Source organism: uncultured Salinicola sp. (genome assembly GCF_937921195.1).
Taxonomy (GTDB): domain Bacteria; phylum Pseudomonadota; class Gammaproteobacteria; order Pseudomonadales; family Halomonadaceae; genus Salinicola.
In genome coordinates, this window is the sequence record NZ_CALFQK010000167.1 from 1 (window position 1) to 57,671 (window position 57,671).

The window sequence follows — 57,671 nt, forward strand, 5'->3', positions numbered from 1 at the left end:
CCTGATCGACTGTCAGATGCACACTCCCCACCTGGCCAGCATGGGTGCCAGAGACATCGCCCGCGAGCGCTTCATCGGCTATCTTGAACAAAATGTCCATGCACCCACCCCGGCCGGCCTCTGGCCAACGGAGCCACCGTGAGCAGCGACAATGCGAACAACCCGCAGCGTCAGGCACGCGATCTTCGTTTCTTCCTGACGGTGCCCCACCCCTGTAGTTATCTGAAGGGAAGGGAGGCGACCACACTGTTTCTCGACCCCGAGGAAACCGTGGCGCCCGAAGTCTATGACGCCCTCACCCTGCTGGGCTTCCGACGAAGTGGCAGCAATCTCTATCGCCCCCACTGCGAGGCCTGCAGCGCCTGCACCTCCGTCAGAATTCCGGTCGAGGACTTCGCGCCCAGCCGGACCCAGCGCAAACTGATCAATCGCAACCGGGACCTGACCACGCGGCTTCGACCGACGACATTCGACGAGCAGCACTACTCGCTGTATGCCCGCTACATTCGCGCCCGGCACGCGGATGGCGACATGTTTCCTCCGAGCCGCGAGCAGTACCGGATGTTCCTGACCCAGGCACACCCCTTTGCCAATTTGCTGGAGTTTCGGCTGGGCGACCATCTGATGGCGGTGGCCGCTACCGACTGCCTGGGCCACGGGCTCTCCGCGATCTATACGTTTTTCGATCCCGACCCGATCTTCGAACGACGCTCGCTCGGCAGCTTCGCCATACTCAGCCAGATCGAGCTGGCGCGTGAACGCCGATTACCCCATCTCTATCTCGGCTACTGGATACGCGCCTGCCAGAAGATGCAGTACAAGCAGGACTATCAACCGCTGGAGTACCTCAACGGGGGGCGCTGGCAACGCATGGTCCCCGCCAAGGCGCTGTGATGGCGACACGCAGACGTATCGCGCCGGAACCGTGAATTCACGGCACTCACGCGGCCATGCGGTGGGTGCCTGGAGTATTCGGTGGTGCTGGATCCGCTCACCAAGGCTCGGGCGTTCACTGGCCGGCCAGAGGCCGGGGCCCATTCGATTTGCAGCGGATTTTTGCCTTCCCTGGCGAGATAGCCCATAATATCGCGCACTTCAGAGGCCCAAGGGCGGGCTGGCTCGATGATGACGTGAACGGCACCCGTGCCTTTCGCGGTATTCCACGTCGATCGCCAACCGCGAGGCGCCGTGTCAGGCCCTCACACCAAGCCCCGTTCTCAACACGTTCAAGAGGGATCGCCTATATGGCACGAGAAGATCATATCGAAATGGAAGGCGTCGTGGTCGACACGCTTCCCAACACCATGTTCCGCGTTGAACTGGAGAACGGTCACGTCGTGACCGCACACATCTCCGGCAAAATGCGCAAGAACTACATCCGCATCCTGACCGGCGACAAGGTCAAGGTCGAGTTGACCCCCTACGACCTCTCCAAAGGGCGTATCGTCTACCGCTCTCGCTAACTCGCGAGCCTGTCCCGGCTCCGCCCTGCCCGAACGGCCTCCCGCCCTTACCAACGCCTGACACCCCCATCTTCGTCAGGCGGGCAACCAGAGATGGTACGAATCCAAGAACGCCTCGCCATGTTGCCATGGCGAGGCGTTGTCGTCTTGCTGCGACCGGATATCAGGCGATCTCGGCTTCGGTCTCGAGCTGCAACTCGTCGTTGTCGACCCGAACGTGCACGATGCCGCCATTCTCGGCCAGGTCGCCGAACAGGATCATCTCGGCCAACGGCTTCTTGAGCTTCTCCTGGATGACCCTGGCCATCGGACGAGCCCCCATTTCCGGATCGTACCCCTTCTCGGCCAGCCAGACGCGGGCGTCATCATCGACATCGAGCTGCACCCGTTTCTCGTCGAGCTGTGCCTGCAGCTCGACCAGGAACTTGTCGACGACGTTGCGCACGATGGAGGGTTCGAGACCGTGGAACTGGATGATCCCGTCCAGACGATTGCGGAACTCCGGCGTGAAGGTCCGACGAATCACCTCCATGCCATCGGTCGAGTGATCCTGGGTCTGGAAGCCGATCGAGCGACGCGAGATCTGCTCGGCACCGGCGTTGGACGTCATGATCACGATCACATGCCGGAAGTCCGCCTCGCGGCCGTTGTTGTCGGTCAGACGGCCGTGGTCCATGACCTGCAACAGCAGATTGAAGACCTCCGGATGCGCCTTCTCGATCTCGTCGAGCAGCAGCACGCAGTGAGGCTGCTTGGTGATCGCCTCGGTCAGCAGGCCGCCCTGGTCGTAACCGACATAGCCCGGGGGCGCCCCGATGAGACGCGACACCGTGTGACGCTCCATGTACTCGGACATGTCGAAGCGCACCAGCTCGATGCCCATCAGGTGCGACAGCTGCCGAGCGACCTCGGTCTTGCCGACACCGGTCGGGCCGGCGAACAGGAAGCTGCCCACCGGCTTGTCCGGCGACTTGAGTCCGGCCCGGGACAGCTTGATCGCCGCCGACAGGCTGGTGATCGCTTCGTCCTGGCCGAACACCAGCATCTTCAGGTCGCGGTCCAGGTTGGAGAGCAGCTTGCGGTCCGAGCTGGAGACGCTCTTCGGCGGAATCCGCGCGATGGACGCCACCACCGCCTCGACCTGATCGACATCGATGGTGGCGATACGGGCTTCCGGCGGCAGCAGCCGCTGATGCGCCCCCGCTTCGTCGATCACGTCGATCGCCTTGTCCGGGAGGTGACGATCGTTGATGTAGCGGTCCGCCAGCCGGGCGGCACTCTCCAGCGCCGCATCGGTGTACTTCAGCTGATGATGCTCCTCGAAGCGGCCACGCAACCCCTTGAGGATACGGATGGTGTCCTCGACGGTCGGCTCCGGCACATCGACCTTCTGGAAGCGGCGCGCCAGCGCCCGATCCTTCTCGAAGATGCCGCGGAACTCCTGGAACGTGGTCGAACCGATGCAGCGCAACTCGCCGGAGGAGAGCAGCGGCTTGAGCAGGTTGGAGGCATCCATGACACCGCCGGATGCGGCCCCGGCACCGATGACCGTGTGAATCTCGTCGATGAACAGAATCGAGTTGTCCTGCTTGCGCAGCTCGGCCAGCAGTCCCTTCAGCCGCTTCTCGAAATCGCCGCGGTACTTCGTGCCCGCCAACAGCGCCCCCATGTCCAGCGAGTAGACGACGGCATCGGCAATCACGTCGGGCACGTCCTCCTCGACGATGCGCTTGGCCAGCCCTTCGGCGATGGCGGTCTTGCCGACACCTGCCTCGCCCACCAGCAAGGGGTTGTTCTTGCGGCGCCGGGCCAGGATCTGCACCACGCGCTCCAGCTCGTGATCGCGCCCGATCAGCGGATCGATCTTGCCCAGGCGGGCCTGGTCGTTGAGGTTCGTGGCGTAGCTGGTCAACGGGTTCTGGCCGTTTTCGGTCGCCGCCTCTTCACCCTCCTCGGACTCCTGGGAGGGCTGCTGGGACTGGCCATGGCCGGCAACCTTGGAAATGCCGTGGGCGATGTAGTTGACCGCATCCACCCGCGCCACGCTCTGTTGCTTGAGGAAGTAGACCGCCTGGCTCTCCTGCTCGGAGAAGATCGCCACCAGCACGTTGGCGCCAGTCACCTCGCTCTTGCCGGAGGATTGAACATGGAAGACGGCGCGCTGAAGCACGCGCTGGAAGCCAAGCGTCGGCTGGGTCTCCCGGTCCTCCTGGTCCTCGGGAATCAGCGGGGTCGTAGAGTTGATGAAGTCCTGCAGATCGGCACGAAGCTTTTCCAGATTCGCCCCACAGGCGTTCAGCACATCGGCTGCCGAGGCATTATCGAGAAGCGCCAGCAGCAAGTGCTCCACGGTCATGAACTCGTGTCGCTTGGAGCGCGCCACGGTGAAGGCCGTGTTCAGGGTGAGTTCAAGTTCTTTACTCAACATGGCAGTCCCCTTTTAGCCACTGAGGGCGTCGGTCGGCACTTTCACAATCGGGCACAAACAGCGGTTTCGCAAGTCTTCGAAGACAAAAGCGTCGACGATGTGTGTCCGCCATCTACTCTGCGGCATCCACGTCGCACATGAGAGGATGCTCGCACTCTTTCGCATATTCGTTGACGAGGTGACACTTGGTTTCCGCCACGTCACGGGTGAAGATGCCGCAGGTCGCCTTCCCCTGAGTGTGGACGGCCAGCATGATCTGGACCGCCTTCTCGCTATCCATGGCGAAGAATCGCTGCAGCACCTCGACGACGAACTCCATCGGCGTGTAGTCGTCGTTGTAGAGCACGACCTTGTACATGGGCGGCGGCGCCAGTTGCGGATCCGACACCTGCTCGGCAACATCGCCCTGCTCCTCGCGTTCAGGATCGGGAGGCCGCGACATGCCCATGCAGGCCGGCTCCCTGGCGAGGCAAGGCGACAAGCTATTCAAGATTTCTGACATAGTAAGGATGAATCCCTGGATGCATCGGCTCGGATACGACAAGCCGGGACTCGGTAAGGTATTGGATACCGTTGAAGACCCGAAGTTCCTTGAAGATGCGGCCGATGGGGCCCGTATGCAAGCCTTCCCTGAAAATAGTCTCGATCGGCGGCATCTGCCACGGGGAGACGCCCCGATCGCGCCCCGGAACCGGCCCACGGCCAACGCGGAAGGCCCGACATGAGCCGAATCTACCTGCTGCACAAGCCCTACAACGTTCTCTGCCAGTTCACCGACGCTCAGGGCCGGCCAACGCTGGCCGACTATCTCGACGTGGCCGGCGTCTATCCCGCCGGTCGCCTGGATTACGACTCGGAGGGACTGCTGCTGCTGACCGATGACGGCGCCCTGATCCATCGCATCAGCGATCCGCGTCACAAGCTGCCCAAGCAGTACTGGATCCAGGTGGAAGGCGAACCGGACCAGCAGGCGCTGAAGGCGCTTCGCGAAGGCGTTACCTTGAACGACGGGCCGACTCGCCCGGTCAGGATCAGAAGGCTCGCGCAACCGGAACCGCCGCCCCGCGATCCGCCCGTGCGTTACCGGGCGTCGGTGCCGACGACCTGGCTGGAGATCGAACTGCGCGAGGGGCGCAACCGCCAGGTACGCAGAATGACCGCACACGTGGGCCATCCGACCCTGCGCCTGATCCGCGTCGGAATCGGCCCGTGGCGGCTCGACGGCCTGCCGTCGGGTCACTGGCGCAGCGAGACGGTGAACGTCCCCCGGCGCATGCCCGCGCGCGACACGAACCGGCGCCCGGCCTCCTCCCGCAAGCGCTGAAGCGCGCTGCCGTGCTCAGACATCCGGCATGTGGTTGCCGATAGCGGGCTTTCGAATTGGCGTAGACCGGGTATGATCGGCTGGGGTCCCGCGGCCGGGTGTCGAGGGCAGAGCATCGAGTCGGGAGAATGATGACATGAACCGTTGGACGCCTCGCGTGACCGTTGCGGTGGTAGTGGAGCGAGCAGGCCGTTACCTGATGGTGGAGGAGGACCGCGGCGGCCCGTTCAGCCTGTTCAATCAACCCGCAGGCCATCTGGAACGGGGTGAGCGCCTGATCGCGGCCGCCGAGCGGGAAGTGCGCGAAGAGTCGGCCTGGCAGGTCGCCATCACCGACTATCTGGGGCTCTACGTCCACCAGACGCCGGACGGCCTCACCTTCCACAGCCATGCGTTTCTCAGCCTGCCGCTGGCCCATCTGGGCAATGCGCTGGACAAAGGCATCATCGGCACCCACTGGCTCACCTTCGACGAGATCGACGATCTCGACCGCAGCCACCGTCTGCGCAGCCCGGTCGTTATGCAGCGGCTGCGCGACACCCGTGACGGCCGCCGCTATCCGCTCGAGGTCATTCGCGAGCGCTGAGCGGGAAGCGGATCGGCAGCAACCGTGTCGCGACACCCCCACCCTCCGGGAAATTGCGCAGGACTCGATGCGATCCCCCGCTTTCGGCTATAATCGCGGGCCGCTCATTTTCGAGTCGGGCCAATGATTCGGATCCTGCAAGCTCGCCGGGCATCGCCACTGGCGAGCCGGGTCTCACGGCCCGCCCTCACCTGCCCCGGAAATCGCCATGACCACAGCCAGCGCAACCAGCGATACCGTGCACGCACTCAGCGAAGCCCCCCCGACAGTCATCGTCGGCATGTCGGGCGGCGTCGACTCTTCCGTGACTGCCCTGCTGTTGCTCGAGCAGGGATATCACGTCGAGGGCCTGTTCATGAAGAACTGGGACGAGGACGACGGCACCGAGTACTGCACGGCCATGGCAGACCTGGCGGACGCCGAGGCGGTCTGCGGGACCCTCGGGATCAAGCTGCATACGGCCAACTTCGCCGCCGAATACTGGGACAACGTCTTCGAGCACTTCCTCGCCGAGTATCAGGCCGGGCGCACCCCCAACCCGGATATCCTGTGCAACCGCGAGATCAAGTTCAAAGTCTTCCTCGACTACGCCGAGATGCTCGGTGCCGACCTGATCGCGACCGGCCACTACGTGAGAAAAGGCCGTGACGGGAACGGTCGCGCCCAACTGCTCAAGGGGCTGGACGGCAACAAGGATCAGAGCTATTTCCTGCATGCGGTTCCCGGTGCCGCCATCGACAGGACACTGTTTCCCGTCGGCGAGCTGGAGAAACCGCAGGTGCGGGCCTTGGCGGAGCGTCACGGCCTGGCGACGGCGAGCAAGAAGGACTCCACCGGGATCTGTTTCATCGGCGAGCGCCGGTTCAGTGACTTTCTCAAGCAGTACCTCCCCGCCCAGCCCGGGCGGATCGAAACGCCCGAAGGCGACGTGATCGGCGAGCATACGGGCCTGATGTACTACACCCTGGGCCAACGGCGCGGCCTGGGCATCGGCGGGCTCAGGAACCACAGCGAGGATCCGTGGTTCGTCGCCGCCAAGGATCTCGAGCGCAACGTTCTCATCGTCGCTCAGGGCGAACACCCCTTGCTCTACAGCGATATCGTCTACTGCGAACCGGCAGCCTGGATCGCGGGAACGCCTCCGGAAGCGTCACGCCTGAGCGCCAAGACCCGCTATCGCCAGCGCGACGTTCCCTGCGAGGTGACGCTGCTGGCCGATGGCGAACTCGAGGTTCGGTTCGATGAACCGCAGCGGGCCGTCACGCCGGGCCAGTCGCTGGTGCTCTACGATGGCGAAATCTGCCTGGGCGGCGCTGTCATTCGCGCCACCGGAACCGCCGATGGCGCGGCCGTCGCGGAACTCACCAACAACCCCACCGCCATGACAGGGAGCCAGCGCTCGGCATGAACCCGACGCCCATTCAATCGGCACCGCTCGATAGCAACGGCCGACAGGCACTGGCCCTGGCCGGCGTATTCCAGGCGGCGTCCGTGGTCGATCAACTGGCCCGCACGGGGCAGTGCGACGAGCGCGCCTGGAATACCCTGATCCACGCCACGCTGGACACCGATCCGCCCAGTTTCGAGTCGATCTACGGCGGCCACCACAACAACCTGCGCCTGGGCATTGACACGCTGCTGGCGGTCATGTCACGCCAGAGCGCGCAACCGGCCGTCATGCGCTACGGCTTTTCAATGGTGTTGCTGATGCAGAAACTGCGCAAGGACAGCGCCATGATGAACACACTCGGCCAACGGCTGGGACGTGTCCAGGGCCAGGCCGAGCACTTCAGCGAAACGCACGAGAACGTGATCGCGAGCCTCGGCGAGCTCTACCAGGAAACGCTCTCCACCTTCCGTTATCGGATCGTGGTACAGGGAGAGCCCAGTTTGCTGCAGAGTCGAATGATGCCGGAACGCATACGCACGGCCCTGCTCGCCGGCGTTCGCTTCGCCCTGCTCTGGCACCAGCAAGGGGGACGCCGCTGGCGCCTGATCTTCCAGCGCGGCGCCATCAAGCGCACGCTGCGCGAACTCGACGGCCACTGACGTCGAGCCGATGAATTGAGCCGCACGAATCTCTCAATCGCGAGCTGCCTGCTCGCGCGATGTCCCGGGAATCCACGATGATCGAACTCTCCGCACTGACCGCTCTTTCCCCCGTCGACGGCCGCTACGCCGCCAAGGCCGCCCCGCTGCGCGAACATTTCAGCGAGTTCGGACTGATCCGGGCGCGCGTTACCGTCGAGGTGCGCTGGCTGGAACGTCTGGCGGCCCACCCCGGCATCGCCGAGGTGCCGCCGCTTTCCGCCGAAGCGCAGGCCTTTCTGGACAAGCTGGTGAGGGAGTTCTCGGTGACCGATGCCGAGCGCATCAAGATCATCGAGCGCACCACCAACCACGACGTGAAAGCGGTCGAGTACTTCATCAAGGAGGCCATTGCCGATCAGCCTGAGCTCCACGCGATCACGGAGTTCGTGCACTTCGCCTGTACCAGCGAGGACATCAACAACCTGTCCTACGCACTGATGATGCGTGACGGCCTCGATGCCCTGACGCCGACGATGCAGGCGGTCCATGATGCGATCGCCCGACTGGCCCACGAGCATGCCGAACAGCCGATGTTGTCGCGAACGCACGGCCAGACCGCCAGCCCCACCACGCTGGGCAAGGAGATGGCCAACGTCGCCTATCGCCTGCAGCGCCAGCTCAAGCAGATAGCCTCCGTCGAGCTGCTGGGCAAGATCAATGGTGCCGTCGGCAACTACAACGCGCACCTGGCGACGTATCCGGAAGTGGATTGGGCCGAGAATGCCCGCGCCTTCGTCGAGTCGCTCGGACTCACGTTCAATCCCTATACCACCCAGATCGAACCGCATGACTACGTCGCCGAGCTGTTCGATGCCATCAGCCGCTTCAACACCATCCTGATCGATTTCGATCGCGACGTGTGGGGCTACATCTCGCTCGGCTACTTCAAGCAGCGCACCGTCGCCGGCGAGATCGGCTCCTCCACCATGCCCCACAAGGTCAACCCGATCGACTTCGAGAACTCCGAGGGCAACCTGGGGCTGGCCAACGCACTGCTCGACCACCTGGCGCGAAAACTGCCCATCTCCCGCTGGCAGCGCGACCTGACCGACTCTACCGTGCTGCGCAACCTCGGAGTCGGCCTGGCCTATGGCCTGATCGCCTACGAAGCGGCACTCAAGGGCATCGGCAAGCTGGAAGCCAACCCACAGCGTCTCGACGACGATCTCGACCAGAGCTGGGAGGTGCTGGCCGAGCCGATCCAGACGGTCATGCGCCGCTACGGGATCGAGAAGCCCTACGAGAAGCTCAAGGAGCTGACCCGCGGCAAGCGCATCGACCAGGCCGGCTTTGCCGCCTTCATCGATACGCTGGCGCTGCCGGACGAGGTGAAGACCGAACTCAAGGCCCTGTCACCGGCAACTTACATCGGTAACGCCATCGATCAGGCCAAGGCGCTCTGAAGGCGCTACGCACGTTTTCGTCCAGGAGATAGACATGACGTCAGCCAACAAGCCACGCACGCTGCTGGGCGGTCTCACCCCCGCCCAGTTTCTCAGCCAGCACTGGCAGAAATCGCCGCTGCTGATACGCGGTGCGTTTCCCGACTTCGTCTCGCCCCTGGAGCCGGACGATCTGGCGGGTCTCGCCTGTGAAGAGGGAGTCGAGGCCAGGCTGGTGGAGGAGCAGGGACCAGACAAGGCGTGGCAGGTCAGCCACGGACCGTTCGACGAGGACACCTTCGCTCGCCTGCCCGCCAGCGGCTGGTCGCTGCTGGTGCAGGCGGTGGACCACTATGTGCCAGAGGTCGCCGAGCTGCTGGAGTCCTTCGATTTTCTGCCCAGTTGGCGGCTCGACGACATCATGGTCAGCTACGCACCGCCTGGCGGCAGCGTGGGCGCGCACGTCGACCAGTACGACGTCTTTCTACTCCAGGCCAGCGGACGCCGGCGCTGGCAACTGGGCGGCAGCCCCGGCGCGAGTGCCCGCTTGATCCCAGGGATCGACCTGCGCATCCTCGAAGACTTCACCGTGCAAGCCGACCAGGAGTGGGTGCTCGAGCCGGGCGACATGCTCTACCTCCCGCCGGGCGTCGCGCATCACGGTGTCAGCGAAGCCGAGGATTGCCTGACCTACTCGATCGGTTTCCGGGCCCCTTCCGCCGACGAGATCGTCACCTCCTTCGCCGACTATATCGGTGAACAGCTCGGCGACAGCCAGCGCTACGCCGATCCCGACCTGCAACCCCCGTTCGCCCCTGGCGAGCTGGACGAGCAGGCCGTGGCCCGCGTGCGCAGGCTGCTGCTGGACGTCATCGATCGTCCCGACCAGATGGCGCAATGGTTCGGGCGTGCCATGACCCAGCCAAAATACCTGGACCAGCTGGCTCCGCCGGACTCTCCCACCGCACCGGAAGCGCTGCGCGCCACGCTCGAGAGCGGCGGAGAACTGACTCGCAGCCTTGGCTCGCGTTTCGCGTGGCACCGGCTGGACGAGGCCAATGCTACCCTGTTCGCCGACGGAGACGCCGTCGAATGTCCTCTCGAACTGGCCCGGGTACTGGCGTCGAGCGGCCGTATAGATGCCAGCGCACTCGACCACCCGGACAGCGCGCGTCTGCTGGCGGCTCTCGTCGACAGCGGCAGCCTGGACTTTTCCGAGGACGACCGCGATCGCCAGGGGTGAGAGGCAGGAATCGCCAGCGGCTCCTACACTCAATCCGTGTCGGGTGCAGTGCCAACGGCGTTCATTAGCACTGGACTAGTTTTAGAACACTGTTTTAATGTACTGGGCACGAAGCCATACCTGGATGTTAAGGAGAATCGATCATGAAACGACTCATCGCCCCTGCACTGGTCATGAGCCTGCTGGCTCTGGCGGGATGTACCAATACCTCGACCTACTCGGGTGACGTCTATCGGGGGGATCAAGCGGGCACGGCGCAGTCCGTGAGCTACGGCACCATCCAGTCGGTGCGACCGGTACAGATTCAGGGTGGCAATGGCGAGAGCGTTCTGGGCAGCCTGGGCGGTGCGGTCATCGGCGGCTTGCTGGGCAATCAGGTCGGCGGCGGCTCCGGACGCACCCTGGCGACCGCGGCGGGCGCCATCGGCGGTACCGTGGCCGGCAGCAAGATTCAGCAGGCCACCGACCGCGTCGATGGCTACGAGCTGGAGATTCGCCAGGACAGCGGGCAGAACGTCGTGGTCGTCCAGAAGTCGGACCGCAACTGGCAGGTCGGCCAGCGCGTCAAGCTGGTCGCCAGCGGCTCGAGCGTCAGCGTCGCTCCTTACTGACAGCACCACGACAGCTAGACGATATGCCAGCGGCGCCCTTGGGCGCCGCTTTCTGTTAGCGTGATACTAATTTTTTATGTCCCCGCCGTTTTACGTACGCTATTGTATGTCCCGCAGATCCATAATTCGTGTTAAGGGAATAAGGCGGAACATGAAGGGACACATTTGGTCGCGAACCGGCCTGGCCATGGCACTGGCAGCCATCTCGAGTACCGCGTGGGCGGACGGCATCCTGACGCTGAAGTCGGAAAACGATATCTTCGCCAGCGGTGATGACGGTCATTACACCAACGGCATCGAAGCCGACTGGTCGTTCAAGCCTGATCGGGGTCACTGGACCCGCGACCTCGCCGACCTGATTCCGGGCTGGAGCGCCACCTCGCTGGATGGTGCCTCCTACCGCTTCGGGCAACAGATCTACACGCCGGAGGACATCGACGAGAGGCGCTTGATTGAGGACGACCGCCCCTACGCTGGCGTTCTCTATGCCGGGCTCTCCCTGTTCGATGACCAGCAGTTGACCGGATGGCGTCGCACCAGCGGTCTCTTTTTCGATGTCGGCCTTGTCGGCCCTGGCGCCGGCGGTCATACCGTCCAGAACAATTTCCACCACTTGGTCGACAGCGACGAACCAGAAGGCTGGCACAATCAGTTGCACAACGAGCCTTTCGTCAACGTCGCCTACCAGACCGCCTGGTGGAAACAGGGCCGGCTGGGGGGGCTGGAAGCCGAGTATGGGCCGTCGGTCGGGCTGGCGGTCGGCAATCTCTACACCTATGGCGCAACCGGCCTCGGGGTGCGCCTGGGACAAGGGCTGGACAAGAGCTTCGGCGTGCCGGCCGTGGCGCCTTCCCAGGGCAGCAGGATCTTCTTCGAAAAAGACAGCGGCTTCAATTGGTACGTGTTCGCCAATATCGAGGGTCGGCTGATGGCCTACAACATGCTGCTCGACGGCAACACCTTCGAGGACAGCCACTCCGTCGACCGCCGCCCTTGGGTGGGCGACGCCCAGCTCGGTCTCGCCGTATCCTGGGATCGCTGGCAGCTGACCTACAGCTCGGTCTGGCGCACCCACGAGTTCGAATCGCAGGATGATGGCGACCAGTTCGGCTCGATCACCCTCTCCACCTGGCTCTAATCACTGACCTCGAAACCAGAACGGGCGATGCTGATCTCCAGCACCGCCCGTTGGCGAGCACGAGCCAGTCGAGCCAACCGGCGCTTCCGTCATCAGTGCAGGTTGGCTTTACGCATGGCCCAGCAGGCAACGCGCAGGCCCACCCAAATGCCAATGGCCAGCAGAATCAGGGTCAGAAGCATGGACACCGGCTTGATGATGAACGTCGCGCCCAGTACCGCCAGCGCCGCCGACATGATCCAGCGATCCTGAGCGGGATCCCCCTGCAACTGGGTCGGCAGCCGACGCTTGATCATCCCCCCGAGGGCGCCATCCCACGCCCTGAGCAGCAGAAACAGAAAAACGGCGAAGGCAACGAGCCAAACGACAAAAACGGTCATGACGAACTTCTCCTCGGCCGCAGAATCACGGTGATTTATCGTGGAAGTCAGGGTAACCACACCCTTGGGGTGGCGCAACTATCGCAACGGCCGTTCGCGGCAGGCTGGACTCCACCGGGCCGACTTCCTGGTCATTGCGACCTGACAGAAAGGCTGTGGCGCGTTAGGATGTGACAGACATGCACAAACGCAAAGGTTTCGAGATGCAGATTGCCCAGAACTCCGTGGTCGCGTTCCACTACACACTGACCAACGATGCTGGTGAAGTCCTGGACAGTTCCGAAGGTCGCGATCCGCTGACCTATCTACACGGTGCGGGCAACATCATTCCGGGGCTCGAGAAAGAACTCGAAGGCCACGGTAGCGGTGACAAGCTCCAGGTCGCCGTCGCGCCGAGCGAAGGGTACGGTGAAGTCCAGCCGGCGCTGGTTCAGGAAGTCCCGCGGGACGCCTTCCAGGGCGTCGACGCCGTCGAACCGGGCATGCAGTTTCAGGCACAGACCCAGGAAGGCCCGCTGATGGTCACCGTGACCAAGGTGGAAGGTGACACCGTAACGGTCGACGGCAACCATCCCCTGGCTGGCGAGAAGCTGAACTTCGATGTCGAGATCGCCGAAGTTCGCGAAGCGACCGAGGAAGAAGTGTCCCATGGCCATGTCCATGGCGAAGGCGGTCACGAGCACTGATCATCGCGCCGGCCTCCCGCAGGGGGCCGATTGGATCGGTGGGGATGCGCCCCACGCAAAAAGGGCAGCCAAGCGGCTGCCCTTTTTATAGGCGTTCTATATTCACTTTTTCCTGCTCATGCTTCGCCGGTCGAGTACCGCGCTCCCCGCCCCAGCGGCATCGGGACGAGCCCGCGACCGGAAGCGCCGTCGCACGGCTTGCCCCTACTCAACCTTCGTTGGCCAGCATGACCCGCTGAGCCAGCTGCGTACGTTCGACCGGCCGGCGCGCCTGCCAGTAGTACCGCTTCCAGTAGACGTTATCGAGACGAGACAGCTTCACCCCTTGGGACGACGAGGCGTGAAGAAAGTAACCATCGCCCACGTAGACGCCGACATGGTTGTAGGGTCCGGGTGGCTGAAAGAAGACCAGGTCCCCTGCCTTGAGGTTCTGCTCCGCAACCCGATCGCCCTCCAGGACCTGCTCCTCGGTCGTACGCGGCAGCTCGAAAGCGAAGGCCTCTCCGAACACGTGCTGCATCAACGCGGAACAGTCGATACCGTGATGCGTCGTCCCCCCGAGTACGTAAGGCGTCCCGACCCACCGCCGATGCTCGTCCAGCAGGGCCTTTCGAATCACTGCGGGAGAGACATGCTGCGGCCGAAAATCCTGGATCGCTTGAGGCGCCGGCGGCGCGCTCTTGGGAATGTCGACCGCGACGGTGCGAGTCTTGACCAGAGGGAGTGAATACTGCGCGTTGACCTGTTGTTGTTTTACCGGGGCGGAGCAACCGGATATGACCATCACCAGTGCCAGTCCCATGGCTGTGCGTCTTAGCATTCAGCGCGACCTCGTTCGCCTGTGAGCCGTTACGGGCGCCGCCTTCTTATCGACGACTCATGGGGAGTCGCCCGGCGAAATGGAGTCGCTGTGGTGGTGACACATCTTGCCGAGGTGTCACCGCCAGAACGGCCTGTATTGGGCTCGAATCATCGATCAATCGGACAGAAAAAAGCCACGTCCTCTTTCCAGCGGACGTAGCGCAGCGGAGATCATATGCCATCGAAAACGCTTTGGCGAGTGTTGTCGGTTAATGAACAGCGTTAATGTAAACGATGGGGTTCACCGGGAAGAATATCGACATGAAGCGATGTCCAATGCGTCATGGGACTGCCCGGAAAATCGAGACTCGCCCAGGCACCGGCCAACAGCGGCTCGGCCTCCAGCCAGGCGCTGAGCGCCTCCCGGAAGCGCAGCAGGAAAGCCTCGCGCTCGGGGGTGTCATCCATGAAGAATCCGAAGCCGCTGTACAGCCCCTCGGCATAATCCCGCCAGCTGCTGTAGTGGCGCTCGGCCAGGCGCATGGCGGCGTCCAGATAGTGTGACAGGCGAGCCTCGTCGAGCCAGTCGAGCTGTCGTCCAGCCACCGCCAGATCCACCAGTTGCGCGATATCCCAGGCCGTCATGTCCTGATCGTTGCAGTGACAGGCGTTGTCCCGCACGTGCTTCAGCCGCATCAGATGAACGCGGTCTTCTTCCGCGCACTCTCCCGACTCGAGAATCGCGATTTCCGCCTCCAGACGAGTGCGATTCAGCGTGTAGGGCGCATAGTTGATCTGGTAGTCCTGACGGTCTCCCGCCTCGCTCAGAAAATCCAGGAAGTCGACCAGGCCCGAGGCCCCCTGCAGCGCATACTGGTGCTCTATCCACTCTCCCAGCGCCTCTCTGTCTTGCGGCGCCAACGGCTGCGGCGCCTGCCATAGCGCCTCGTTGAGCGGCCCTGCCAGCGAGATCGCCGTGAACCGCGCCAGGGTCGGCCGTACCCCCGGCTCGAGCCAAGTCAGCGACCGTGACGGGGTCAGCCAGTGGAAGGGGGAGCCGGGGTCGCGCCGGTGCCAGGCGATATCATCCGCCAGAGAGACCTCGTCCGGCGTTTCATCCTCGCCCAGCACGGTTTCCCAGACCTGCCATGCCGACAGCATCCTTTCGGCATCGCGGTAGAAACGACTCAGCACATCGCACAGCGACCGCGCCAGGGTCTCGATCTCGACCGGCGAATAACGTCCGCTGTCCGACGCCATCACCAGATAGAACGCGTACTTCTCTGCCATCGTGATCGTTGCCGCATGATCCGCGCACACGGCCAATCGCCGCGATGCTCCCGGCGATGACCGGCGGCCGGCGGCGTGGCGGGAGTCGGCGGCCAGCTGGTTGAGGTGATGCGCCTGGGCCGGCATCCAGAACCTCGCCAGCCCCGCGGTGCCCTCCTCCCGCCGCAGGCCCAGCACGTCCTCGAGGTAGCGCTCCGCCTCCTGGATCCGGTCCGGTCCCAACGGCTCGCTCAGGGAGCGACGGTGAACCAGATCCGGATCGCGAATCGAGGCGATGCTCAACACCCAACTGCCGGGATCCTCCCGGTGCTGTCGAACGAACTCACGCGCCGCCTCCCGCGACTCCTCCTCCAGCGTGTCGGCGAGCGGTACCGCCCATGGGCTGGTAGCGGTGGAGAGCAGGCCACGCCACTCCTCATCGAAGACGGCCCGCAGGTCTCGTCCCTCGAACAGGCTGCGTCCCCGTTGATACGCCCGGGCCGCTGCCCCCCAGTCCGGGTAGCGCTGCTGCAGGAGGTCGATGCCATGACCCGCGAACCGCTCCGCCTCCTCCGTCGTGAGCCACCCGGCACAATGGCCGAGGTACGCCTGGTCGACGAGCCGGAACCAGTCCCAGGCGGCCCAGTCCAGCGGTTCCGCATCGGCCAGGAAACCCAGCAGCACCTGACCGTAGTCGTGCTGGTCGTTCAACCCCGAGAGCCACTCGAGCTGCGCCTCGGGGCGCTGACGTGCCACCCGTACGGCATCCAGCTCCCAGCCATAGCGATGCCCCTGCCCCGCGAGCCAGAACAGCGATGACAGGAGTTCTTCACGCCCATCCACGTCGTCCTGTTCGCGCAGCAGCGTCCGATACTGTCGCTGTTCGTCGGGTGGGATATCGATCGGCCAGGCAAGTACCGGCGCAATGGCTGCCCTGGCCCGCCAGGGACCGCCCGGCCAGAGATCGGCCGACCGGACCTGGAGAGCATCGAATCCGGCCGAATCCGGTGGCGTCGATGGGCCGGCGGATTTGAGACGATGGCGAAGCGCAAGCCAGGAAACGCCCCGCTGCTGGCGCTCCCGAGCCAGCAGCTCGCGCCCGGCGGCATCCAGAGCCGGATCGTTCAGGGAGGCGAGCGACTGCAGCCAGGCCTTGAGCGTGGGGGCCTGCTCGACGATGTTCCGGGCCAACATGACAAGCCAGGCATCGGTACAGGGAGGTCGAATCCAGTTTGCCGCACTCCCCAGGGCGAGCAGCTCCAGTGCCGCCAACCGGGCGAACGATGGCGACTGTGCGTCGCCGCCGCTCTCCCACAGGCGCCAGGCAAACTCGTCGCGCCCTCCGATCCCGAGCGACTGCAGGCGAGCGTGGGCCTGATCGGCACCAAGCGCCAGTCGAGGGTCGCTGACAAGGGGCCAGCCACACAGCGTCAGTTGCTGGGCCCACCACGGGACGAGAAGTTCGCTCAAGAGAAACCTCGTGCTACGAGAAACGGCTTGCGCTGACTGCCGGAGTGGCTCCTGGCAGTGCGCTTGCGGCGGCATAGTATAACGGAAAGGTCGTCGCGCGCCGATGGCCGACGCGCGATCGGCCACCGAACCTCAGCTCATCTTCTCGGTATGAGTTCGCGGCGCCTTGCCCAGCAGATGACGTAGCAGGAATTTTCTGACTCGTACCACGAACTGCTCCTGGAAGAGCACACAGAACATCACGGTCAGAATCAGGAACAGCGGGTAGAGCCACAGGTGCAACTCTCCCGCCGCCGCCAGACACCCCCTGAAATCCGTCAGACACAGGCCGGGATCGCCGGAGAGCACGCGTTCGACACGCGAAAAGACCGCATAGAGAGGCACATGCAGCGCGAACATCGGCAGCGATGCGCCGCCCAGCCTCGACGCCAAGCGCATCAGCCGGGGGTTACGTGGCTCCCCCCAGTGTGCCGCCACGTAGATCAGTGCCAGCTGGGCCGGCAGCAGCAAGCCATTGTGCAGGGCGTAGTACCACGCGTGCCCCAGCCCCAGCAGATAGACCGCGACCACGACACTCACCGCAACGGCCAGCAGCGTCAGGCAGCACTGGCCATGGGACATCAACCGCCCTTGCGCCTTGCGCTGGGCATAGAACGTGCAGAGCAGAATTCCGGCGGCGAACTCGGGGAGGCGAATCAGCGGATTGCGATGGAGAATGCCGGTTTCCGGCACGCCGTAGTCGGTCGTCAGGATCACGTACAGCGGCGGGATCAGGTAGATCACATTGACCAGCAGCATGGCGCGACGGGGATGCAGCACCCGACGCAGACGAGGCGCCAGCCAGGGAAATGTCAGATAGAAGAAAAACAGTGCCGAAATCGACCATGACGGCGGATTGAAGGTCAGATACAGCGGGTTCCAGGCATGCAGCAGCGTCAGGTTGAGCAGCAGGTTGATGCCGGTTTCCAGCGACCCCATGGTATGGTTCAGGCTTTTCCAGTCGAGCTGACCGATATCGTTATTGACGTCGTAGACCACGAACCGCAGCGAGATATCGCTATCCCCGGGCGCTATCGCCAGGTAGCCAACCAGCGCCGACACCGACATGGCAAGGATCAGCGATCCGATATGAATGGGATAGAGATTCGAGAAGCGTTTCAGCCAGAAGCTCCTGGGCGGCTCGCGCATCTGATAGGACGAGTCGAGATAGACATGCGTCAGCAGAAAGCCGGATAGCACGAAGAAGGCACTGGTCGAGAAGAACCCGATATCGGTCACGTAATGCGACCATTCGCGTATGGAAGGATAGTTGTGGAGCGTGTGGAAAATGACGATATAGAGGCCGAGCAGGAAACGCAGCCATTCGAGCCCTATGAAACGTTCTTTGCGCGTGGCGGTCGATGAATCAAGCATCCGTTGCAGATCTCTGGCCGTCAAAAGGCGCTAGTGTACCTGATTCTGCCGGGTAGACACGTCATCGGCTCATCGCGGTGGCAGCGCCCCCCTGTACCGAAACGGCCGCGCAGGAGCGCGGCCGTTCGTCACGACAGTCGATCAGCGTGGCCAATCGAGGTATGAGTGCGTGCTAGGCCTTCTTGACCTTGGCAACGATCCACAACAGGATGATCGCCCCAATGGTCGCGACGACCAGTGATCCGATCAACCCGTTCGACGACAACCCCAGCAGGCTGAACAGGAAGCCACCGATCACGGCACCGACGATGCCGACGACGATGTTGCCGAGGATGCCGAAGCCGCCGCCGCGCATGACCTTCCCGGCGATCCAGCCGGCAATGCCTCCGATGATCAGCCACAAGATAAAGCCCATAGTCCTACTCCTTGATTCCCTTCGGGTTGAATAACCGACAAGCGGTCCGGTACCGCCTTGCACAAGCATAGTCATCAATCGACGAATCTTCGAAGAATAACAGGCAAACGGGTCGACCAAAGTCGACCCGTTTGCCTGATGGCACGATGAAAGCGCCGCTGCCGCGTCAGCCGAAGGCCGGCACCCGCAGGGAGGCTCTCGAGGGCAGGCCGTGCTCATGCCAGCTCCGGTGGGCCTCGGCATCGCCCCACACTCTCCAGTGCAGCTGGGACAGCATCACCGGATCATCCAGGAACGCCAGACGCTCGAGGTTGTTCATCGCCGCCGGCCCCTGCTTGAGCGCCTGACTCACGCGCTCGTGGCGTCGCCGCTTCAACGGCTCGGCATGGCCATGTCGCGAGGTGCCGAGCGCCGTTGCCAGCGCATTCGACACCGGGTCCACCACTATCTGGACGAAATTCGGCGTGGGGGCAGCCGCGTTCATCCTGCCCAGATGACGCACCATCCTGCGCAGCACGCGTGGCGGATGCGTCTCCTCGGGAATCCGAAACAGTCGTGCGCGGAAGCAGGCGCTGCCGAGGGAGACGCGACTGGACAGCGCGGACACCGGGATCGAGATCATCATGGCCCCCACGATGGGCGACAGCCACCACAGGAACGTCGGCTCCATGAAGTAGACGCCCACCGCCCAGACGGCGCCGATGAGGGTCTGGCTCCAGTGATTGCGAATCGCATCGCCCCAGGTGGTGTCGCTGTTCTCGCGTGACGGCGAGCGCCACTGGATCGCCCACCCCATGATCGAGGTCAGTACGAAACGCGTGTGGAACAGCATCCGCACAGGAGCCAACGCCATCGAGAACAGCGACTCCAGAACCATGCTCGCCAGTACCTTGAGGGGCCCACCGAACTGGCGGCTCCCCTGGACCCACACCAGGATCACGCTCAACACCTTGGGCAGGAACAGCAGCGTCGCGGTAGCCCCGAACAGACCGACCGCCAGCGTCGGATTCCACTGAGGCCACACCGGAAACATCATCCCCGGTTCGGGGAAATAGTTGGGCGTACTCAGCGTGTGAACCGCCAGCAAGGCCGTCGACAGCACCAGGAACAGGCACCACAGCGGCGCGGAGATGTAGGACATCAGCCCCGTCAGGAACACGGCACGATGGACGGGATGGATGCCCTTGGAGAGGAACAGCCTGAAATTCATCAGATTGCCATGACACCAGCGCCGATCCCGATTGAGCTCGTCGAGCAGGTTCGGCGGCATCTCCTCGTAGCTGCCGTCCAGCTCGTAGGCGATCCAGACGCCCCAGCCGGCGCGGCGCATCAGCGCCGCCTCGACGAAGTCGTGGGAAAGGATTTCCCCGGACATCGAGCCCTTGCCGGGCAGCGGTGCCAACATGCAGTGGCGCATGAATGGCGCCATGCGGATGATGGCGTTATGCCCCCAGTAGTGAGATTCACCGAGCTGCCAGAAGTGCAGTCCGGCGGTGAACAGCGGCCCGTAGACACGGGTCGCGAACTGCTGCATGCGGGCGTAGAGGTTCAATCGCCCGGACGCCCGGGGTGCGGTCTGCACGATGCCGGCATCCGGATGCGCTTCCATCATCTGAACCAGGCGAGTCAGACAGGCGCCACTCATCACGCTGTCGGCGTCCAGTACCAGCATGTAGCGGTAGAGCGCGCCCCAGCGGCGACAGAAGTCGTCGAGGTTGCCACTCTTGCGCTTCACGCGGCGCTGGCGTCGACGGTAAAAGACCTGGCCGAACGCCTCGAGATCGCGGCACAGCGCCAGCCACGCGTGGGTCTCCTGGATCGCGATATCGGGATCGAAGGTGTCGCTCAGGATGAACACGTCGAAGTGCTGATCGTTGCCGCTCTGGCGCAACGACTCGATGGTCGCACGGACACCGGCGAAGACCCGCGGAACGTCCTCGTTGCAGATGGGGACCAGCAGCGCGGTACGCGCGTCTTCCGGGATCGGTTCGTCGCCGACTTCGGAGTCGATGGCATAGCGGTCGCGGCCGCGAAGCAGCTGGAAGAAGCCCATCAGGGCAGTCCAGAAACCCGCGGACACCCAGGCGAACAGCAGCACGAACAGCGCCAGGATGGTGATCTCGAGCCACTGCTGGCCCTGTCCCGGCAAGACCGTCCGCATCTGGTTGGCGGCGATGAAGCTCTGGCCGAAAATCAGTACCAGCAGCACCCAGCGGCGCGCGCTCGCGATCATCTGCCAGCGCGGCGCCGGTTTGCTCTCCCGGTGCTTGCGACGAAACCCCCGGCCGGCCCAGTTCTTGAAGCGCTGCCCGAAGCGCACGAAGGGATTGGTCGACCACCCTTCGGGAGCCAGCGGCGTTCGCTTCAGCGGCGGCGCCGTCTTCAAGCGGGTGATGCCGCGCTCATCGGTATCGAGGATCTCCGGCGGCGCCAGCGGCGGCTCGGCATAGGCCAGGGCCAGGCGGCGACCCACCGAACTGGCAGCCGGATCGTCCTGATCGACCTCGCCACCGCCCAATGCGGCGTGCAGCGAAGCCATGTCATGGGTATCCAGGTCGCTGGCGAGCAGCTTGCGCCGCTCGTTCCGGTCCTGGGCTTCAAGCGCCAACCGCTCCAGGTAGTGCTCGGCTGACACCATCTTCTTGGGCGTCGCTTCAGCCATTGGCGGGCAACCGGTAGTACCAGGTTTCGGAAACCCGCTTCTCGCCTTGGTTCAGGTAGGCGCGGATGTCCAGCGGCTTGCTGTTGTCACTGCGCTTGACCTTGACGAAGACCCGCCAGCCGCCCATGGCCGAGTTGCGCTCGGCATGGCTGTCCACCAATTCACCGTTGTCGCCGACGCTCGCCTGCACGCTGACGTTCGCGTCGTCACCGAGCCCTGACAGCGAGGGGCCAGTGAAATCCAGCACGAATGCCAGCGAACCGTCGGCCTCTCTGACCAGATTGTCCTTGCGGACTTCGCCGCGAGAACGGCGCGTCTGGTCGACCCAGGCCAGAGAGGGATCGACGTAGCGGCTCTCGTCCTTGGTGACGGTGAAACGATAGTCGTAATCCAGCGGCGTGCCCGGCTGCGGCGCGGTTTCCGGCAGCCACATCGAGACGATGTTGTCGTTGGTCTCGTTGGGTGTCGGAATCTGGATCAACTCGACCTTGCCGGCGCCCCACTCGTTCTGCGGCTCGATCCAGGCGCTCGGACGCAGGTCATAGCGACTGTCCAGATCCTGATAGCTGTCGAACTGGTGATCCCGCTGCATCAGACCATAGCCCCGGAGGCGCGGCGTGGCCTGCTCGTTGATCATCAGCTTCGCCGGATTGGCCAGGGGGCGCCAGGTCCAGCCGTTCTGCGAGTCGCTGATCAGCAACCCGTTGGAGTCGTGGATGGCGGGCCGGTAGTTCAGCGTCGATGAGGGCTGCTCGGGGCCGTAGAGATACATGCTGGTCAGCGGCGCCACGCCCAGTTTCTCCACCGGACGACGCAGGAAGATGCGCGACTTGACGTCGACGACGGTGTCGGCCCCCGGGCGCAGCACGAAGCGATAGGCACCGGTCAGGCTGGGAGAATCGAGCAGCGCGAAGATCGTCAGGTACTGGCTGGTCTTGCTCGGTTTGACGATCCAGAACTCCTTGAAACGGGGAAACTCCTCGCCGGAAGGGAGTCCGGTATCGACCGCGAGTCCCCGGCCGGAGACGCCGTAGACCTGGTTCTTGCCGACGACACGGAAGTAGCTGGCGCCGAGAAACACCATCGTCTCGTCTTTGCGGTCAGCCTGGTTGAGCGCGTAATTGACCTTGAAACCCGCGATGCCGAGATCGTCGTCGTTCTTGACGCTATCCGGAATATCCAGATTGCCGTAGGTGAAGTCGTCGGGGTTGTAGGCGAAGTCGTGCACGCCCTGATCGTCGACGCTGTGGAGTTGAATGGCGCTGTTGTAATGCATGCCCTCGTGGAAAAAGCTCAGGGTGAAAGGCACCCCGTCTCCACTCCAGACATCGCGATCACGCTTGTACTGGATCTGCTCGTACTGGCCGTAATCCAGATTGCTCAGCGCCTCCGGCAGGTTCTGTTCGGGTTCGCTGTAACCCTGTTGCGAAAGGTCCTCGGCTTTCTTCGCGACATCATCGAAACCAAAAGCCAACACATTTTGGGCGATACCGCTGAGTAGCAACCCTGTCAGGGCTACCACCGGAAGAAGCGCCTTGCGTTTTTCAAGGTTATTCCGCCGGATCGATGCACTCACACTCATACTCCTGTCATAACTATCTTGGCCGATATCAACGAGCTCGAGGCGTTCAAGGCCGTGCATACCGATGCTGTAAAAAACGGTCAGCCATGCCGAGCCGATAAAGCCGTGCCACCAGGAATGCCGGCAGCCGACGCAACTCACGATGAGGACGACGAGATAGCGAAGCCTCCTTGCTCCGTACCGCCGCAGTCTAGCATACGCTACACTGCGGGTACGGGAAGACCTCGTTGTCGGCCCACGACTGCCTGACTGAATAGCGCACCCGGTTCACCGACGGATGAGATCGCTGCATGCCCATGGATTCGCACTTCGATCAAGGGGCCGCGACGACCGGGTTGCGCCGTTGGCTGGGCATGATGGCGTATCTCGTCATTTTCAGCTACCCCCTGATCCAGGCCGATCGACTCTACCGGGACGACATCTGGCGCAGTTTCCATGGCGAGATGGGCTGGGTCTCCAACGGTCGCCCACTCTCCAGTCTCGTTTCGCTGCTGCTCAACGGCGGCCCTCGCCTCGCCGATCTCGCGCCGCTGCCGTTATGGCTGGGCCTGGCCGCCGTCGCTGCGGCCATTCTGCCGTGGCGACGCCGTCTGCTGGCATTCGACACCGGTCACGCCTGGCTTGCGATGCTGATTCTCGTCGTACAGCCGTTTTTCCTACAAAACCTCTCCTACCAGTTCGACGCGCTTCCCATGGCCCTCTCGCTGGCCTGCGCCATCGCCGGTATCGCCTGGGCGCTGGATCCGCGCCAACATCGACATTGGCAGGCACGATTCCGCTGGCTGGCCGGAGGCGCCGGCGTCCTGGCGTCGCTGCTGTTCTATCAGCCGGCCGCCAATGTCTACTTCGTGCTGCTCGCCTTCCATGTCGCCTTGAGTATCTCGCTGCGGGGTCGCCCCGACTGGTCCCTGCACCTGGGGGCCCTGGCGACGGGCTTGATGGCACTGGTGATTTCAAAGCTCGTCTCCGCGTGGCTGATTGACGGCGACTACAGCGTCAAGCACAGCCAGCTGGCCCCGTTCGACCAGCTGCCCGGTCATCTGATCGGTCAGACGTGGCGATTCTGGCACTACGCGGCAACCACCCTGGGCGCCCCGACATGGTGGCTCGTCATGGCGCTGGCCGTCGTGACCACCACGACGCTGTGGATCGCGGCATGGCGCCATCGACATCTGGCGGGCCTGGCCGTCATGGCCCTGATCACGATCTGCCTGCCGCTGGGCGGGCTCGGCTTTCTGTCCGCCCTTTCCGACCCGATCTGGCGGCCGAGAGTGATGATGGGCTTCGGCGCGGTCTATGCCGGACTGCTCTTCTGCGTGCTGCAGTGGCTCGGGCGCTCCCGCTGGCCGCTGTTCAACCAGTCCACGATGGGCTGGCCGCTGCTGGTGGTCGCGCTCGGCATGCCCCTCACCCTGACCTACGCCTACGGCAATGCGCAAAGGCAGCAAGCGCTTTTCGCCGATCACGTTGCCATGACCCTGATCGACGATCTCGCCGTGCAGCCTCACGCCGCGCCACTGGTCATCGACGGGGCGCTGCCCTACGCCCGGGCGACCCGCAACGCGATCGCCTCGCACCCGATGATAGCCGAGCTGATCCAGCCCTATCTCGACAACGGCTACTGGTGGGGCTACCAGGAGCTCTATCGCAGAGGCCTGTCCTCGGGCTTCGAATTGAGCAGCGACACGGCACTGCGGAGGGATTTCGAGTCCCGGTGCGGGAGTCTCGCCCCCCTGGTGCGGCGGGCCTGGTACACGCTCTACCGATTCGAGGGACACTACGTGGTCTCTCTCGAACCGCACTGCCATCGAAGCTTGACGACCAGCGAACTTCCCATCGACGACTGAGCGCGACGTCCGGCCTTGCCATCACGCTGCGCGGTTCTCCGGCGACATGGCGTTCCGATGCAGGGACCCACAGGCCAAACGCCTACACATTGATCGGGCTATGTCAGACAAATGGAGAATGGCGCTTTGTCGCCCGGTGCCCAACACTGCCCGGGTAACGTGGCGACAGCTCCCTTCCCGAGCCGCCATTGGGATGCATTCAACCAGGACACCTCTATGCATGCATGGACTCTGATCTCGTTCCTCTTCTTTACGGGATTGGTCGCCTTGATTACGTGGCGTATCACTCACCGTGACGATCTCAGCAATACGCGGGGCTACTTTCTCGCCGGTCGCAGCCTGAGCTTTCCGCTGATCGCGGGCTCGCTACTGATGACCAACCTCTCGACGGAGCAGATGGTCGGTCTCAACGGCGCGGCCTTCTCCGACGGGTTGAGCGTCATGGCCTGGGAAGTCGTTGCCGTCGTCGCCCTGGTGCTGCTGGCGCTGTTCTTTCTGCCCCGCTTCCTGCGCAGCGGTATTGCCACCGTTCCACAACTGTTGCAGGCGCGGTTTGGCCCGACGACGCAACTGATCTGCAACGTCATCTTCCTGGTCGCCTACGCGGTCATCCTGCTGCCGATCATTCTCTACTCCGGTGCCGTCGGTCTTCAGGGGATGCTGGATCTGCCGGTACTGACGGGCATCGAGTCCAGCACCACGCTGCTGTGGCTGACGGTCTGGGGTGTCGGCATCATCGGCGCGATCTACGCCCTGTTCGGCGGCCTGCGGACGGTCGCCGTCTCCGACACCATCAATGCCATCGGCCTGCTGGTCGGCGGTTTCCTGATCGTTTATCTGGGTCTCAACGCCGCCGGCGATGGCAACGGTATCGCGGCCGGCTGGCAGGCCATCCAGCAGGCCCAGCCCGAACGCCTCAACTCCCTGGGTCGCCCGGATCAGCAGGTCCCCTGGCCGACACTGTTTACCGGCGTCTTCCTGATCAACCTGTTCTACTGGTCCACCAACCAGCAGATCATCCAGCGCACCTTTGCCGCCAGGAGCCTCTCCGAAGGCCAGAAAGGCGTCCTGCTGACCGGTTTCCTCAAGCTCCTCGGACCGCTCTACCTGGTACTGCCCGGGATCATCGCCTACCAGCTCTACGCCGATGAGGGCATCGCCGGCGACCAGGCCTATGGCTACCTGGTCTTCCACCTGCTGCCGCCCTGGCTGACCGGCTTCTTCGCCGCCGTCATGGTCGGTGCGATCCTGTCGTCGTTCAATTCGGCCCTGAACAGCACCACGACACTGTTCAGCCTGGGTATCTACAAAGGGATATTCAAGAAGGAAGCGAGCGAGCAGCAGGTGGTCAACGCCGGCAAGATCTTCGGTTGGGTCATGGCCGTCGCGGCCATGGTGATCGCCCCGCTGCTGGCCGGCCAGGACAGTCTCTTCGACTACCTGCAAACGATGAATGCGATCTACTTCATCCCGATCCTGGCGGTGGTGATCGTGGGCCTGCTGACCAAGCGGGTGCCGGAGTCCGCTGCCATCTTCGGGCTGATCGGCGGCATCGTACTGATTGCGGCCGGCTACTTCGTGCCGCCGTTCAACGGCATCCTGGAGATCACCAACCAGTATCACTTCGTGGCCGGCGTCTTCGTGGTGCTGGTGCTCGGCATGCTGCTGATCGGCAAGATCGCGCCGCGCCGCGAGGCCTGGGTGCACGAGGACGTCAAGGCGGTCGATCTGACGCCCTGGAAGGGGGCGGTACCGGTAGCGATCGTGCTGCTGATCCTGGTCTTCGCGATCTACTTCGCCTTCGCCGGTTGACGCGACCGGGGTCGAACCACAACCCGACGACGCCTCGCCTCTGGTGCGAGGCGTCGTCGTTTTCGGCTCTGCCCTACCTGCCCGGGGTTCCCTGACGACCGCCGTTATCGTTTACCATGCGGACTGGTTTCTTCGGAAATAGAGGCGATGGCCCGACACCTGACTCACGAACTTCGGAATCTGCTCGATCGCGGCCGGGATCGCCAACTGCGACTGGCGGTCACCGGGCTCTCCCGCGCCGGCAAGACGGCGTTCTTGACGTCGCTGGTCAACCAGTTGCGCCATGCCGGTATCGATGCGCGTCTCGACTTGCTCAAGTCCGCCCGCGAGGAGCGCCTGCTCGGCGCGCAGCGGATCTCGCAGCCGGATCTCGGGATCCCTCGCTTTCCCTACGACGAAGCGATCGCCGCGCTCGAATCGACGCCGCCACGCTGGCCCGAGCCGACGCGCGGCATCAGCGAACTGCGCCTGCAGTTGCGCTACAAGACCCGGCGCGCAAGAGGCCTGCTGGGCGACACGGCGACGCTGACGCTCGACCTGATCGACTACCCTGGCGAGTGGCTGCTGGATCTGCCGCTGCTCGAGCACGATTTTCTCAGCTGGAGTGAAAGCCAGCTCCGACGAACGGGGCCGGAGCGCCGGCAGCATGCCGAAGCCTGGCGCGCGGCGCTCGACCGGCATCGCCCCGACGAGGAAGTGGACGAATCCCGCCTGGCCGAACTCGCCGAGCACTACGCGGCCTCGCTGCGCAGCGCGCGGGAAGCCGGCTTCTCCCACCTGCAGCCGGGCCGCTTCCTGCTCCCCGGCGACCTGCAGGGAGCCCCGGTGCTGCAGTTCTTTCCGCTACCGGGCGTCGGGGAGTCTGATCGCCAGACACTCGAGGCGCTACCCGCCGGCAGCCTTTACCAGACGCTGAAAAAGCGCTTTCGCTTCTATCAGCAGCATGTGGTCAAACCCTTCTACCGCGAGCATTTCCGCCGCTTCGACCGCCAGATCGTGCTAGTCGACGTGCTTGGCGCGCTCAACGCCGGCCCGGAGCGCTTCGAGGATCTCTCCGACGCGCTGGCGACCCTGATGCGGAGCTTCGACTACGGCAAACGCAGCCTGATCAACCGCCTGTTCTCGCCGCGCATCGACCGCCTGGCGATCGCCGCCACCAAGGCGGATCACGTCACGCCGGACCAGCATGCCAACCTGGTGGCGCTGCTCGAATCGCTGCTGGCCGAACCGATCAAGGACCTGCGCTACGCGGACGTACCGGTGCGGGCGTTCTCCCTGGCCTCGATACGCGCCACCGAAACCCGGGAGATAGAGACCGACGGCAAGCGACAGCCGGCACTTCGCGGCCACGGTCTCGACGGAGAGCCAGTGCTGATCTACCCCGGCGACGTCCCCGACAGGCTCCCCGAGAGAGGGTTCTGGCAACGCCAGGGGTTCGACTTCACCGCCTTTCGACCGGCGCCCTGCCGGTCCCAGGCGCTACCTCACATCCGCATGGATGCCGCCCTGGAGTGGCTGATGGGAGACAAACTGCGATGAGCGATCCTCGGCCCGGACAGCGCTTCAGCCTCGACGATGCCCCCGCCCCTGGGGAGCCCACCGCACTTCAGGGCGCGCGGCACTATCTGCCCACCCAGGCGAGCGATCCCTACCACCAGGACGAGATCCCCGACTCCCCCGCCATCGATGCCGCGATCGCGCCACCGCGCAAACGGCGCTGGGGATTGATGATCATCCTCGGCGGCGCGCTGGGCCTCGGCACCCTGGAGGCCGCCCAGACGCTCTACCTCTCGACCCTCGGCGGCGACTGGCTCGCCGGCGCCTGGAGTCTGATCGGCCTGACTGCCGTTGGCCTGGGCGCCCGGGCGCTGTTCGGCGAACTCTGGCGGCTGCGCAAGCTGCGCCGGCACGCTCGCCTGCGCCGGCAACTGGACGAGGAGTGGGTCGACGACGCCCCGGCCCCCCACACGGACCCGCTGACCCTGGCCGGAGAGCTGCGCGAGCAGATGGGCCTGCCCAGGGACCACCCCCAGTGGCAATCCTTTCTCGCCGCTCACCAGTCGCATCACACCGCCCAGGAGACCCGCCAGTTGATCGCCCACTATCTCCTGCATCCGCGCGATCGGGCGGCACGACGGCTGGTGACCCGGATGTCTGGGGAGACCGCCGTGATGGTCGCGGTCAGCCCGTTGACGCTGGTCGACATGTCCCTGATGGCCTGGCGCAACATCGCCATGCTCGACCGCATTGCCGCGCTCTACGGCCTGCAGCTCGGCTATGCCAGCCGCCTGCGACTGTTCCGGGAAGTCCTGCGCAACATGGCTTTCGCCGGTGCCAGCGAGATGGTCAGCGACGCCGGCATGGACCTGCTGTCGATGAACCTGGCGGCCAAGCTGTCCACCCGCGCCGGGCAGGGCCTCGGTGCCGGACTGCTGACCGCGCGCCTGGGGCTGCGTGCCATGCGCACGATTCGACCGATCGCGTTCGAGGGGGACGAACAGCCACGGCTGGCCGACCTCCGCCGCGAGGTCTGGCAGCAGCTGCGCAGGCTGGACGATCGCGCGGAGCCGCGCTGAAGCCCGCCGTCGCGCCCTCACTCGAGCGCGAAGAACTCCCGCAGGGCATGCGCCACCGCAGACTCGTGGTGGGCGCCGATGGTCTTCGCCCGTGGCAGTTGTCCGATGACGTCGGGATGAGCATTGGAGACCACGTAGGCGTGACCCGCCAGCGTCAGCATCTCGACGTCGTTGAAGTTGTCGCCGAACGCCAGCGCTCTCTCGGTAGGAAGATCGAGCGCCCTGAGCGCCCGGCTCAGCGCCGTCGCCTTGTTCACTCCCCGCTGCATGATCTCGAGCGAGTTGGCCGCCGAGTAGGTGATGTGCAGCGCCTCGCCGTGGCGCTCCCTCAGGGTGAGCTCCAGCGGCTTCAGCAGCGCCGGTTCGCCGATGTAGAGCACCTTGCCGACGTGCTCACTGTCCAGATCGGCCATCTCGTCGACCTGGTAGGTGAAGCCGGTCATCGCATGCAGCGGTAGCAGCTCCGGCGCTTCGGCATCGATCAACCAGCGGTCGTGGGTGTAGAGATTGAGCCTGACCGATGGCGGTCGCGGCAGATCCACCAGCGCCCTGACCAGCTCCGTGGGCACCAGCGTGTCGCTGACGACACGATCGTCGGTGTCGTGCACATGGGCACCGTTGCTGCTGATGATCCAGGCGGAAATGTCCAGTTGGCGCCGGATCGCCGCGATATCCTGGTAGTGGCGTCCGGAGGCCAGCGCGATCACGTGACCCCGAGCCGACAGCGCCTGCAGGGTGTCGCGGGTCAGGGCATCGACGCGATGCTCGGCATTCAACAGCGTGTTGTCGAGATCGCTGGCGATCAGGTACTGGGACATGGAGTCTCCTCGGGTCGGCGGCATGGGGCTTCGACAAGCGCCGGCTGCGGGGCGCTGTCGATAGCAGCTTCGAGCTTCGGGCGAACGGTGTCAAAGACCGAACGCAAAGCACCAACCGCCGATTCGGCGACTGGCGCGATGCCCTGTACGGAAAACGTCCCGCCCGGGCCTGGACGGGCCTCCCGTCAGGCAGGCTTGGTATCGATGCCGTTGGCTATCGCCCCCGCCTGGCGCCCCAGCACCAGATGGACGACACCGTGCTCCAGGTCCTGGATACCGGCGGCGCCCAGCCCCGCCAGCGCGGACTCGTCCACTTTCCCGCGATCCCCCAGCTCCAGCCGCAGGCGGGTGGTGGCCACCGCGGCGACGTGGCGAATGTTCTCGGCGCCACCCAGCGCCGCCATCCACGCCTGGCGCGACGCCTCGTCGAGCCGGGCATCGGTCGGTACCGTATCGTCCCCGACCGCCGGCGCCGTCTCCAGCGTCTTGCCGTGATCGCGTACCGCCACTCGGATGTCGTCGGCCACGGCATCGGCGATCGGCCCCAGGATCACCTGCAGGCCACCACCGCGCAGATGCAGAATGCCGCGGGCCCCCAGCGCCTTGAGCGCTGGCTCGTCGATCGCGGCATCGTCGTGCATCACCAGCCGCAGCCGGGTAGTACAGGCGCCGACGCTGACCATGTTGGCCGCCCCGCCCAGCGCGGTCACGAAGGCGGGCCCGCGCTCGCCGGCGTCGTGGCTGACGCTACTCGTCGCCAGTTCCGGCTCGCGCCCGGGGGTCGGCAGGTCGAAACGCACGATCGCCCAGCGAAAGATGCCGTAATAGAGCGCGAAGTAGCAGAGTCCCACCGGGATCATCATCCAGCCGTTGGTCGAGAGGCCATAGGAGAGCGCGTAGTCGAACGCCCCGGCGGAGAAGGTGAACCCCAGCTTGACGTCGAGCATGTCCATCAACGCCATCGAGATACCGGTGAGAACCGCATGCATCGCGTACAGGGCGGGCGCCAGGAACATGAACGAGAACTCGATCGGCTCGGTCACGCCGGTCAGGAAGGCGGTCAAGGCCAGAGACAGCAGCAGGCCGCCGACCTGAGCCCGGCGGGAGCGCGGCGCGGCGTGGTACATCGCCAGCGCGGCGGCGGGCAGGCCGAACATCATCACCGGGAAGAAGCCGGTCATGAAGCTGCCCGCGGTCGGATCGCCGGCGAAGAAGCGGTTAAGATCGCCGGTGACGCCGTCGAAACTGCCGAAGACGAACCACACGAAGCTGTTGAGCACGTGGTGCAGCCCGGTCACGATCAGAATCCGGTTGAGCACGCCGTAGACGAACAGGCCCAGATCGCCGGCGTCGATCAGCCACTGCCCCAGTTGATCGATGCCCTGCTGGATCGGCGGCCAGATCAGACCGAAGAGGCCGCCCAGCACGACGGCGGAGAGCCCGGTGACGATGGGAATGAAGCGCCGCCCGCCGAAGAAGGCCAGATAATCCGGCAACTTGATCGCCTTGTAGCGGTTGTAGAGCACACCGGCCACGCTGCCGATGATGATGCCCGACAGCACGCCCATGTTGATGTCGGGGTTCAGCGTCTCCAGCACCGCGTTGAGCACCAGGTAGCCGATCACCCCCGCCAGCCCGGCCGCGCCGTTGTCATCATCGGCGAAGCCGACCGCCACGCCGATGGCGAAGATCAGCGCCAGGTTGGAGAAGATCGCATTGCCCGCGTTGGCGACGAAGCCGATGTCGAGCAGGTCGGGCTGGCCCAGGCGCAGCAGCAGCCCTGCCACCGGCAGCACCGCGATCGGCAGCATCAGCGAGCGTCCGAGTTTCTGCAGACCGGCCATGAGCCGGGAACCGAAGGTGGTGGTCATGACGAGTCCTCAGGATCTTGTTGTCGTGTCGGTGGAGGTCGTGGCGTCGCCGGAGGCGGGTGTCGCCGCTTCGGCGGACGATGCCAGCATCGTTGCCAGTGCCTCTCTCACCGCGGCCGCATCGTCCAGTGCCAGCAGCGCCGGGAGCTGCGCCGCCAACGCTTCGGCGTCCAGCCTGCGCAGCGTCGCCTTGACCACCGCCACCCGCGCCGGTTCGACGGAGAGTTCGTCGACGCCCATGGCGGCCAGCAACGCCCCCGCCAGCGGATCACCTGCCGCGGTGCCGCAGACCGCCACCGGGCATCGACCGCCGGCGCCCTCGAGACACAGGGCGATCAGACGTAGCACCCCCGGATGCAGCACATCGCTGCGCGCCGCCAGCGATGCGACTTCACGATCCATCGCCAGGGCGTACTGGGTCAGGTCGTTGGTGCCGATGGAGAGGAAATCCGCCTCGCCGGCGAGAGTACCGGCACAGAGCGCCGCCGTCGGCACTTCCACCATGGCGCCGAGCGACGGCAGCCGTTCGATGCCGAGCGCGGCAGCCCTCGTCGCCAACCGCCGGCGCACCCAGCGCAGCTCGCCGACGTCCGCGATCATCGGCACCATCAGTCGTAGTCTCGTCAGGCCATCCTCGCAGACCGGCAGCCCGCGACCCGCTTCCAGCAACGCATCCAGTTGGGTGTCGAACATCTCGGGATGCGCTTGCCACAGTCTCGCGCCACGTTCCCCCAGCGCCGGGTTGGGCGTCGCGGGAAGCGCCAGGTAGGGAAGTTGCTTGTCGGCCCCGATATCCAGCAGCCGGACGACCACCGGCCTTCCCGCCATCGCCTCGACGGCGGCGCGATACTCGGCCTGCTGCTCGGCGAGATCCGGCGCGGCCTGCCGCGCCAGGAACAGGAATTCGCTGCGCATCAGCCCGACCCCGTCGGCACCGGCGTCCAGGGCACCTTGCGCCTCCGCGCCGGAGGCGATATTGGCGGCGACATGAAGATGGCGCCCGTCGCGCATCGTCACCGGCTCGAAGGCGACGGCCAGGTCGGCCTCGGAGCGCTGGCGCTGGCGCGCCTGCTCGGCCTCGACCGCCGCCAGGCGCCGCTCGTCGGGGGCCAGCTCCAGCCGCCCCCGGTCGGCATCGAGGCAGACCCGTTCGCCGCTGGCCTCCAGCAGGGCATCCCCCATCGCCACCAGACAGGGCAACCCTCGTGTCCGAGCCAGAATCGAGACGTGGGAGGTCGAGCCGCCGCCCGCCAGGCACAGCCCGCCGATCTGCCCCGCGACCTCGACGAACTGCGAGGGGGTCATTTCCCGCGCGACCAGGATCGCCCCTTCGAGTCCGGTGGTGGCGACGGCGTCGTGGGTAGCGAAGCGCTGCATGACCTGACGCTGCAGATCGTGGAGATCGTCGGCCCGACCGGCCAGCAACGCGTTGCCGCTGCCACGCAGGCGCTGGATCTCGGTCTCGAGGGCCAGGTACCAGGCGCGTCCGGCGCTGGCGCCCTCCGCGATCTTCGATTTCGCCGACGCCCGCAGATCGGGGTCGTCCAGCCAGGCCCGGTGCGCCTCGAAGATATCCGCCTCGGCCTGCTGTCCACGCGACCCGGCCGCGCGCATCGACCGTTCCAGGTCAGCATCCACCTCGGCCACGGCAGCGGCCAGCGCCCTTCGCTCCCGTTCGGGGTCGTCGGCGGTGTCGGCAACGCTGGGTAGTGCGGCCCGGTAGCGGACCAGCGGGCCGACAGCCAGGCCCGGGCTCGCCGACAGACCGTTCAACGTGCCCGGCGTCGCCTCCGCGGCGGGTGCGACGCTCGGGCCGGCGGAAACATCGGCCCGACCGGCATCGTGCTCGGGCGTCTCCAGCAGCATGACGGCCGCGTCGACCGCGGCCTGGGCCGCCGCTCCGCAAGCCGTGACCAGAACCCGGTCGCCCCGGATCAGGCCCAGGTTGAGCAACGCGCTCAGGCTGGCGACGCTCGCGCCGTCGACGTCGGATCGGTCTTTACCGGCCTCGTCGTCTCGCGCCAGCCTCAGTTCGACGTCGTGCTTCTGGGCGATCGACCTTAGCCTCGACGCCGGGCGGGCATGCAGGCCGTGGGCGGCAGCGATCGTTGCCTCTCCGCGGGCGGACGCCTGGGTGGGGACCTCCCGACCGGCGGTCTCCGCCGCCGGGACCGGTGCCTGCCACTGCAGCAGCACCTCGCCCTTGTCGACGATCGTCCCCGGCTTGACCAGCGTCTCCAAGGCGAGGTCGGAGGCGTTGGTCACCACGATCGGCGTGACCAGGGCCTTGGCACGCCGGGAAAGCCCGTCGACATCGAACCGGCACAGCGGATCGCCGACGGAGACACGCTCGCCGGTCGCGACCAGCAGCTCGAATCCCTCTCCGCCCAGGTCGACGGTATCGATGCCGATGTGCAACAGCCATTCATGGCCGTGATCGTCGCGCAGCGTGAGCGCATGTGCGGTCCGCGCGCACTGGATGACCTCGCCGTCGAATGGCGCATGCAGCGTCTCGTCCAACGGGTCGATGGCGACCCCTGGCCCCAGGGCGCCTTCGGCGAAGGCCGGATCCGGCACTTCGCCGAGTGGAACCACCACCCCGCGCAGCGGGGCGCAGAGAAACCGTGATGTGGATGACATGAAGACTCCCGACTTGTTGTTGTTCCAATCCCGACCGATTCGCCACGTGCTGCCATTCAGGTCAGGCGGCGATTCGCGGCAACGCAAGACATCACCGACGACTCACAGCGTTCGCGTCACCTTCTGCAGGTGACGAGGCTGATCCGGATCGCCGCCACGGGCGACGGCCAGCCTGGCCGCCATCACGTAGAAGCTCTGGATCACCGACAGCGGCTGCAGGTCGTCATGACCGCCATCGACCAGCGTCAACTGGCGCGACCCGACGCTCTCGTCGGCGGCCAGCAGCACCCTGGCGCCGATGCTCTCCAGCCACTCGGCCAGCTCCAGCAACCCGGGCTGGTCCGGCCCCGGTGGCGCGAGGACCAGGACCGGATAGCCCGGGCCGATCAGCGCCATCGGCCCGTGACGAACCTCGGCGGCACTGAACGGCTCGGCCTGGATGGCGCAGGTCTCCTTGAACTTGAGCGCGGCCTCCTGGGCCACGGCAAGGCCTACGCCGCGGCCGATGACCAGCATCCTGTCGACATCGACCAGCGCATCCACCGCCGGCTGCCACTCCTGCTGCGCCGCCGTCTCGAGCGCTGACGGCAGCGCTTTCAACGCCGCCAGCAGTGTGTCGTCTTCCGCCCAGGCCCCGATCAGGTGCGCACAGGCGGCCAGCGTGGCCAGATAGCTCTTGGTGGCGGCGACGCTCTTCTCGACGCCGGCGTGTAGCGCGATCTCGTGCTCCGAAGTCTCGCCCAACAGCGAGTGCGGCGTGTTGACCAGCGCCACGCTTAACGCGCCGCCATCGACCAGGGCCCGCTGGGTCGCGATGAGATCGGGGCTGGCGCCGGACTGCGAGATCGCCACCGCCAGTTGCCCGCGAACCCGCCACGGCGTGTCGGCGACGGTCGTCAACGACGGCGGCACCGAGGCCATCGGCAGACCCAGGTGCTTCATGCCGAGATAGGCAAAGTAGGCAGCGGCGTGATCGGAGCTGCCCCGCGCCACCGTCAGCGCGCCATGCAGGTCCGCCCCGCGCAGGGCGCTGCCGAGCTCGGAGAGGATGGCGGCGTTGGCCCGCCATTGGGCTCGCAGGCAATCCGGCGCGCTCTGCGCCTCTTGAAGCATCAACGACATTGGTCTCTCTCCTGCGACGCGCCGGCCGCCTGGGGTGTGGTCGGGTCGTCCGAGGCCGACGAGGGGCGGTGGACCCGTTCGCCTCCGACGTAGACGGCATCGATCTCAAGGCGGGCATCCATGACCACGACATCGGCCCGACAGCCGATCTCGATCCGTCCGATCTCGCTCTCACCGAGGAAATCGGCGGGATACTGCGACAACCGCCGAGAGGCGTCGCCCAGCTCGAGACCGATCTGGACCAGATTGCGCAACGCCTGGTCCATGGTCAGCGTGCTGCCCGCCAGCGTGCCGTCGGCCAGGCGAACGCCGCCCAGGCACTTGGTGACGTGCTGCTCGCCGAGACGGTACTCGCCATCGGGCATGCCGGCGGCGGCCGTGGAATCGGTCACGCCGAAGAGATGGGGAATGCAGCGCAGTGCCGTACGAATGGCGCCGGGATGCACATGCAGCAGATCGGGGATGATTTCGGCATAGTCGGCGTGCGCCAGTGCCGCCCCGACCATGCCGGGCTTGCGATGGTGGAGCCCGGTCATGGCATTGAACAGGTGGGTGAAGCCGTGGGCGCCATGCTCGAGTCCGGCCACGCCCTCCTCGTAGCTGCCCAGGGTATGCCCCATCTGCACGCGGACGCCGCGCTCGCGGAGTTGGCCAATGAGCGCGGCATGGCCCGAAAGCTCGGGCGCCAGCGTCAGCAGCCGGATCGGCGCCAGTTCCATCAGCGCCTCGACGTCCGCGATCGCGCCGGGGTGGGCATACGGGGGCTGCGCGCCCAGCTTGCCGGGATTGAGATAGGGTCCCTCGAGATGGACGCCCAGCAGCCGCGCCGCCCCGGCCGGCGGTCGATCCATGGTGCGGGCGATGTCCCGTAGCGCCTGACGAATATCGGGCAGCGGTGCCGTCATGGTGGTCACCAGCAGGCTGGTGGTGCCGAAACGGACATGGGTTCGCGCCATGATCGCGGCGGCATCGCCCCCCTCCATGGCGTCCGCCCCGCCGCCGCCGTGCACGTGCAGGTCGACGAACCCCGGCAGCAGCCGGGGATGCGCGTTGGTCGTGGGATCGACCGGCTCCCCACCGATGGCGGCTATCCGGCCATCGCGCCACTCCAGCGTGCCCAGTCGCCATCCCCGGGGGGTCAGAATATTGCCGTAGAGCATGCCGTCTCCCGTTCGCGCGATCTCATTGGGTCAACTCCACCATGAAGTCGTAGTAGTCGGTGCGGCAGTAGGTCACCGTCAGCTCCCCGGGGCGGCCGTCGGCCAGATAGCCGAGGCGCGTCATCATCAACAGCGCCTGGGACGGCGGCACCTGCGCCAATTGCGCCAGCTCGGCGTCGGCGTTGACCGCCGAGACGTGCTGCAGGGCCCGCACGATCGGCGTACCCAGATCGTCGAGATGGCGATAGAGCGAATGGGTGACGCTCTCCGGGTCGGGCAGGACCCGACTCGGCAGGCAGCTCTCCTCGACGGCGACGACCACATCGTCCGCCAACCGCAGGCGTTTGAGCCGCGAGACCTGGTGGTCCGCACTCAAGCCGAGACGCAGGCTCTCTTCCACCGTGGGAGTCCCCGAGCAGCGGCTCAGCCAGCGCGAGCTGGGCCGATGACCGCGCTGAACCAGCAGTTCGGTAAAGCTGGTCAGACGTGTCAGCGACTGGTTGAGTCGCGGCGCGATGAACGTCCCGGAGCCGTGGGTGCGCTGAATCAGCCCCAGCGCCACGAGTCGGTCGAGCGCCTTGCGCGCGGTGATCCGCGAGATGCTGAGCGACTCCGCCAGGACCCGCTCCGAGGGCAAGGCCTCGCCGGTCTCCCAGTCCCCCGCCTCGATCGCTTCGACCAGTTGCTGGGCCAGTTGGCGATAGAGCGGGGTCGACTGGGCGGCATCCAGCTTGAGCCGGGATAGCGTCGGTGCCATGAAGGTCGGTTCCAAAGTGACGTTGACTGATACCAGTTCAATACCACCAACATAACCAGTCGAATACCAATTCACCAGTCCCGTGGGGGACGACTTTGGTCGCACCTCCCCGCGTCCCCGAGAGCGTCCCGGTCGACGCTACCTCGAGGGGCCGCGTGCGATTGGCGTGGCCAACCCGGAATCCGTATAGTGTCGCTCTCGTCCACCGACCGATCCGATCCGATGCTGCAGAACAACTCTCTTCTGGCCCAGCTGAAGCAGGACATCCGCGCCAACACGCCGCGTGTCCAGGGCACCATCAAGGCCACCGACAAGGGCTTCGGGTTTCTCGAAGCCGAAGACGGCACCTCCTACTTCATTCCGCCCCCCGCCATGAAGCAGGTCGTTCACGGCGACCGCATCGAAGCGGTGATCAAGCAGGATGGCGACAAGAAACAGGCAGACCCCGAGACGCTGATCGAGGCATCGCTGGATCGCTTCGTGGCCCGCGTGCAGAAACGCGACGGCCGCCTGGCCGTGATTCCCGACCACCCCTCGATCAACCTGTCGCTGAAGGCACGCCTCAAGCGCTCGCTGGAGGAGTCCGACATCGCCGACGGCGACTGGGTCGTCGCGCGCCTGATTCGCCATCCGCTGCGCCCCGACGACAGGGGGTTCTTCACCCAGATCGACGAGCTGGTGGTCAAGAGCGACGACCCGGCGGTGCCGTGGCGCGTCACCCTGGCACGCCACGCGCTCGAACAGGAGTGTCCGCCAGCGGCCGAAGCGTGGCCGCTGCAGGACGAGGGCCTGGTGCGCGAGGACCTGACCGCCGAGCCGTTCTTCACCATCGATGGTGAGAAGACGCGGGACATGGACGATGCGCTGCGGGTCGAAGCGACCGACGACGGCTGGACGATGACGGTCGCGATCGCCGACCCAACCGCCTATGTCGACGAGTCCCACCCGGCCGACAAGGAGGCCCGCACCCGCGCCTTCACGGTCTACCTGCCGGGCCAGAACATCACCATGCTGCCGGAAGCGCTGGCCGACGACCTGTGCTCGCTGAAGCCGGACGTGGATCGCCCGGTGCTGGCTTGCCGGCTGCAGGTCGGCCGCGACGGCACGCTGGGCGAGTACCGCTTTTTCGCCGCCACGATTCGCTCCCAGGCCCGTCTGGCCTACGACGATGTCTCCGACTGGATCGAGGGGCGATCCGGCGCCGAGGCGCCGGCTGCGCCCATCGCCGGGCAGCTCGAGGCGCTGGCCGACCTCGCCCGGGCCCGCGCGGCCTGGCGGGAAGCCAACACGCTGGTATTCAAGGATCGTCCGGACTATGCGTTCGACCTCGACGACGCCGGCAATGTGCTGGGCATCGTCATCGAAGAGCGTCGCATCGGCCAGCGCATGATCGAAGAGGCGATGATCGTTGCCAACGCCTGCTGCGCCGACCTGCTGGCCAAGGAGATCGGCCACGGTATCTTCAACGTCCACAACGCCTTCGAGCCGGAGAAGATCGACCAGGCCGTCGAGTTCCTGGCCACCCAGGAAATCGCCGTCGAGCGTGAGCAGCTCGCCGAGCTGCCGCGCTACAAGGAGCTGCGCCGGACGCTGGACGCGCGTGAGGACGCCTGGCTGGATGCCCGCCTGCGGCGCTTCCAGGGCTACACCAACATGTCGGCCCGGCCGGGGCCGCACTTCGGCCTCGGGCTTCCCGCCTACGCCACCTGGACATCGCCGATCCGCAAGTACGGCGACATGGTCAATCATCGCCTGATCAAGCGGGTGTTGAAGTCCGAAGCGGCGCCGGCCGAGGCCAGCCAGCAGCTGACGGAGCAGTTGACCGAACGTCGCCGACTGAACCGAATGGCCGAGCGTGACGTCAAAGACTGGCTTTACGTGCGTTATCTGGGCGCCACCATCGAAAAGGGTGAAGTTTTCGACGCCGATATCATCGACATCCGCCGTGGTGGCATGCGCGTCCGTCTGACGGCCAACGGCGCCACCGCCTTCGTGCCGGCGCCGCTGATTCACAGCGACCGCAACCAGATGGCGATCGACGACAAGGAAGGCCGCATCCGGATCGACGGTGAGCTGCGTTATCAGCTCGGCGGCTCACTGCGCGTCAAGCTCGTCGAAGCCCGTGAAGCGACGCGCTCGCTGGTGGCCGCGCCCGCCGAGTGAACGCGGTAACGGCCTGCCGGCGCCGGAAGCGGCGGCGGCAGGCTACCACTTTGGTGTGAACGCCCTGTGGCAGTAAAAAGATATACTGCAATGTAGTCATCGCCATTCCCAGGAATGCGCCGTATCGACAGGGAAGTCTTCAAGAGGAGCGGCTCGTTGCACATTGCCGACGTTACGATGTTCTATGCCCCCGCCAGTGGTGGGGTCCGTACTTATCTCGATGCCAAGCATCGGCGCCTCGCCAAGCTGCCTGGCGTCACCTGCAGCCTTCTCATCCCCGGTTCCCAGCTCTTCACCCACAACGGCATTCACGAGGTTCCGTCCCCGCCGTTGCCGTTCAGCCAAGGTTACCGATTTCCCCTGCGTCGTCGCGGCTGGGAACGGGAGCTGGTGCGCCTGTCACCGGACATCATCGAGGCCGGCGATCCCTATGTCACCGCCTGGGCGGCGCTACGCGCCGGACGCAAGCTGGACGTGCCGGTGGTGGGCTTCTACCACTCGGACCTGCCCCGGTTGATCAGCAACCGGCTGGGCAGTGGCACCGACAAGCTGATCGAGCGCTACGTCCACCAGCTTTATCGCCGCTTCGATCAGGTCCTCGCGCCGAGCCGGGTCATGGCCGAGCGCCTGACCCGACTCGGTATCGAGCGGGTTGCCATCCAGCCGCTGGGCGTGGACCTGGAGACGTTCCACCCGAGCCGTCGGGACCTGGCTCTACGTGAGCGGCTGAATCTCGACGACACCACGAAACTGCTGATCTTCGTCGGCCGGGGTTCACGCGAGAAGAATCTCCACGACCTGCTGAAAACCGCCCGGCTGCTGGGCAAGGGCTACCACCTGCTGCTGGTCGGCCCCAGCATGCCCAGCCAGGTACCGGACAATGTCAGCGTGATCGACCGCTATACGCCGACCGAAGAGGTCGCGAGCTGGCTGGCTTCCAGCGATGCCCTGGTTCACGCTGGCACCCAGGAGACCTTCGGCCTGGTGGCGCTGGAAGCCATGGCGAGCGGCATCCCCGTGGTCGCCGCCCGGGCGGGTGCACTGGCCGAGAACGTGCCGCTGGGCTGCGGCCTGTTGAGCGAACCCCATTCGCCCGCGGACATGGCACGCGCGGTCAAGGAACTGTTCGCCAATCACGATGCCGCCCAAGCCGGGCGCCGCGCGCGACGCTACGTGGAGCGCAACCACGACTGGGATGTCGTCATCGACGGCCTGCTCTCTCACTATCGACGGCTGACCAGCGCCACCGAAGGTGCAGGAGAAGCCCAGCAGGGTTCCCAGCATGGATAAGTCACATTTCTCGCTGGTACTCCACGACATCGCCCCCGAAACCTGGTCCGATTATCAACCGTTCGTCGAGTCGATCGACCGTCTCGGCGAACGGCTCGGTCAGCGCATTCCAATGACCTGGCTCGTCGTCCCCGACTTCCATGGCCGGGGCAAGTGCCGCGATAGCGACACGTTGCGCCGGGTTCTCGATGATCGCCTGGAGCGGGGCGACGAACTGACGCTGCATGGCTACTTTCACCGGGACGATGCGCCGGCACCCCGCTCCTTGCGGGATTTCTACATGCGCCGAATCTACACCTGGGAGGGCGAGTTCTACACTCTCGACCAGGCGCGCGCCGGCGCCCTGCTCGATGAGGGCATGGCCCAGTTCGACGCCTGCGGCTGGCCGCATGGCGGCTTCGTCGCCCCCGCCTGGTTGATGAGCGAAGGGACCCGAAAGGCGTTGCAGGAACGCCCGTTCACTTACACCAGCGACCTGCAACACCTCTATCGCTTGCCATCGCTGTCGTCGCTGGCTGCGCCCAGCATCGTCTGGAGCGCCCGCAGCGCCTGGCGCCGCGGCATGTCGAGAGTGGTCAGCGCGCTCCAGTACCGCCGCTTCCAGCACGCGGCACTGCTGCGATTGGCTCTGCATCCCGTGGATATGCGCCATCGCGCCTCCCATGACTACTGGCTGCATCTCGTCGAGCATCTGCTGGAGGTGGGTCGACAACCGTTGACCAAGCAGGCCTGGCTCGACCAGGCCGCCCCCGATCTCGCCCAGGACAACTTCGCCGGACCGGCGGACAAGGATCGCTCCGCGGCATGAAGCGCATCCTGTGGCTACTGGCGCTGGGCCTGGTGGCAGCGCTGGCGATACCCATCCTGATTGGCGGGCGCGGCATCGTCACCGAACTGCGAGGCTTTCCCACCTCGCAGCTGCTGCTGATGATGGGCATGATCGTGATCTGCTGGAACGTCAATGCCCTGCGGCTGAGGTTGCTGCTGGCCGGGCGCGCGGGAAAGCTCTCCCAGATCCGAGCCTTCTCCATCGTCATGGCCACCGAGTTCGCCATCTGTGCCACGCCGGGGGGTACGGGCGGCCCGCTGACCCTGCTCGGCCTGCTGGCCCGGCGCGGTGTCCGTCCGGCGCAGGCGTCCGCCATCTTCGCCGTCGACCAGCTGACCGACCTGCTGTTCTTCCTCTCGGGCCTGATCGGCGTGGCCCTCTACGTGCTGATCGAGGCGGTGGACCTGAAGCTCGGCTGGCTGGTTGGGCTGCCCACGCTCCTGCTGCTCACCGCGCTTGCCATGCTCTGGCTGACGCTCAGCAACTACTCCAGGGTGATGCATATCACCGGACGCTGGCTGGCCAAGCTCAACGTCAAGCGCAGATCGCGCTTCGGATTCGCCCGCCGCCTGCTCCACTTCCGCAACTCACTGATGGAAACCCTGCGGCTGCCGCGCTGGTTGCTGCTCGGCGTGTTCCTGCTCTGCTGCACACACTGGCTGGTGCGTTACAGCATCCTGTATCTGGTCGTTCAGGGCCTGGGGCAGCATATCGACTGGGCCTGGACGTTCCTGGTGCAGATGGTGTCGATGGCAGCCGGCCAGCTGAGCTTCCTGCCGGGGGGCGCGGGGGGCGCCGAGTTGACGTCGTCGGCACTGTTGACGCCGCTGATCGGCGCACAGAGCGCCGCTGCGGCCGTGCTGATCTGGCGCTTCGTCACCTATTACTTCTACTTGCTGGCCGGCTTTCCGATATTCATCGCCACGGCAGGCAGAGCGTTTCTGCGCATGATGAACAAGCAGAAGAGCGCAGCCAAAGGCTGACCCGAAGCAAGCCGCCAGGAGCGCTAGGCCCTACAAAAACATCGCCCCGTCAGGCGAACCCGACGGGGCGATGAGAGAGACGACGCCGTCTCTAACGACTTGCCAGGCGGACTTACCAGCCAGTCACAGCCTTCAGTGCATCACCGATCTCGGCCAGCGAACGCACGGTCTTGACGCCTGCATCTTCCAGCGCGGCGAACTTTTCATCCGCCGTGCCTTTGCCACCGGAGATGATCGCGCCGGCATGGCCCATGCGCTTGCCCGGAGGGGCGGTAACGCCCGCGATGTAGGAGACCACCGGCTTGGAGACGTTGGCCTTGATGTAGGCTGCGGCTTCCTCTTCGGCGGTGCCGCCGATCTCGCCGATCATCACGATCGCCTCGGTCTGCGGGTCCTTTTCGAACATCTCGAGGATGTCGATGAAGGTGGAACCCGGGATCGGATCGCCGCCGATGCCCACGCAGGTGGACTGACCGAAGCCGTGATCGGTGGTCTGCTTGACCGCTTCGTAGGTCAGGGTGCCGGAGCGCGACACGATACCGACGCGACCGGGCTTGTGGATGTGACCCGGCATGATGCCGATCTTGGTCTCGCCCGGTGTGATCACGCCCGGGCAGTTCGGCCCGATCAGGCGCACGCCCAGCTCGTCACACTTGACCTTGACGTCGAGCATGTCCAGCGTCGGGATGCCTTCGGTGATGCAGACGATCAGCTTGATGCCGGCATTGGCGGCTTCGAGGATCGAGTCCTTGCAGAACGCGGCAGGAACGTAGATGACGGACGCTTCGGCGCCGGTCTTCTCGACCGCTTCCTTGACGGTGTTGAACACCGGCAGGCCCAGATGCTCCTGGCCACCCTTGCCCGGCGTGACACCGCCGACCATGTTGGTGCCGTAGGCGATCGCCTGCTCGGAGTGGAAGGTCCCCTGGCCACCGGTGAAGCCCTGGCAGATGACCTTGGTGCTCTTGTCGATCAGGATACTCATTACTTGCCCTCCGCCGCTTTGACGACCTGCTGAGCCGCGTCAGTCAGGCTGGTAGCAGCGATGATGTTCAGACCGCTGGAGGCCAGTTTCTCGGCACCCAGCTCGGCGTTGTTACCTTCCAGACGCACCACGACCGGCACGTTGACGCCGACCTGCTCGACGGCACCGATGATCCCCTCGGCGATCATGTCGCAGCGCACGATACCACCGAAGATGTTGACCAGGACGGCCTTGACGTTGGTATCGGAGAGGATGATCTTGAACGCTTCCGCCACGCGCTCCTTGGTCGCGCCACCGCCGACATCCAGGAAGTTGGCCGGGCTGCCGCCGTTGAGGTTGACGATGTCCATGGTACCCATGGCCAGGCCCGCACCGTTGACCATGCAACCGATGTTGCCGTCGAGCGCCACGTAGTTGAGTTCCCACTCCTGGGCGTGGGCTTCGCGCTCGTCTTCCTGGGACGGATCGCGCATCGCCTGCAAATCAGGGTGGCGATACATGGCGTTGGCATCGAGATTGATCTTGGCGTCGAGGCAGTGGAGATTGCCTTCGTCGGTGATCACCAGCGGGTTGATCTCGAGAAGCGCCAGATCCTTGTCGTGGAACAGCTTGGAGAGGCCCAGGAAGATCTTGGTGAACTGCTTGATCTGGTCCTTGTTCAGGCCCAGCTGGAACGCCAGCTCGCGCGCCTGGTACGGCTGAGCGCCGACCAGCGGATCGATCTCGGCCTTGAGGATCTTCTCGGGGGTTTCCTCGGCCACTTTCTCGATCTCGACGCCACCTTCGGTGGAGGCCATGAAGACCACGCGACGGGTGGCGCGATCGACCACGGCGCCCAGATACAGCTCGCTGGCGATATCGGTGCAGTTCTCGACCAGAATCTTGGCGACCGGCTGACCTTTCTCGTCGGTCTGATAGGTCACCAGGTTCTTGCCCAGCCACTGCTCGGCAAACGCCTTGGCTTCTTCCGGGCTCTTGATCAGCTTGACGCCGCCGGCCTTGCCGCGGCCGCCCGCGTGAACCTGAGCCTTGACGACCCACTTGTCGCCCCCGATTTTCTTGCAGGCCTGCGCGGCTTCATCCGGCGTGTCGACGGCGAAGCCTTTGGAAACGGGAAGACCGTAATCGGCAAACAGCTGTTTGCCCTGATACTCGTGAAGGTTCATCGATTCATGCCATTAGGTTGCATGTGACTCGAATGGCAACGAGCCGAAAACCGGCCCGTCGCCCCCGTGCCATCCCCATGGGAATGGCACCTAGTGCAGGAAACGCTGGAGAATGACCTATTTGCGTTTCTTGCGGTTGGCCATGTGAATGGCGTGCCCATCGACAGCCAGCGCCGCCTCGTGCACCGCCTCCGACAGCGTCGGGTGTGCGAAACAGGTCAGCGCCAGGTCTTCGGCACTGGAACCGAACTCCATGGCAATCACACCCTGGGCGATCAATTCGCCGGCGTGCTGGCCGAGAATATGGATGCCCAGGACGCGGTCGGTCTCGGCATCGGCGATGACCTTGACCATCCCTTCCGGCGCATTGTTGGCCAGTGCGCGACCGCTGGCCGAGAACGGGAAGGCACCGGTCTTGACCTCGATGCCCTGCTCCTTGGCCTGCTGCTCGTTGATACCGACCCAGGCCACTTCCGGCGCCGTGTAGATGACGCTGGGAATGGCGTCGTAGTTCATCTCCGGCTTCTGGCCGGCGATGATGTCGGCGACCATGACGCCCTCTTCGGACGCCTTGTGGGCCAGCATCGGGCCACGCACCACGTCGCCGATGGCGTAGACGCCGGAGACATTGGTACGGCACTGGTCATCGACGAAGATGAAGCCACGCTCGTCGAGCTTGATGCCGGCGCCATCGTCGAGCAGATTCTCGGTATAGGGCTTGCGGCCGACACAGACGATCAGCTTGTCGAAGGTCTGTTCCTGCTCGCCGTCGCTGTCGGTGTACTTGACCACGACCTCGCGGGACTTGCCCTTGCCCTTGATCTCCGAGCCGGTCACCCGCGCGCCCATCTTGATGTCCAGGCCCTGTTTCTTGAACAGCTTCTGGGCATCCTTGGCGATCGCCTGGTCGACCATCGGCAGGAAGGTATCCAGCGCCTCGAGGACGGTGACTTCGCTGCCCAGGCGGCTCCAGACGCTGCCCAGCTCGAGACCGATGACCCCGGCGCCGATCACGCCCAGACGCTTGGGCGCCTCGGCGAACTCCAGCGCACCGGCGGAATCGACGATAACGTCGTCGGTCATCGGCGCCGGCGGAATGTTCACCGGCACCGAACCGGAGGCGATGATGACGTTGTCGGCCTCATAGGTCTCGGTCTTGCCGTCGTGACCGGTCACTTCGACCTTCTTGCCATCGAGCAGCTTGCCGGTGCCTTCCAGCGCCGTGACGCCGTTGGACTTGAACAGCATGCTGATACCGCCGGTGTTCTTGGCGATGACGCTGTTCTTGAACTCCATCATCTTCTTCACGTCGGTCGCCACATCGCCGACGTTGATGCCGATTTCGGCATAATGGTCGCGCGTCTCGACGAACTTGTGCGAAGTCTCCAGCAGTGCCTTGGAGGGGATGCAGCCCACGTTCAGGCAGGTGCCGCCGTGAACCGTCTTGCCTTCCTTGTTGACCCACTTCTCGACGCAGGCTGTCTTGAGGCCCAGTTGCGCGGCGTGAATCGCGGCGACGTAGCCTCCCGGGCCAGCGCCAATGACGATCACATCGAATTTATCGGCCATGAAAAGTTTCCTGTTCGCTTCGTTTGACGTTCAGTCTTCGAATTCGTGTGCGACGGTGCGAATATCCGCTGGCCCGGACGCGAGAGGTCCGGGCTCCGGTCATCAGATATCCAGCAACAGGCGCGCCGGGTCTTCCAGCAGCGACTTGATCGCCACCAGGAACTGAACCGCGTCCTTGCCGTCGATCATGCGGTGGTCGTAGGAGACGGCGAGGTACATCATCGGGCGAATCTCGACCTTGCCGTTCACCGCCATCGGGCGCTCCTGGATCTTGTGCATGCCCAGGATCGCGGTCTGCGGCGGATTCAGGATCGGCGTCGACATCAGCGAGCCGAAGATGCCGCCATTGGTAATGGTGAAGGTGCCGCCCTGCATGTCGTCGATGCCGAGCTTGCCTTCGCGACCGCGCTTGCCGAAATCGCCGATCGCCTTCTCGACATCGGCCAGCTTCATGCTGTCGGTATCACGCAGGACCGGCACCACCAGCCCCCGCGGCGTGGAGACGGCGACGCCGATATCCTGGTAGCCGTGGTAGACGATATCGGTGCCGTCGATGGAGGCATTGACGTCGGGGAAGCGCTTGAGCGCCTCGGTCGCCGCCTTGACGAAGAAGCCCATGAAGCCGAGCTTGACGTCGTGCGCCTTGAGGAAGGTGTCCTTGTATTCACTGCGCAGTGCCATCACCGCGCTCATGTCCACCTCGTTGTAGGTGGTGAGCATGGCGGCAGTCTGCTGAGCCTGGACCAGGCGCTTGGCAATGGTCTGGCGCAGACGGCTCATCGGCACGCGCTGCTCGGGACGCTCGCCCTCGACCGCCGGCGCCGCAGCCGCTTTCGGTGCGGAGGCGGCAGCCGGCTTGGCGGACTTCTTCGCCGAGCCGTCCTTGACCGCCTTCTGCACGTCTTCCTTCAATATCCGACCGCCCTTGCCGGTGCCCTCGATCTTGCTGACGTCGAGATCGTTCTCGGCGGCCAGCTTGCGCGCGGCAGGGGCCAGGATCTTGCCGTCCACCTTGGCGTCTTCCTCGCCGTCGGCGGCGGGAGCCTCGTCCTGGTCGCCGGCGGATTCGGCGGAAGCGCCGCTATCGCCCTCCCCACCCGTGCCTTCGGAGAAGAGCGCCAGGACCGCTTCGGATTCGACCACCTCGCCTTCCTCGACCTTGATCTCGGAGAGCGCGCCGTCGGCCGGGGCGACGACTTCGAGCACGACCTTGTCGGTCTCGATCTCGGCCAGCACTTCGTCGCGCTTGACCGCTTCACCGACTTTCTTGGTCCAACTGGCGACGGTGCCTTCCTGCACGGATTCGGGGAAGCTCGGCGCCTTGACCTCGAAGCTCTTGCCGGACGCGGCAGGCTTGGCCGCCGGCTTCTCGCTACCCGACTTTTCCTCGCCTTCCGACTGCTCATCGGCGGCCGGCTTCTCTTCACTCTTGCCGCCTTCCGAAGCCGCGCCGAGAACGCCCAGCACCTGCTCGGATTCGCAGGTGTCGCCCTCTTCGATCTTGATCTCGGAAAGCGTACCGGCCTCGGGCGCCACCACCTCGAGGACGACCTTGTCGGTCTCGATCTCGACGATCAGTTCATCGCGCTCGACGCTGTCGCCCACTTTCTTGTGCCAAGTGGCGACTGTTCCCTCGGCAACGGATTCGGGAAAAGTCGGCGCTTTGATATCAGTAGCCATGTCGTATCCTTAGTCTCTTTTCTCTCGCGCCTGTCTCAGCGGCAAGGCGCCTTACGCGTTGAAAGCGTCGTCGACCAGCTGGCTCTGTTGGGCCACATGGACAGACATGTAGCCCGCGGCTGGCGCGGCGGATGCCGGACGACCCGCGAACTTGAGGCTGTGATCCAATCCCTCGCGCACCATGCCCGCCACCAGGCGCAGATGGTGCTGACTCTGATACCAGGCGCCCTGGTTGAGCGGCTCTTCCTGACACCAGACGACCTGTTCCAGGTTCGGATAGGTCTTGAGCGCTTCCCATAGCTCGTCCTTGGGGAACGGATAGAGCTGCTCGACACGAATGATTGCCGTGTCGTCACGCTCGTTTTCGGACCGGTAGGTCGCGAGATCGTAGTAGACCTTGCCCGAGCAGAGCACGGCCCGTTTGACCTGCTGAGGATCCCGTTCGCCGACGTCGGGGATGACCATCTGGAAGCGCCCTTCCGCCAGCTCTTCCATGGTCGAGGTCGCATCCTTGTGGCGCAGCAGGCTCTTGGGAGACATCACCACCAGCGGCTTGCGCAGCGGACGGATCACCTGACGGCGTAACAGGTGGAAGATCTGCGCCGGCGTGGTCGGCACGCAGACCTGCATGTTGTGCTCGGCACAGAGCTGCAGGAAACGCTCGAGGCGCGCGGAGGAGTGCTCCGGCCCCTGCCCCTCGTAGCCATGCGGCAGCAGCAGCGTCAGGCCGCACAGACGCGCCCATTTCGACTCGCCCGAGGAGATGAACTGATCGACCACGACCTGAGCGCCGTTGAAGAAGTCACCGAACTGGGCTTCCCAGATGATCAGCGAGTTGGGCGCGGTGGTGGCGTAGCCGTATTCGAACGCCAGGACGGCCTCTTCCGACAGGAAGGAGTCGTAGATGGCGAAGGCGGGCTGGTCGTCCTTGATATGTTGCAGCGGGACATAGGTCGAGGCATCGGCCTGGTTATGCACCACGGCATGGCGATGGGAGAACGTCCCCCGCCCGGTATCCTGCCCGGTCAGGCGCACCGGATGGCCGGCATCGACCAGGGTGGCGTAGGCCAGCGTCTCGGCAAAGCCCCAGTTGAGCGGCTGGTTGCCGGCCAGCATCTTGCGCCGCTCCTCGTAGACCCGCGCGACCTGACGCTGGACGTCGATGCCGTTGGGGATCTCGCTCATCTTCTGCGCCAACTGGGTCAGATGGTCGAGATCGCAACTGGTGTCGGTGTCTCCGCTCCACTCGTGACCGAGGTACGGCGTCCAATCGACGAACAGGCCGGTGTTGGGCTGCTTGACCAGCGCGTTGGCGACATGGTTCCCGGCCAGCAGATCGTCGCGATACTGCTCGCCCATCTGCTTGGCCTGGTCCTCGTCCAGCACGCCTTCCTCGATCAGCTGCTCGACGTAGAGCGTCCGCGTCGACTTGTGGGACTTGATCTTGGAATACATCAACGGCTGGGTGCCGGAGGGCTCGTCGGCCTCGTTGTGGCCACGGCGACGGTAGCAGACCAGGTCGATGACGACGTCGCGCTGGAACTCGTTGCGATAGTCCACGGCGACCTGGGTCGCATGGAGCACCGCTTCCGGGTCGTCGCCATTGACGTGCAGAATCGGCGCCTGGACCATCTTGGCGATATCGGTGCAATACTCCGTCGAACGCGCATCGTCGGCACGCGAGGTGGTGAAACCGACCTGGTTGTTGATCACGATGTGCAATGTCCCGCCGGTCTTGTAGCCCCGGGTCTGCGACATCTGGAAGGTTTCCATCACCACGCCCTGGCCGGCGAAGGCGGCATCGCCATGCACCACCACCGGCAGTACCTGCTTGCCGTCGCCGTCCTGACGGCGATCCTGACGCGCCCGAACGGACCCTTCCACCACCGGAGAGACGATCTCCAGGTGCGAGGGGTTGAACGCCAGTGCCAGGTGGACCTCGCCACCGGGCGTCATCACATTGGAGCTGAAGCCCTGGTGATACTTGACGTCCCCGGAACCCTGTTCGATCTGCTTCTTGCCATCGAATTCGTCGATCAGTTCCGACGGGCTCTTGCCGAGGATGTTGACCAGCAGGTTGAGACGTCCGCGGTGGGCCATGCCGATCACCACTTCCTTGACGCCGTAGTTGCCGCTGCGCTGAATCACCTCGTCCATCATCGGGATGAAGGATTCGCCCCCCTCCAGACCGAACCGCTTGGTACCCGGGTACTTGGAAGCGAGATAGCTCTCCAGCCCCTCCGCCGCGGTCAGGCGCTCCAGCAGATGTTGGCGTTCGCTCTGACTGTATTTCGGCTTGGAACGCACCGACTCGAAACGCTGCTGCAACCAGCGCTTCTCCTCGGTGTTGACGATGTGCATGAACTCGCAGCCGATCGAGCGGCAGTAGGTCTGCTCCAGCGCCTCGACGATCTCCTTGAGTGACGCCTCTTCCTTGCCCAGAAAGAACGAACCGGTCTGGAACTCGGTGTTCATGTCGGCTTGGGTCAAATCGTGGAAGGAGAGGTCGAGATCGGGAACCGTGTCGGGCTTGCGCAGACCGAGCGGGTCGATGTTCGCGCGCTGGTGGCCGCGGAAGCGATACGCGTTGATCAGTTGGAGAACCTTGACCTGCTTGCGGTTCTCGCTGCTGCCGGTGGCGGCGGTCGCCGGGGCGCGGCGCTCACGCGCCAGCTGATAGAACTGTTCCCGGATGGGACTGAGGGGGACGTCTTGGGAGGGAGAGCCTTCCAGGCGTGGCAACTGTTCGAAAGCTTGGCGCCACTCATCGGGAACGGTCGCGGGATCATTCAGGTACTGCTCGTAGAGCGCTTCCACATAGTGGGCGTTGCCGCCGCTCATGTGGGAAGTGCGCCACATCAACTCCATTATGCCTTCTTGCATCTCTCGTTCACCCTACACTGATGGGGTGTTGTCGGCGCCGGTCGCAGCTGCGCCTCGGCGTCACTCCGGAACCGTCGCGAGACGGCCAACGACCATGCCATTCAAGGCGTCTTCATGATCGTTAAAAGCCGGTGCACGAGGCACCGGCTGACATCTTGAGCTCTGACCGGCTGCGACATCGCGCCGCAGCCGGTAGCGTGGCGACATGATAACAAGCCCAGCGCTACGATTTAAGTCGTAGATGCCGCCTTTGACGATCAGGTCGCGTTGGACAACAGCATTTCGCGAATTTTCCCGATGGCCCGGGTCGGATTCAGCCCTTTCGGACAGACCGCGACGCAGTTCATGATGCCGCGGCACCGGAACAGGCTGAACGGGTCTTCCAGCTCGGCCAGACGCGCCTGGGTGGCGTTGTCCCGCGAATCCGCCAGGAAGCGATAGGCCTGCAGCAGGCCGGCGGGACCGACGAACTTGTCCGGGTTCCACCAGAAAGACGGGCAGGAGGTCGAGCAGCAGGCGCACAGGATGCATTCGTACAGGCCATCCAGCTTGTCGCGCTCTTCCGGAGACTGGAGACGCTCGATCGCCGGCGCCGTCGTGTCGTTCTGCAGATACGGCTGCATGCGCTCGTACTGCTTGTAGAACAGACCCATGTCGACCACCAGGTCGCGCATGACCGGCAGGCCCGGCAGCGGGCGCAGCACCAGCTTGTTGTCCTTGGCCACGTCCGACAGCGGCGTGATGCAGGCCAGGCCATTGGTGCCGTTCATGTTCATGCCGTCGGAGCCGCAGACGCCCTCTCGGCAACTGCGACGGAAAGCCAGTGAGCTGTCCTGATCCTTGATCATGGTCAGCACGTTGAGAACCATCAGATCGCGCCCCTGGGTATCGACCTGAAACTCCTGCATATAGGGCGCGGAATCGGTCTCAGGGTTGTAGCGGTAAACGGAAACCTGAAGATTGGACATCGTTGACAACCCCCTTAGTAGGTACGGACTTTCGGCTCGAAAGTATCGACCGTCTTCGGCGTGAAATTGACGTCACGCTTGGTCACGGTCTTGTCGCCCGGATGGAAGAGCGAGTGCTTGAGCCAGTTGACGTCGTCGCGATCCGGATAGTCGTAGCGCGAGTGAGCGCCGCGGCTCTCCTTGCGATCGAGCGCCGCGATCGCGGTGGCCTCGGCCACCTCCAGCAGGTTGTCGAGTTCCAGCGCCTCGACACGCGCCGTATTGAAGACGTCGGACTTGTCGCCCAGGTGGGCCTGTCCGATACGCTCGCGCAGCTCCGCCAGCTTCTTGACCCCTTCCTGCATGTTGTCTTCCTGGCGGAAGACACCGAAGGCGTTCTGCATGGTGTTCTGCAGCTCGGCCTTGAGTTCGGGGACGGACTCGCCGCCACTGGACTCGTTCCAGCGTGCCAACCGGCTGGTCGCACGCTCGATGTCCGAGGCGGAGGCGTCGAGATAGTCGATACCCTCGCTGAGCGCCTGGTCGATATAGATCCCGGCAGCCCGGCCAAACACCACCAGATCGAGCAGCGAGTTGCCCCCCAGGCGATTGGCGCCGTGAACCGAGACGCAGGCCGCCTCGCCACAGGCGAACAGACCGTTGACGATCCGGTCGTTGCCGTCGCCATCCTGGGTGATGGCCTGGCCGTGCACGTTGGTCGGGATCCCGCCCATCATGTAGTGGCAGGTCGGCGTGACCGGGATCGGCTCCTTGACCGGATCGACATGGGCGAACGTCTTGGAGAGCTCGACGATACCGGGCAGGCGCTTCATCAACACCTCTTCGCCCAGATGATCGAGCTTCAGCATGACGTGGTCGCCATTTTCACCGCAGCCGCGCCCTTCCAGCACTTCCATGACCATGGAGCGGGCGACTACGTCGCGGCCGGCCAGATCCTTGGCATTGGGCGCATAGCGCTCCATGAACCGTTCGCCGTCCTTGTTGATCAGGTAGCCGCCTTCACCGCGACATCCTTCGGTGACCAGCGTGCCGGCGCCATAGATGCCGGTCGGGTGGAACTGCCACATCTCCATGTCCTGCATCGGGAAGCCGGCGCGCAGCGCCATCCCGATACCGTCGCCGGTATTGATCAGGGCATTGGTGGTCGAGGCGTAGATACGACCCGCCCCGCCGGTCGCCAGCACGGTCGCCTTGGATTTGACGTGAACGATTTCACCGGTCTCGATGCACAGCGCGATGCAGCCGACGACATCGCCGTTGGCGTTCTTCACCAGATCGATGGCGTACCACTCGTCGAGAAAGACCGTGTTGTTCTTCAGGTTGTTCTGATAGAGCGTGTGCAGCAGCGCATGCCCGGTACGGTCGGCGGCGGCGCAGGTCCGCGCGGCCTGCCCGCCCTTGCCGAAATCCTTGGACTGACCGCCGAACGGACGCTGGTAGATCCGGCCGTTGTCGAAACGCGAGAACGGCAACCCCATGTGCTCGAGCTCGAACACCGCCTTGGGTCCCTCGGAGCAGAGATACTCCGCTGCGTCCTGGTCGGCGATGTAGTCGCCGCCCTTGACCGTGTCGTACATGTGCCAGCGCCAGTCGTCATTGGGATCAGCGGAAGCGATGGCACAGGTAATGCCGCCCTGCGCGGAAACGGTGTGGGAACGGGTCGGGAAAACCTTGGACAGGACCGCGGTCTTCTTGCCGGACTTGGCCAGTTCGAGCGCCGCTCGCAGGCCGGAACCGCCACCACCGATGATGATGGCGTCAAAACTCAGGTTACGCATGGTTGACATGGATCAGGCTCCCCAGAGGACTTGAACGCCCCACACCAGAAAAACGAAGATGGCAAGAATCACGACGGCCTGGAAGCCGAAGCGAACACCGGTGTGCTTGAGATAGTCGGTGGATACCGTCCACAGACCGACCCAGGCGTGAGCGGCCATGGAAATGAAGGCCAGCAAGGAGAAGATGCGCATCCAGGTCTGGGCGAACAGTCCACTCCAGGTGGCGTAGTCCAGGTTCGGATGAAACAGCAGATAAGCCACGACAAACAGTGCATAAAGCGCCAGCACCACGGCGGAGACACGCTGGATCAGCCAGTCGGACAAGCCGCTGCGGCCGAGGTTCGTGATGTTGGTTACCATACCCAGACTCCTGCCAGAACCACCAGAACGGCACTGATCACGACGGTGATCTGCGCCTTGCGATTGCCACCCTCGAGATCGACACCGTAGCCGGTGTCCATCAGCAGGTGCTTGATCCCCGCAACGAAGTGGAAGCCGAGCGCCGACAGCAGGCCCCAGGCAATCAGCTTCACCAGCACGTTGTGCGCCAGGGCACTACGCACCGACTCGAACCCCTCGGGAGAAGACAGCGAAGCGTCCAGCGCCCAGAAGCCGAAGATCAGCCCGACGAAAAGGATGACGCCGGTGATGCGATGTGCGATAGAGGTGAGTGCGGGAAGTGGAAAATGGATGGTGGACAGGTCGAGGTTTACTGGACGTTTGCTATTCACGGCTCTTAAACACTCTCTTAACCCAAACGGGTCGTGCCCGTTCAGGGCGGTGGTTTTTAGAAGCTGGATCACGGTCGCAAGATGCAGTTCCGATGCGGCCCAAACCGGCTGACGATGCCATATCGTGCGGTTGCAGATTATAGGGTTTGGGTAACGGTATGACAAATCACCACACACGCCATTGACAGGGAAAATGCCCCACCGGGCCCGCCGCCGCTGGCTTCCGGGTTGTCGACAGTCCATGAAATTTATTTTGTCGCTGTCGGCCCGCCCCACTCGATGGGTATGATGGCGACTCGGCCCGAAAGGCCACGGATCACATCATTGTCCCCGGCACTCCGCCACCTTCCCAGAATCCGGGACAAACGCCGCAACCACGGTGTCAAGGCGACCTAGGCGAATTGACAATCCCCCGCGGAAATCTATAGTGGGCAAACTATTTTTCGCCCGCACGGCAGTAAAGACAAAGACTTATGTCACGATAAAGGAGGCCAACATGGCTGACAGAAAAGCGAAACTATCGGTCGATGGTGTCGACAACGCCATCGAGCTGCCGGTATATGCCGGCACCATCGGCCCCGATGTCATCGACGTCCGCAGCCTGACCGCAGAAGGCCTGTTCACCTACGATCCTGGCTTCGTCGCTACCGCCTCGTGCGAATCCGGCATTACCTACATCGATGGCGCCGCCGGCACGCTGCTCCACCGCGGCTACCCGATCGAGCAGCTGGCCCATAACTCCAACTACGTGGAGCTGTGCTATCTGCTGATGTTCGGCGAACTCCCCTCTCCCGAGGAGTACGAGAAGTTCAGCGACACCATCGGTCGTCACACCATGGTCCACGAGCAGATCGTCAACTTCTACAAGGGGTTTCGGCGTGACGCCCACCCCATGGCCGTCCTCTGCGGCGTGGTCGGTGGCCTGGCCGCCTTCTATCACGACAATCTCGACATCACCCAGGCCGATCAACGCCACGTCAGCGCCATTCGCCTGATCGCCAAGATGCCGACGCTGGCGGCGATGTGCCACAAGTACAACATCGGCCAGCCGTTCATGTACCCGCGCAACGACCTCAATTACTCCGAAAACTTCCTGCACATGATGTTCGGCAATCCCTGCGAGAGCTACGAGGTCAATCCGGTCATCGCCAAGGCGATGGATCGAATCTTCATGCTGCACGCCGATCACGAGCAGAACGCTTCGACCTCCACCGTGCGCCTGGCCGGCTCCACCGGCGCCAACCCCTTCGCCTGCATCAGCGCCGGCATCGCCGCACTCTGGGGGCCGGCACATGGCGGCGCCAACGAGGCGGTACTGGCGATGCTGGACGAGATCGGCGACGACTCGGAAGAGAACATCCAGCGCTTCATCGACAAGGCCAAGGACAAGGACGACCCGTTCAAGCTGATGGGGTTCGGCCACCGGGTCTACCGCAACTTCGATCCGCGCGCCAAGGTGATGAAGGAGACCTGCGACGAGGTGCTGGGAGAGCTGGGAATCGGCGACGACGCACAACTGCAGATCGCCAAGCGACTCGAGCAGATAGCGCTGGAGGATGAGTATTTCATCGAGCGCAAGCTATACCCCAACGTCGATTTCTACTCCGGGATCATTCTCAAGGCGATCGGCATTCCGACCAACATGTTCACCGTCATCTTTGCCATGGCGCGAACCGTTGGCTGGATTTCCCACTGGAACGAGATGATCACCAACGGCTACCGGATCAGCCGCCCCCGCCAGCTCTACACCGGCTACGACAAGCGCGATTACCCGAAGCAGTAGCCGCCAGCTTGCAGGGAGCCAACCATGAAGCCGCCGGCGACTGCCGGCGGCTTTTTTTCGCCAGGCCTGCGCCTCCACGGAGATTTCCACACTTCCTGTGGATAAGCCTGTTCAAAACCCCTCGATAATGTCACCAAACCGCCTCCAGAAGCGCGCTGACAACAGATTGCTTAAATTTTAACCACTTCTAACCTGTTGATTTAAATAGATAAAAATTTCATTTACCTATTTTCAGTAAGTTAGCGGCGTCAAGGGAGCAGAGAACCTGCACGGTGGAAAAGCCAGCAGAATGTCAAGCCTGGAGAGATCGATACCGAACAGTTATCAACAGCCGCAAGAATCGACGAAGCTGGATATCGGAAGGAGGAAAGCGGGAGAAGAAGTGGCGTCCCATAGGGGGTTCGAACCCCTGTTACCGCCGTGAAAGGGCGGTGTCCTGGACCACTAGACGAATGGGACGCTGAAAACGACTCGCAAGTCGGTTCTTGTGGTGGAGCCTAGCGGGATCGAACCGCTGACCTCGACACTGCCAGTGTCGCGCTCTCCCAGCTGAGCTAAGGCCCCGTTCCAAGAACGGGGCGAAATATACGGCCATCCCACTGATAAGTCAACGCTTTACACAAAAAAATCCGAGGCGCTGCCGGGGACGGCACTCATATCGAGTTACAGCTCTCGATACTGCTTCTCCAGGCGCTTGGCCTGTTTCTTGGAAACACCGCCGAGTACCTCGATCGCATGCCGAAGGCGAGCCCGCGTCACATCCGAACCCAGAATCGTCATCGCATCGAGCACCGACGTCGAATGGGCACTGCCCGTCACCGCGATGAACACGGGAGCCAGAAACGCTTTCATCTTCAGTTCGAAGTGCCCCGCGAGCAGCTTGACCTGGTCCAGCAGTTCCTCTTTCTCCCACCGCGGGATGGTTTCCAGCCGCCATACCAGAAACTGCAGCAGCGCCACCAGCGTGTCGCGTTCCAGAGTGACGCCATCGAAGCTCTTTTCGCTGATCTCGGGCAGGCCGGCAAAGAAATGGCCGGCCAACGGCATCGCTTCGGAGAGCGTGGTGATTCTGGGCCGAATCTGCGGCAGGATCTGCCCGACGTAGGCCTCGTTGAACGCCCACTCGCGCAGCGCCTGCAGCAGCGCCGCGTCATCCAGGTCCTCGCGTATATAGACGCCGTTGAGCCAGCTCAGCTTGTCGAGCTCGAAAACCGGACCACCCAGCGAGACCCGCTGCAGGTCGAAGTGAGCCATCATCTCTTCGAGAGTGAATTTCTCGCGCTCGTCCGGCATCGACCAACCCATCCGCCCAAGAT

Annotated in this window: 46 protein-coding genes, 2 tRNA genes and 1 pseudogene (1 of these 49 running past the window's edge); 22 read left to right on the forward strand and 27 right to left on the reverse strand. The window is 64.4% G+C overall.

Annotation, left to right across the window (positions count from 1 at the left end):
* The 3 genes and pseudogenes from Q0602_RS18985 to infA form a co-directional block, all read left to right on the forward strand.
* Positions 1-142: pseudogene (locus tag Q0602_RS18985) on the forward strand (leucyl/phenylalanyl-tRNA--protein transferase); the annotation flags it as partial.
* Complete coding sequence (locus Q0602_RS18990) at positions 139-894, forward strand: arginyltransferase (RefSeq protein ID WP_298846722.1); 756 nt, start codon at positions 139-141, stop codon at positions 892-894. The pseudogene Q0602_RS18985 and the gene Q0602_RS18990, both read left to right, overlap by 4 nt.
* Positions 895-1,244: 350 nt before the next feature.
* On the forward strand, positions 1,245-1,463 hold the full coding sequence (infA, locus tag Q0602_RS18995; protein WP_013332816.1) for a translation initiation factor IF-1: 219 nt from the start codon (positions 1,245-1,247) through the stop codon (positions 1,461-1,463).
* Positions 1,464-1,626: 163 nt separating this feature from the next.
* On the opposite strand, the gene clpA is transcribed toward infA, so the two are convergent.
* Together clpA and clpS are read right to left on the reverse strand one after the other, a co-directional pair.
* The gene (gene clpA / locus Q0602_RS19000; protein WP_295035123.1) at positions 1,627-3,891 is read right to left on the reverse strand and encodes an ATP-dependent Clp protease ATP-binding subunit ClpA; all 2,265 of its coding nucleotides are present in this window, start codon (positions 3,889-3,891) and stop codon (positions 1,627-1,629) included.
* Between the two features lie 112 nt (positions 3,892-4,003).
* The gene (gene clpS, locus Q0602_RS19005) at positions 4,004-4,339 is read right to left on the reverse strand and encodes an ATP-dependent Clp protease adapter ClpS (protein WP_295035145.1); all 336 of its coding nucleotides are present in this window, start codon (positions 4,337-4,339) and stop codon (positions 4,004-4,006) included.
* On the opposite strand from clpS, the gene Q0602_RS19010 reads away from it, so the two are divergent.
* The 9 genes from Q0602_RS19010 (at position 4,332) to Q0602_RS19050 (ending at position 12,266) form a co-directional block, all read left to right on the forward strand.
* Complete coding sequence (locus tag Q0602_RS19010) at positions 4,332-4,616, forward strand: hypothetical protein (RefSeq protein WP_298846727.1); 285 nt, start codon at positions 4,332-4,334, stop codon at positions 4,614-4,616. The genes clpS and Q0602_RS19010 overlap by 8 nt on opposite strands.
* Complete coding sequence (locus Q0602_RS19015) at positions 4,613-5,215, forward strand: pseudouridine synthase (RefSeq protein ID WP_295035122.1); 603 nt, start codon at positions 4,613-4,615, stop codon at positions 5,213-5,215. Before Q0602_RS19010 ends, Q0602_RS19015 begins: the two co-directional genes overlap by 4 nt.
* A gap of 136 nt (positions 5,216-5,351) precedes the next feature.
* On the forward strand, positions 5,352-5,801 hold the full coding sequence (locus tag Q0602_RS19020; protein ID WP_295035121.1) for an NUDIX domain-containing protein: 450 nt from the start codon (positions 5,352-5,354) through the stop codon (positions 5,799-5,801).
* Positions 5,802-6,009: 208 nt separating this feature from the next.
* Positions 6,010-7,209, forward strand: a complete 1,200-nt coding sequence (gene mnmA / locus Q0602_RS19025) for a tRNA 2-thiouridine(34) synthase MnmA (protein ID WP_298846731.1) — start codon at positions 6,010-6,012, stop codon at positions 7,207-7,209.
* Entirely contained in the window at positions 7,206-7,850 is a 645-nt protein-coding gene (gene hflD, locus Q0602_RS19030) for a high frequency lysogenization protein HflD (RefSeq protein WP_295035118.1), read from the forward strand. The genes mnmA and hflD overlap by 4 nt, the downstream gene beginning before the upstream one ends.
* Before the next feature lie 80 nt (positions 7,851-7,930).
* Positions 7,931-9,295 (forward strand): adenylosuccinate lyase, encoded by a 1,365-nt coding sequence (gene purB / locus Q0602_RS19035; protein WP_295035144.1) that lies wholly within the window; start codon positions 7,931-7,933, stop codon positions 9,293-9,295.
* A gap of 34 nt (positions 9,296-9,329) precedes the next feature.
* Positions 9,330-10,517 carry a cupin domain-containing protein gene (locus tag Q0602_RS19040; RefSeq protein WP_298846736.1) on the forward strand — a complete coding sequence of 396 codons (1,188 nt, stop codon included), beginning with the start codon at positions 9,330-9,332 and terminating at the stop codon, positions 10,515-10,517.
* Between the two features lie 143 nt (positions 10,518-10,660).
* Positions 10,661-11,128, forward strand: coding sequence for a glycine zipper 2TM domain-containing protein (locus Q0602_RS19045; RefSeq protein ID WP_298846738.1), 468 nt, complete (start codon positions 10,661-10,663; stop codon positions 11,126-11,128).
* Positions 11,129-11,279: 151 nt separating this feature from the next.
* Entirely contained in the window at positions 11,280-12,266 is a 987-nt protein-coding gene (locus tag Q0602_RS19050) for a lipid A deacylase LpxR family protein (protein WP_298846745.1), read from the forward strand.
* 92 nt (positions 12,267-12,358) lie between these two features.
* On the opposite strand, the gene Q0602_RS19055 is transcribed toward Q0602_RS19050, so the two are convergent.
* Complete coding sequence (locus Q0602_RS19055) at positions 12,359-12,646, reverse strand: hypothetical protein (protein ID WP_298846748.1); 288 nt, start codon at positions 12,644-12,646, stop codon at positions 12,359-12,361.
* A 203-nt stretch (positions 12,647-12,849) separates the two neighbouring features.
* On the opposite strand from Q0602_RS19055, the gene slyD reads away from it, so the two are divergent.
* The gene (slyD, locus tag Q0602_RS19060) at positions 12,850-13,332 is read left to right on the forward strand and encodes a peptidylprolyl isomerase (RefSeq protein WP_110601121.1); all 483 of its coding nucleotides are present in this window, start codon (positions 12,850-12,852) and stop codon (positions 13,330-13,332) included.
* A gap of 208 nt (positions 13,333-13,540) precedes the next feature.
* Here the strand turns inward: slyD and Q0602_RS19065 are convergent, their stop codons facing one another.
* The 6 genes from Q0602_RS19065 to Q0602_RS19090 form a co-directional block, all read right to left on the reverse strand.
* Positions 13,541-14,152, reverse strand: coding sequence for an NlpC/P60 family protein (locus Q0602_RS19065; protein ID WP_295035108.1), 612 nt, complete (start codon positions 14,150-14,152; stop codon positions 13,541-13,543).
* A 263-nt stretch (positions 14,153-14,415) separates the two neighbouring features.
* Positions 14,416-16,872, reverse strand: a complete 2,457-nt coding sequence (locus Q0602_RS19070; protein ID WP_298846752.1) for a DUF1266 domain-containing protein — start codon at positions 16,870-16,872, stop codon at positions 14,416-14,418.
* A 132-nt stretch (positions 16,873-17,004) separates the two neighbouring features.
* Positions 17,005-18,285, reverse strand: coding sequence for an acyltransferase (locus Q0602_RS19075; RefSeq protein ID WP_295035104.1), 1,281 nt, complete (start codon positions 18,283-18,285; stop codon positions 17,005-17,007).
* Positions 18,286-18,457: 172 nt separating this feature from the next.
* Positions 18,458-18,700, reverse strand: a complete 243-nt coding sequence (locus Q0602_RS19080) for a GlsB/YeaQ/YmgE family stress response membrane protein (RefSeq protein WP_071233199.1) — start codon at positions 18,698-18,700, stop codon at positions 18,458-18,460.
* A 166-nt stretch (positions 18,701-18,866) separates the two neighbouring features.
* Positions 18,867-21,362: a glucans biosynthesis glucosyltransferase MdoH gene (mdoH, locus tag Q0602_RS19085; protein ID WP_298846757.1), complete on the reverse strand. Its 2,496-nt coding sequence runs from the start codon at positions 21,360-21,362 to the stop codon at positions 18,867-18,869.
* Positions 21,355-22,938, reverse strand: coding sequence for a glucan biosynthesis protein G (locus Q0602_RS19090; protein ID WP_298846760.1), 1,584 nt, complete (start codon positions 22,936-22,938; stop codon positions 21,355-21,357). The genes mdoH and Q0602_RS19090 overlap by 8 nt, the downstream gene beginning before the upstream one ends.
* Positions 22,939-23,234: 296 nt before the next feature.
* On the opposite strand from Q0602_RS19090, the gene Q0602_RS19095 reads away from it, so the two are divergent.
* The 4 genes from Q0602_RS19095 (at position 23,235) to Q0602_RS19110 (ending at position 29,179) form a co-directional block, all read left to right on the forward strand.
* Positions 23,235-24,791: a glucosyltransferase domain-containing protein gene (locus Q0602_RS19095; protein ID WP_298846763.1), complete on the forward strand. Its 1,557-nt coding sequence runs from the start codon at positions 23,235-23,237 to the stop codon at positions 24,789-24,791.
* Between the two features lie 216 nt (positions 24,792-25,007).
* Positions 25,008-26,603: a solute:sodium symporter family transporter gene (locus Q0602_RS19100; protein ID WP_298846766.1), complete on the forward strand. Its 1,596-nt coding sequence runs from the start codon at positions 25,008-25,010 to the stop codon at positions 26,601-26,603.
* Positions 26,604-26,750: 147 nt separating this feature from the next.
* Positions 26,751-28,142 carry a YcjX family protein gene (locus tag Q0602_RS19105; RefSeq protein ID WP_298846769.1) on the forward strand — a complete coding sequence of 464 codons (1,392 nt, stop codon included), beginning with the start codon at positions 26,751-26,753 and terminating at the stop codon, positions 28,140-28,142.
* On the forward strand, positions 28,139-29,179 hold the full coding sequence (locus tag Q0602_RS19110) for a YcjF family protein (RefSeq protein ID WP_298846772.1): 1,041 nt from the start codon (positions 28,139-28,141) through the stop codon (positions 29,177-29,179). Before Q0602_RS19105 ends, Q0602_RS19110 begins: the two co-directional genes overlap by 4 nt.
* A gap of 17 nt (positions 29,180-29,196) precedes the next feature.
* On the opposite strand, the gene Q0602_RS19115 is transcribed toward Q0602_RS19110, so the two are convergent.
* The 6 genes from Q0602_RS19115 to Q0602_RS19140 all read right to left on the reverse strand — a co-directional run bounded on the left by Q0602_RS19115 (position 29,197) and on the right by Q0602_RS19140 (position 37,547).
* Positions 29,197-29,997 (reverse strand): Cof-type HAD-IIB family hydrolase, encoded by an 801-nt coding sequence (locus tag Q0602_RS19115; protein ID WP_298846774.1) that lies wholly within the window; start codon positions 29,995-29,997, stop codon positions 29,197-29,199.
* Between the two features lie 185 nt (positions 29,998-30,182).
* Complete coding sequence (nagE, locus tag Q0602_RS19120) at positions 30,183-31,868, reverse strand: N-acetylglucosamine-specific PTS transporter subunit IIBC (protein ID WP_298846777.1); 1,686 nt, start codon at positions 31,866-31,868, stop codon at positions 30,183-30,185.
* Between the two features lie 9 nt (positions 31,869-31,877).
* Positions 31,878-34,508, reverse strand: coding sequence for a glucose PTS transporter subunit IIA (locus tag Q0602_RS19125; protein WP_298846780.1), 2,631 nt, complete (start codon positions 34,506-34,508; stop codon positions 31,878-31,880).
* Positions 34,509-34,610: 102 nt separating this feature from the next.
* Positions 34,611-35,630, reverse strand: coding sequence for an SIS domain-containing protein (locus Q0602_RS19130; RefSeq protein WP_298846782.1), 1,020 nt, complete (start codon positions 35,628-35,630; stop codon positions 34,611-34,613).
* Complete coding sequence (gene nagA, locus Q0602_RS19135) at positions 35,621-36,790, reverse strand: N-acetylglucosamine-6-phosphate deacetylase (RefSeq protein WP_298846785.1); 1,170 nt, start codon at positions 36,788-36,790, stop codon at positions 35,621-35,623. The genes Q0602_RS19130 and nagA overlap by 10 nt, the downstream gene beginning before the upstream one ends.
* A gap of 22 nt (positions 36,791-36,812) precedes the next feature.
* On the reverse strand, positions 36,813-37,547 hold the full coding sequence (locus tag Q0602_RS19140) for a GntR family transcriptional regulator (RefSeq protein WP_149436655.1): 735 nt from the start codon (positions 37,545-37,547) through the stop codon (positions 36,813-36,815).
* Positions 37,548-37,769: 222 nt separating this feature from the next.
* Between Q0602_RS19140 and Q0602_RS19145 the strand changes: the two genes are divergently transcribed.
* The 4 genes from Q0602_RS19145 (at position 37,770) to Q0602_RS19160 (ending at position 42,812) form a co-directional block, all read left to right on the forward strand.
* The gene (locus Q0602_RS19145; protein WP_298846790.1) at positions 37,770-39,710 is read left to right on the forward strand and encodes an exoribonuclease II; all 1,941 of its coding nucleotides are present in this window, start codon (positions 37,770-37,772) and stop codon (positions 39,708-39,710) included.
* Positions 39,711-39,866: 156 nt separating this feature from the next.
* Positions 39,867-41,000 (forward strand): glycosyltransferase family 1 protein, encoded by a 1,134-nt coding sequence (locus Q0602_RS19150; RefSeq protein WP_149436653.1) that lies wholly within the window; start codon positions 39,867-39,869, stop codon positions 40,998-41,000.
* Complete coding sequence (locus Q0602_RS19155) at positions 40,993-41,808, forward strand: polysaccharide deacetylase family protein (RefSeq protein WP_295035078.1); 816 nt, start codon at positions 40,993-40,995, stop codon at positions 41,806-41,808. Before Q0602_RS19150 ends, Q0602_RS19155 begins: the two co-directional genes overlap by 8 nt.
* On the forward strand, positions 41,805-42,812 hold the full coding sequence (locus Q0602_RS19160) for a lysylphosphatidylglycerol synthase transmembrane domain-containing protein (RefSeq protein WP_298846795.1): 1,008 nt from the start codon (positions 41,805-41,807) through the stop codon (positions 42,810-42,812). Before Q0602_RS19155 ends, Q0602_RS19160 begins: the two co-directional genes overlap by 4 nt.
* Positions 42,813-42,924: 112 nt before the next feature.
* On the opposite strand, the gene sucD is transcribed toward Q0602_RS19160, so the two are convergent.
* The 9 genes from sucD to sdhC form a co-directional block, all read right to left on the reverse strand.
* Positions 42,925-43,797: a succinate--CoA ligase subunit alpha gene (gene sucD, locus Q0602_RS19165; protein WP_110600706.1), complete on the reverse strand. Its 873-nt coding sequence runs from the start codon at positions 43,795-43,797 to the stop codon at positions 42,925-42,927.
* A complete protein-coding gene (sucC, locus tag Q0602_RS19170; protein WP_110600705.1) occupies positions 43,797-44,963 on the reverse strand; it encodes an ADP-forming succinate--CoA ligase subunit beta in 1,167 nt (388 codons plus the stop codon). Before sucC ends, sucD begins: the two co-directional genes overlap by 1 nt.
* A 117-nt stretch (positions 44,964-45,080) precedes the next feature.
* Positions 45,081-46,532: a dihydrolipoyl dehydrogenase gene (gene lpdA, locus Q0602_RS19175; RefSeq protein WP_298846808.1), complete on the reverse strand. Its 1,452-nt coding sequence runs from the start codon at positions 46,530-46,532 to the stop codon at positions 45,081-45,083.
* 102 nt (positions 46,533-46,634) lie between these two features.
* On the reverse strand, positions 46,635-48,212 hold the full coding sequence (odhB, locus tag Q0602_RS19180; RefSeq protein WP_298846811.1) for a 2-oxoglutarate dehydrogenase complex dihydrolipoyllysine-residue succinyltransferase: 1,578 nt from the start codon (positions 48,210-48,212) through the stop codon (positions 46,635-46,637).
* Between the two features lie 51 nt (positions 48,213-48,263).
* On the reverse strand, positions 48,264-51,095 hold the full coding sequence (locus Q0602_RS19185; RefSeq protein WP_295039609.1) for a 2-oxoglutarate dehydrogenase E1 component: 2,832 nt from the start codon (positions 51,093-51,095) through the stop codon (positions 48,264-48,266).
* A 257-nt stretch (positions 51,096-51,352) separates the two neighbouring features.
* Positions 51,353-52,063 (reverse strand): succinate dehydrogenase iron-sulfur subunit, encoded by a 711-nt coding sequence (locus Q0602_RS19190; protein WP_295039607.1) that lies wholly within the window; start codon positions 52,061-52,063, stop codon positions 51,353-51,355.
* Positions 52,064-52,077: 14 nt separating this feature from the next.
* Complete coding sequence (sdhA, locus tag Q0602_RS19195) at positions 52,078-53,850, reverse strand: succinate dehydrogenase flavoprotein subunit (protein ID WP_298846815.1); 1,773 nt, start codon at positions 53,848-53,850, stop codon at positions 52,078-52,080.
* A gap of 3 nt (positions 53,851-53,853) precedes the next feature.
* Positions 53,854-54,201, reverse strand: a complete 348-nt coding sequence (gene sdhD / locus Q0602_RS19200; RefSeq protein WP_075562585.1) for a succinate dehydrogenase, hydrophobic membrane anchor protein — start codon at positions 54,199-54,201, stop codon at positions 53,854-53,856.
* On the reverse strand, positions 54,195-54,572 hold the full coding sequence (gene sdhC, locus Q0602_RS19205; protein WP_295039603.1) for a succinate dehydrogenase, cytochrome b556 subunit: 378 nt from the start codon (positions 54,570-54,572) through the stop codon (positions 54,195-54,197). Before sdhC ends, sdhD begins: the two co-directional genes overlap by 7 nt.
* 496 nt (positions 54,573-55,068) lie before the next feature.
* Between sdhC and gltA the strand changes: the two genes are divergently transcribed.
* Positions 55,069-56,355 (forward strand): citrate synthase, encoded by a 1,287-nt coding sequence (gene gltA, locus Q0602_RS19210; protein ID WP_298846820.1) that lies wholly within the window; start codon positions 55,069-55,071, stop codon positions 56,353-56,355.
* Between the two features lie 383 nt (positions 56,356-56,738).
* Here gltA and Q0602_RS19215 read toward each other — a convergent pair.
* From Q0602_RS19215 to gltX, 3 genes are all read right to left on the reverse strand, one after another.
* Positions 56,739-56,814: transfer RNA gene (locus tag Q0602_RS19215), tRNA-Glu, on the reverse strand.
* 29 nt (positions 56,815-56,843) lie between these two features.
* A tRNA-Ala gene (locus Q0602_RS19220) sits at positions 56,844-56,919 on the reverse strand.
* 99 nt (positions 56,920-57,018) lie between these two features.
* On the reverse strand, positions 57,019-57,671 hold the 3' end of the coding sequence (gene gltX / locus Q0602_RS19225) for a glutamate--tRNA ligase (RefSeq protein WP_298846823.1). The gene runs 826 nt beyond the window's last position; only the last 653 of its 1,479 coding nucleotides appear in the window; its start codon lies off the right edge, out of view; it ends in the stop codon at positions 57,019-57,021.

Coding starts and splice junctions, on each gene's coding strand:
- Q0602_RS19130 (WP_298846782.1), bottom strand. CDS start 35,630: ATGTCGTTGATGCTTCAAGAGGCGCAGAGCGCGCCGGATTGCCTGCGA.
- gltA (WP_298846820.1), top strand. CDS start 55,069: ATGGCTGACAGAAAAGCGAAACTATCGGTCGATGGTGTCGACAACGCC.
- sdhA (WP_298846815.1), bottom strand. CDS start 53,850: ATGTCAACCATGCGTAACCTGAGTTTTGACGCCATCATCATCGGTGGT.
- odhB (WP_298846811.1), bottom strand. CDS start 48,212: ATGGCTACTGATATCAAAGCGCCGACTTTTCCCGAATCCGTTGCCGAG.
- Q0602_RS19115 (WP_298846774.1), bottom strand. CDS start 29,997: ATGTCCCAGTACCTGATCGCCAGCGATCTCGACAACACGCTGTTGAAT.
- Q0602_RS19145 (WP_298846790.1), top strand. CDS start 37,770: ATGCTGCAGAACAACTCTCTTCTGGCCCAGCTGAAGCAGGACATCCGC.
- Q0602_RS19080 (WP_071233199.1), bottom strand. CDS start 18,700: ATGGGCTTTATCTTGTGGCTGATCATCGGAGGCATTGCCGGCTGGATC.
- infA (WP_013332816.1), top strand. CDS start 1,245: ATGGCACGAGAAGATCATATCGAAATGGAAGGCGTCGTGGTCGACACG.
- sdhD (WP_075562585.1), bottom strand. CDS start 54,201: ATGGTAACCAACATCACGAACCTCGGCCGCAGCGGCTTGTCCGACTGG.
- Q0602_RS19040 (WP_298846736.1), top strand. CDS start 9,330: ATGACGTCAGCCAACAAGCCACGCACGCTGCTGGGCGGTCTCACCCCC.
- Q0602_RS19125 (WP_298846780.1), bottom strand. CDS start 34,508: ATGTCATCCACATCACGGTTTCTCTGCGCCCCGCTGCGCGGGGTGGTG.
- Q0602_RS19185 (WP_295039609.1), bottom strand. CDS start 51,095: ATGCAAGAAGGCATAATGGAGTTGATGTGGCGCACTTCCCACATGAGC.
- Q0602_RS19105 (WP_298846769.1), top strand. CDS start 26,751: ATGGCCCGACACCTGACTCACGAACTTCGGAATCTGCTCGATCGCGGC.
- clpA (WP_295035123.1), bottom strand. CDS start 3,891: ATGTTGAGTAAAGAACTTGAACTCACCCTGAACACGGCCTTCACCGTG.
- Q0602_RS19100 (WP_298846766.1), top strand. CDS start 25,008: ATGCATGCATGGACTCTGATCTCGTTCCTCTTCTTTACGGGATTGGTC.
- nagE (WP_298846777.1), bottom strand. CDS start 31,868: ATGACCACCACCTTCGGTTCCCGGCTCATGGCCGGTCTGCAGAAACTC.
- sucD (WP_110600706.1), bottom strand. CDS start 43,797: ATGAGTATCCTGATCGACAAGAGCACCAAGGTCATCTGCCAGGGCTTC.
- Q0602_RS19055 (WP_298846748.1), bottom strand. CDS start 12,646: ATGACCGTTTTTGTCGTTTGGCTCGTTGCCTTCGCCGTTTTTCTGTTT.
- Q0602_RS19020 (WP_295035121.1), top strand. CDS start 5,352: ATGAACCGTTGGACGCCTCGCGTGACCGTTGCGGTGGTAGTGGAGCGA.
- lpdA (WP_298846808.1), bottom strand. CDS start 46,532: ATGGCCGATAAATTCGATGTGATCGTCATTGGCGCTGGCCCGGGAGGC.
- hflD (WP_295035118.1), top strand. CDS start 7,206: ATGAACCCGACGCCCATTCAATCGGCACCGCTCGATAGCAACGGCCGA.
- Q0602_RS19065 (WP_295035108.1), bottom strand. CDS start 14,152: ATGCTAAGACGCACAGCCATGGGACTGGCACTGGTGATGGTCATATCC.
- Q0602_RS19010 (WP_298846727.1), top strand. CDS start 4,332: ATGCCCATGCAGGCCGGCTCCCTGGCGAGGCAAGGCGACAAGCTATTC.
- mnmA (WP_298846731.1), top strand. CDS start 6,010: ATGACCACAGCCAGCGCAACCAGCGATACCGTGCACGCACTCAGCGAA.
- nagA (WP_298846785.1), bottom strand. CDS start 36,790: ATGCTCTACGGCAATATTCTGACCCCCCGGGGATGGCGACTGGGCACG.
- Q0602_RS19155 (WP_295035078.1), top strand. CDS start 40,993: ATGGATAAGTCACATTTCTCGCTGGTACTCCACGACATCGCCCCCGAA.
- Q0602_RS19075 (WP_295035104.1), bottom strand. CDS start 18,285: ATGCTTGATTCATCGACCGCCACGCGCAAAGAACGTTTCATAGGGCTC.
- mdoH (WP_298846757.1), bottom strand. CDS start 21,362: ATGGCTGAAGCGACGCCCAAGAAGATGGTGTCAGCCGAGCACTACCTG.
- Q0602_RS19095 (WP_298846763.1), top strand. CDS start 23,235: ATGCCCATGGATTCGCACTTCGATCAAGGGGCCGCGACGACCGGGTTG.
- Q0602_RS19045 (WP_298846738.1), top strand. CDS start 10,661: ATGAAACGACTCATCGCCCCTGCACTGGTCATGAGCCTGCTGGCTCTG.
- Q0602_RS19160 (WP_298846795.1), top strand. CDS start 41,805: ATGAAGCGCATCCTGTGGCTACTGGCGCTGGGCCTGGTGGCAGCGCTG.
- Q0602_RS19140 (WP_149436655.1), bottom strand. CDS start 37,547: ATGGCACCGACGCTATCCCGGCTCAAGCTGGATGCCGCCCAGTCGACC.
- Q0602_RS19110 (WP_298846772.1), top strand. CDS start 28,139: ATGAGCGATCCTCGGCCCGGACAGCGCTTCAGCCTCGACGATGCCCCC.
- slyD (WP_110601121.1), top strand. CDS start 12,850: ATGCAGATTGCCCAGAACTCCGTGGTCGCGTTCCACTACACACTGACC.
- Q0602_RS19190 (WP_295039607.1), bottom strand. CDS start 52,063: ATGTCCAATCTTCAGGTTTCCGTTTACCGCTACAACCCTGAGACCGAT.
- Q0602_RS19050 (WP_298846745.1), top strand. CDS start 11,280: ATGAAGGGACACATTTGGTCGCGAACCGGCCTGGCCATGGCACTGGCA.
- clpS (WP_295035145.1), bottom strand. CDS start 4,339: ATGGGCATGTCGCGGCCTCCCGATCCTGAACGCGAGGAGCAGGGCGAT.
- Q0602_RS19015 (WP_295035122.1), top strand. CDS start 4,613: ATGAGCCGAATCTACCTGCTGCACAAGCCCTACAACGTTCTCTGCCAG.
- sucC (WP_110600705.1), bottom strand. CDS start 44,963: ATGAACCTTCACGAGTATCAGGGCAAACAGCTGTTTGCCGATTACGGT.